Annotated in this window: 65 protein-coding genes and 1 other RNA gene (2 of these 66 only partly in view); 52 read left to right on the top strand and 14 right to left on the bottom strand. The window is 39.4% G+C overall.

What is annotated here, in order from left to right:
* Window positions 1–346, bottom strand: the 5' portion of a protein-coding gene (locus ACZYRN_RS10620) for an erythromycin esterase family protein (RefSeq protein ID WP_488911543.1). It extends 914 nt beyond the left edge of the window; only the first 346 of its 1260 coding nucleotides appear in the window; it begins with the start codon at window positions 344–346; its stop codon lies off the left edge, out of view.
* 152 nt (window positions 347–498) lie between these two features.
* Here ACZYRN_RS10620 and ACZYRN_RS10615 point away from each other — a divergent pair, with 152 nt between their 5' ends.
* The 3 genes from ACZYRN_RS10615 (at window position 499) to ACZYRN_RS10605 (ending at window position 1475) form a co-directional block, all read left to right on the top strand.
* Complete coding sequence (locus tag ACZYRN_RS10615; protein WP_488911542.1) at window positions 499–759, top strand: hypothetical protein; 261 nt, start codon at window positions 499–501, stop codon at window positions 757–759.
* Between the two features lie 85 nt (window positions 760–844).
* Window positions 845–1297, top strand: a complete 453-nt coding sequence (locus ACZYRN_RS10610; protein WP_488911541.1) for a hypothetical protein — start codon at window positions 845–847, stop codon at window positions 1295–1297.
* A 49-nt stretch (window positions 1298–1346) separates the two neighbouring features.
* Window positions 1347–1475: a hypothetical protein gene (locus tag ACZYRN_RS10605; RefSeq protein ID WP_488911540.1), complete on the top strand. Its 129-nt coding sequence runs from the start codon at window positions 1347–1349 to the stop codon at window positions 1473–1475.
* Window positions 1476–1551: 76 nt separating this feature from the next.
* On the opposite strand, the gene ACZYRN_RS10600 is transcribed toward ACZYRN_RS10605, so the two are convergent.
* Window positions 1552–2301, bottom strand: a complete 750-nt coding sequence (locus ACZYRN_RS10600) for a TraR/DksA C4-type zinc finger protein (RefSeq protein ID WP_488911539.1) — start codon at window positions 2299–2301, stop codon at window positions 1552–1554.
* A gap of 337 nt (window positions 2302–2638) precedes the next feature.
* On the opposite strand from ACZYRN_RS10600, the gene ACZYRN_RS10595 reads away from it, so the two are divergent.
* The 4 genes from ACZYRN_RS10595 to ACZYRN_RS10580 all read left to right on the top strand — a co-directional run bounded on the left by ACZYRN_RS10595 (window position 2639) and on the right by ACZYRN_RS10580 (window position 6860).
* Window positions 2639–3628: a BMP family ABC transporter substrate-binding protein gene (locus ACZYRN_RS10595; RefSeq protein WP_488911538.1), complete on the top strand. Its 990-nt coding sequence runs from the start codon at window positions 2639–2641 to the stop codon at window positions 3626–3628.
* Between the two features lie 33 nt (window positions 3629–3661).
* A complete protein-coding gene (locus ACZYRN_RS10590; RefSeq protein WP_488911537.1) occupies window positions 3662–5470 on the top strand; it encodes a sensor histidine kinase in 1809 nt (602 codons plus the stop codon).
* A 193-nt stretch (window positions 5471–5663) separates the two neighbouring features.
* Complete coding sequence (locus ACZYRN_RS10585) at window positions 5664–6284, top strand: HNH endonuclease (RefSeq protein ID WP_488911536.1); 621 nt, start codon at window positions 5664–5666, stop codon at window positions 6282–6284.
* A 213-nt stretch (window positions 6285–6497) separates the two neighbouring features.
* Entirely contained in the window at window positions 6498–6860 is a 363-nt protein-coding gene (locus ACZYRN_RS10580) for a DUF2512 family protein (protein ID WP_488911535.1), read from the top strand.
* Window positions 6861–6948: 88 nt separating this feature from the next.
* On the opposite strand, the gene ACZYRN_RS10575 is transcribed toward ACZYRN_RS10580, so the two are convergent.
* Complete coding sequence (locus ACZYRN_RS10575) at window positions 6949–7836, bottom strand: exonuclease domain-containing protein (RefSeq protein ID WP_488911534.1); 888 nt, start codon at window positions 7834–7836, stop codon at window positions 6949–6951.
* A 173-nt stretch (window positions 7837–8009) separates the two neighbouring features.
* On the opposite strand from ACZYRN_RS10575, the gene ACZYRN_RS10570 reads away from it, so the two are divergent.
* A complete protein-coding gene (locus tag ACZYRN_RS10570) occupies window positions 8010–8183 on the top strand; it encodes a hypothetical protein (protein WP_488911533.1) in 174 nt (57 codons plus the stop codon).
* A gap of 147 nt (window positions 8184–8330) precedes the next feature.
* Window positions 8331–9026: a polysaccharide deacetylase family protein gene (locus tag ACZYRN_RS10565; protein ID WP_488911531.1), complete on the top strand. Its 696-nt coding sequence runs from the start codon at window positions 8331–8333 to the stop codon at window positions 9024–9026.
* Window positions 9027–9146: 120 nt separating this feature from the next.
* On the opposite strand, the gene recA is transcribed toward ACZYRN_RS10565, so the two are convergent.
* Window positions 9147–10139: a recombinase RecA gene (gene recA / locus ACZYRN_RS10560; RefSeq protein ID WP_488911530.1), complete on the bottom strand. Its 993-nt coding sequence runs from the start codon at window positions 10137–10139 to the stop codon at window positions 9147–9149.
* Between the two features lie 326 nt (window positions 10140–10465).
* Here recA and ACZYRN_RS10555 point away from each other — a divergent pair, with 326 nt between their 5' ends.
* The 10 genes from ACZYRN_RS10555 (at window position 10466) to ACZYRN_RS10510 (ending at window position 18587) form a co-directional block, all read left to right on the top strand.
* Window positions 10466–10666, top strand: a complete 201-nt coding sequence (locus tag ACZYRN_RS10555; protein ID WP_488911529.1) for a cold-shock protein — start codon at window positions 10466–10468, stop codon at window positions 10664–10666.
* 139 nt (window positions 10667–10805) lie between these two features.
* Complete coding sequence (locus ACZYRN_RS10550; RefSeq protein ID WP_488911528.1) at window positions 10806–10949, top strand: hypothetical protein; 144 nt, start codon at window positions 10806–10808, stop codon at window positions 10947–10949.
* Window positions 10950–11041: 92 nt separating this feature from the next.
* Window positions 11042–11551 carry a hypothetical protein gene (locus ACZYRN_RS10545; protein ID WP_488911527.1) on the top strand — a complete coding sequence of 170 codons (510 nt, stop codon included), beginning with the start codon at window positions 11042–11044 and terminating at the stop codon, window positions 11549–11551.
* 151 nt (window positions 11552–11702) lie between these two features.
* Entirely contained in the window at window positions 11703–12584 is an 882-nt protein-coding gene (locus tag ACZYRN_RS10540) for an aldose 1-epimerase family protein (RefSeq protein ID WP_488911526.1), read from the top strand.
* Between the two features lie 170 nt (window positions 12585–12754).
* Complete coding sequence (gene desA / locus ACZYRN_RS10535) at window positions 12755–13780, top strand: Delta(5) desaturase DesA (protein ID WP_488911525.1); 1026 nt, start codon at window positions 12755–12757, stop codon at window positions 13778–13780.
* A 122-nt stretch (window positions 13781–13902) separates the two neighbouring features.
* Window positions 13903–15036 (top strand): sensor histidine kinase, encoded by a 1134-nt coding sequence (locus tag ACZYRN_RS10530; RefSeq protein ID WP_488911524.1) that lies wholly within the window; start codon window positions 13903–13905, stop codon window positions 15034–15036.
* Complete coding sequence (locus ACZYRN_RS10525) at window positions 15033–15632, top strand: response regulator (RefSeq protein ID WP_488911522.1); 600 nt, start codon at window positions 15033–15035, stop codon at window positions 15630–15632. Before ACZYRN_RS10530 ends, ACZYRN_RS10525 begins: the two co-directional genes overlap by 4 nt.
* Window positions 15633–15942: 310 nt before the next feature.
* The gene (locus tag ACZYRN_RS10520; protein ID WP_488911521.1) at window positions 15943–16221 is read left to right on the top strand and encodes a DNA-binding protein; all 279 of its coding nucleotides are present in this window, start codon (window positions 15943–15945) and stop codon (window positions 16219–16221) included.
* Window positions 16222–16308: 87 nt separating this feature from the next.
* Complete coding sequence (locus tag ACZYRN_RS10515) at window positions 16309–17808, top strand: hypothetical protein (protein ID WP_488911520.1); 1500 nt, start codon at window positions 16309–16311, stop codon at window positions 17806–17808.
* A 107-nt stretch (window positions 17809–17915) separates the two neighbouring features.
* On the top strand, window positions 17916–18587 hold the full coding sequence (locus tag ACZYRN_RS10510; protein ID WP_488911519.1) for a phosphatase PAP2 family protein: 672 nt from the start codon (window positions 17916–17918) through the stop codon (window positions 18585–18587).
* 25 nt (window positions 18588–18612) lie between these two features.
* Here the strand turns inward: ACZYRN_RS10510 and ACZYRN_RS10505 are convergent, their stop codons facing one another.
* The 4 genes from ACZYRN_RS10505 to ACZYRN_RS10490 all read right to left on the bottom strand — a co-directional run bounded on the left by ACZYRN_RS10505 (window position 18613) and on the right by ACZYRN_RS10490 (window position 23023).
* Complete coding sequence (locus ACZYRN_RS10505) at window positions 18613–19269, bottom strand: potassium channel family protein (RefSeq protein ID WP_488911518.1); 657 nt, start codon at window positions 19267–19269, stop codon at window positions 18613–18615.
* Between the two features lie 27 nt (window positions 19270–19296).
* Window positions 19297–20634, bottom strand: coding sequence for a TrkH family potassium uptake protein (locus tag ACZYRN_RS10500; RefSeq protein ID WP_488911754.1), 1338 nt, complete (start codon window positions 20632–20634; stop codon window positions 19297–19299).
* Between the two features lie 140 nt (window positions 20635–20774).
* On the bottom strand, window positions 20775–21584 hold the full coding sequence (locus ACZYRN_RS10495) for an MOSC domain-containing protein (protein ID WP_488911517.1): 810 nt from the start codon (window positions 21582–21584) through the stop codon (window positions 20775–20777).
* A gap of 158 nt (window positions 21585–21742) precedes the next feature.
* On the bottom strand, window positions 21743–23023 hold the full coding sequence (locus ACZYRN_RS10490) for a M48 family metallopeptidase (RefSeq protein WP_488911516.1): 1281 nt from the start codon (window positions 23021–23023) through the stop codon (window positions 21743–21745).
* Window positions 23024–23197: 174 nt separating this feature from the next.
* Here ACZYRN_RS10490 and ACZYRN_RS10485 point away from each other — a divergent pair, with 174 nt between their 5' ends.
* From ACZYRN_RS10485 to ACZYRN_RS10395, 19 genes are all read left to right on the top strand, one after another.
* Window positions 23198–24025 (top strand): GDSL-type esterase/lipase family protein, encoded by an 828-nt coding sequence (locus ACZYRN_RS10485; RefSeq protein ID WP_488911515.1) that lies wholly within the window; start codon window positions 23198–23200, stop codon window positions 24023–24025.
* A 76-nt stretch (window positions 24026–24101) separates the two neighbouring features.
* Complete coding sequence (locus tag ACZYRN_RS10480; RefSeq protein WP_488911514.1) at window positions 24102–24482, top strand: hypothetical protein; 381 nt, start codon at window positions 24102–24104, stop codon at window positions 24480–24482.
* Between the two features lie 371 nt (window positions 24483–24853).
* A complete protein-coding gene (locus tag ACZYRN_RS10475) occupies window positions 24854–26128 on the top strand; it encodes a right-handed parallel beta-helix repeat-containing protein (RefSeq protein WP_488911513.1) in 1275 nt (424 codons plus the stop codon).
* Complete coding sequence (locus ACZYRN_RS10470; RefSeq protein ID WP_488911512.1) at window positions 26125–26670, top strand: nitrous oxide reductase accessory protein NosL; 546 nt, start codon at window positions 26125–26127, stop codon at window positions 26668–26670. Before ACZYRN_RS10475 ends, ACZYRN_RS10470 begins: the two co-directional genes overlap by 4 nt.
* A 79-nt stretch (window positions 26671–26749) precedes the next feature.
* Window positions 26750–27559, top strand: coding sequence for an ABC transporter permease (locus ACZYRN_RS10465; protein ID WP_488911511.1), 810 nt, complete (start codon window positions 26750–26752; stop codon window positions 27557–27559).
* The gene (locus tag ACZYRN_RS10460) at window positions 27559–28254 is read left to right on the top strand and encodes an ABC transporter ATP-binding protein (RefSeq protein ID WP_488911510.1); all 696 of its coding nucleotides are present in this window, start codon (window positions 27559–27561) and stop codon (window positions 28252–28254) included. The genes ACZYRN_RS10465 and ACZYRN_RS10460 overlap by 1 nt, the downstream gene beginning before the upstream one ends.
* Before the next feature lie 266 nt (window positions 28255–28520).
* On the top strand, window positions 28521–30629 hold the full coding sequence (locus tag ACZYRN_RS10455) for a bifunctional diguanylate cyclase/phosphodiesterase (protein WP_488911509.1): 2109 nt from the start codon (window positions 28521–28523) through the stop codon (window positions 30627–30629).
* A gap of 101 nt (window positions 30630–30730) precedes the next feature.
* Window positions 30731–31378 (top strand): TerD family protein, encoded by a 648-nt coding sequence (locus ACZYRN_RS10450; protein WP_488911508.1) that lies wholly within the window; start codon window positions 30731–30733, stop codon window positions 31376–31378.
* Window positions 31379–31466: 88 nt separating this feature from the next.
* The gene (locus tag ACZYRN_RS10445; protein ID WP_488911507.1) at window positions 31467–31943 is read left to right on the top strand and encodes a glutathione peroxidase; all 477 of its coding nucleotides are present in this window, start codon (window positions 31467–31469) and stop codon (window positions 31941–31943) included.
* A gap of 276 nt (window positions 31944–32219) precedes the next feature.
* Window positions 32220–32462, top strand: coding sequence for a DNA alkylation repair protein (locus tag ACZYRN_RS10440; protein WP_488911506.1), 243 nt, complete (start codon window positions 32220–32222; stop codon window positions 32460–32462).
* A 350-nt stretch (window positions 32463–32812) separates the two neighbouring features.
* Window positions 32813–33289, top strand: coding sequence for a DUF2975 domain-containing protein (locus ACZYRN_RS10435; protein WP_488911505.1), 477 nt, complete (start codon window positions 32813–32815; stop codon window positions 33287–33289).
* A 10-nt stretch (window positions 33290–33299) separates the two neighbouring features.
* Complete coding sequence (locus ACZYRN_RS10430) at window positions 33300–33515, top strand: helix-turn-helix domain-containing protein (RefSeq protein ID WP_085523668.1); 216 nt, start codon at window positions 33300–33302, stop codon at window positions 33513–33515.
* Between the two features lie 680 nt (window positions 33516–34195).
* Window positions 34196–34828, top strand: a complete 633-nt coding sequence (locus tag ACZYRN_RS10425) for a ParB N-terminal domain-containing protein (RefSeq protein WP_488911504.1) — start codon at window positions 34196–34198, stop codon at window positions 34826–34828.
* 568 nt (window positions 34829–35396) lie between these two features.
* Entirely contained in the window at window positions 35397–36659 is a 1263-nt protein-coding gene (locus ACZYRN_RS10420) for an MFS transporter (protein WP_488911503.1), read from the top strand.
* A gap of 363 nt (window positions 36660–37022) precedes the next feature.
* Entirely contained in the window at window positions 37023–37376 is a 354-nt protein-coding gene (locus ACZYRN_RS10415; RefSeq protein ID WP_488911502.1) for a hypothetical protein, read from the top strand.
* A gap of 118 nt (window positions 37377–37494) precedes the next feature.
* Complete coding sequence (locus ACZYRN_RS10410) at window positions 37495–38775, top strand: AAA family ATPase (protein WP_488911501.1); 1281 nt, start codon at window positions 37495–37497, stop codon at window positions 38773–38775.
* A gap of 535 nt (window positions 38776–39310) precedes the next feature.
* Window positions 39311–41575, top strand: a complete 2265-nt coding sequence (locus ACZYRN_RS10405; RefSeq protein ID WP_488911500.1) for a family 10 glycosylhydrolase — start codon at window positions 39311–39313, stop codon at window positions 41573–41575.
* A 240-nt stretch (window positions 41576–41815) separates the two neighbouring features.
* The gene (locus ACZYRN_RS10400) at window positions 41816–42445 is read left to right on the top strand and encodes a hypothetical protein (RefSeq protein ID WP_488911499.1); all 630 of its coding nucleotides are present in this window, start codon (window positions 41816–41818) and stop codon (window positions 42443–42445) included.
* 164 nt (window positions 42446–42609) lie between these two features.
* Window positions 42610–43104 (top strand): SRPBCC family protein, encoded by a 495-nt coding sequence (locus ACZYRN_RS10395; RefSeq protein ID WP_488911498.1) that lies wholly within the window; start codon window positions 42610–42612, stop codon window positions 43102–43104.
* Window positions 43105–43174: 70 nt separating this feature from the next.
* On the opposite strand, the gene ACZYRN_RS10390 is transcribed toward ACZYRN_RS10395, so the two are convergent.
* On the bottom strand, window positions 43175–43528 hold the full coding sequence (locus ACZYRN_RS10390) for a hypothetical protein (protein WP_488911497.1): 354 nt from the start codon (window positions 43526–43528) through the stop codon (window positions 43175–43177).
* The gene (locus tag ACZYRN_RS10385) at window positions 43482–43904 is read right to left on the bottom strand and encodes an alpha/beta hydrolase (RefSeq protein WP_488911496.1); all 423 of its coding nucleotides are present in this window, start codon (window positions 43902–43904) and stop codon (window positions 43482–43484) included. Before ACZYRN_RS10385 ends, ACZYRN_RS10390 begins: the two co-directional genes overlap by 47 nt.
* 280 nt (window positions 43905–44184) lie before the next feature.
* Between ACZYRN_RS10385 and asnB the strand changes: the two genes are divergently transcribed.
* Window positions 44185–46020 (top strand): asparagine synthase (glutamine-hydrolyzing), encoded by a 1836-nt coding sequence (asnB, locus tag ACZYRN_RS10380; RefSeq protein WP_488911495.1) that lies wholly within the window; start codon window positions 44185–44187, stop codon window positions 46018–46020.
* A 58-nt stretch (window positions 46021–46078) separates the two neighbouring features.
* Entirely contained in the window at window positions 46079–46375 is a 297-nt protein-coding gene (locus ACZYRN_RS10375; RefSeq protein ID WP_488911494.1) for a hypothetical protein, read from the top strand.
* A gap of 172 nt (window positions 46376–46547) precedes the next feature.
* Here the strand turns inward: ACZYRN_RS10375 and ACZYRN_RS10370 are convergent, their stop codons facing one another.
* On the bottom strand, window positions 46548–47528 hold the full coding sequence (locus ACZYRN_RS10370; RefSeq protein WP_488911493.1) for an LLM class flavin-dependent oxidoreductase: 981 nt from the start codon (window positions 47526–47528) through the stop codon (window positions 46548–46550).
* 152 nt (window positions 47529–47680) lie between these two features.
* On the opposite strand from ACZYRN_RS10370, the gene ACZYRN_RS10365 reads away from it, so the two are divergent.
* The 3 genes from ACZYRN_RS10365 (at window position 47681) to ACZYRN_RS10355 (ending at window position 48892) form a co-directional block, all read left to right on the top strand.
* Entirely contained in the window at window positions 47681–48271 is a 591-nt protein-coding gene (locus ACZYRN_RS10365; protein ID WP_488911492.1) for a molybdopterin-dependent oxidoreductase, read from the top strand.
* Window positions 48272–48330: 59 nt separating this feature from the next.
* A non-coding RNA gene (gene ssrS, locus ACZYRN_RS10360) (6S RNA) lies at window positions 48331–48529 on the top strand.
* A gap of 126 nt (window positions 48530–48655) precedes the next feature.
* On the top strand, window positions 48656–48892 hold the full coding sequence (locus ACZYRN_RS10355) for a phage holin (protein WP_488911491.1): 237 nt from the start codon (window positions 48656–48658) through the stop codon (window positions 48890–48892).
* Between the two features lie 84 nt (window positions 48893–48976).
* On the opposite strand, the gene ACZYRN_RS10350 is transcribed toward ACZYRN_RS10355, so the two are convergent.
* Both ACZYRN_RS10350 and ACZYRN_RS10345 read right to left on the bottom strand, forming a co-directional pair.
* Window positions 48977–49159 (bottom strand): aspartyl-phosphate phosphatase Spo0E family protein, encoded by a 183-nt coding sequence (locus ACZYRN_RS10350; RefSeq protein ID WP_488911490.1) that lies wholly within the window; start codon window positions 49157–49159, stop codon window positions 48977–48979.
* 192 nt (window positions 49160–49351) lie between these two features.
* Window positions 49352–49729: a nucleotide excision repair endonuclease gene (locus tag ACZYRN_RS10345; protein WP_488911488.1), complete on the bottom strand. Its 378-nt coding sequence runs from the start codon at window positions 49727–49729 to the stop codon at window positions 49352–49354.
* A gap of 68 nt (window positions 49730–49797) precedes the next feature.
* On the opposite strand from ACZYRN_RS10345, the gene ACZYRN_RS10340 reads away from it, so the two are divergent.
* Window positions 49798–50286 (top strand): DUF456 domain-containing protein, encoded by a 489-nt coding sequence (locus ACZYRN_RS10340; RefSeq protein ID WP_488911486.1) that lies wholly within the window; start codon window positions 49798–49800, stop codon window positions 50284–50286.
* A 61-nt stretch (window positions 50287–50347) separates the two neighbouring features.
* Here ACZYRN_RS10340 and ACZYRN_RS10335 read toward each other — a convergent pair whose 3' ends face one another.
* Window positions 50348–50566 carry a cold-shock protein gene (locus tag ACZYRN_RS10335; RefSeq protein WP_488911484.1) on the bottom strand — a complete coding sequence of 73 codons (219 nt, stop codon included), beginning with the start codon at window positions 50564–50566 and terminating at the stop codon, window positions 50348–50350.
* Window positions 50567–50779: 213 nt separating this feature from the next.
* Between ACZYRN_RS10335 and ACZYRN_RS10330 the strand changes: the two genes are divergently transcribed.
* The 8 genes from ACZYRN_RS10330 to ACZYRN_RS10295 form a co-directional block, all read left to right on the top strand.
* Complete coding sequence (locus ACZYRN_RS10330; RefSeq protein ID WP_488911482.1) at window positions 50780–51244, top strand: hypothetical protein; 465 nt, start codon at window positions 50780–50782, stop codon at window positions 51242–51244.
* Window positions 51245–51385: 141 nt separating this feature from the next.
* Window positions 51386–51634, top strand: coding sequence for a hypothetical protein (locus ACZYRN_RS10325; RefSeq protein WP_488911480.1), 249 nt, complete (start codon window positions 51386–51388; stop codon window positions 51632–51634).
* Between the two features lie 433 nt (window positions 51635–52067).
* Complete coding sequence (locus ACZYRN_RS10320; RefSeq protein WP_488911479.1) at window positions 52068–52556, top strand: amidase domain-containing protein; 489 nt, start codon at window positions 52068–52070, stop codon at window positions 52554–52556.
* Between the two features lie 180 nt (window positions 52557–52736).
* Window positions 52737–53858 carry a glycine cleavage system aminomethyltransferase GcvT gene (gcvT, locus tag ACZYRN_RS10315; protein ID WP_488911477.1) on the top strand — a complete coding sequence of 374 codons (1122 nt, stop codon included), beginning with the start codon at window positions 52737–52739 and terminating at the stop codon, window positions 53856–53858.
* Between the two features lies 1 nt (window position 53859).
* On the top strand, window positions 53860–55212 hold the full coding sequence (gcvPA, locus tag ACZYRN_RS10310; RefSeq protein ID WP_488911476.1) for an aminomethyl-transferring glycine dehydrogenase subunit GcvPA: 1353 nt from the start codon (window positions 53860–53862) through the stop codon (window positions 55210–55212).
* The gene (gene gcvPB, locus ACZYRN_RS10305; protein WP_488911474.1) at window positions 55205–56659 is read left to right on the top strand and encodes an aminomethyl-transferring glycine dehydrogenase subunit GcvPB; all 1455 of its coding nucleotides are present in this window, start codon (window positions 55205–55207) and stop codon (window positions 56657–56659) included. The genes gcvPA and gcvPB overlap by 8 nt, the downstream gene beginning before the upstream one ends.
* A 39-nt stretch (window positions 56660–56698) precedes the next feature.
* Window positions 56699–57001 carry an iron-sulfur cluster biosynthesis family protein gene (locus ACZYRN_RS10300; protein WP_488911472.1) on the top strand — a complete coding sequence of 101 codons (303 nt, stop codon included), beginning with the start codon at window positions 56699–56701 and terminating at the stop codon, window positions 56999–57001.
* Window positions 57002–57212: 211 nt separating this feature from the next.
* Window positions 57213–57327, top strand: partial view of an ABC transporter ATP-binding protein gene (locus tag ACZYRN_RS10295; protein ID WP_488911471.1) — the beginning only. 1613 nt of this gene lie beyond the right edge of the window; the window shows 115 of its 1728 coding nt (coding positions 1–115); the start codon lies at window positions 57213–57215; its stop codon lies off the right edge, out of view.

The following is a 57327-nucleotide window of genomic DNA, read 5'->3' as shown; positions in this document are numbered from 1 at the left end:
CAGCCTCTTTATTGGCCCACATCCATGCAGGCCAGCGATTGAAGGACTGCAGTGCTGCCGCTGCATTTTTATACTCAGGAGCCATTCCTTTGACATAACGATTGACTTCAAAGCAAGCCGGCCAATCTCCTTCTACCGCCACAAAAGAAAAACCATGTTCTTCAATCAGTCTTTTTGTAATTTCGGCACGCGTTGTGTAAAATTCGGATGTTCCATGGGAAGCCTCTCCAAGCAAGACGTATTTAGTGTGACTGGCGGCTTTTATTAACGGTTCTAAATCGGCTGCATCGGTAAAACGCGCAGCGTGTTTTTGAATACTCTCTACATAGTGATTGGTCTTAAGCACTTTTCATTCCCCCTCGGCTTTTTGTCTTAGTATGACCTGAATAAAAGGAAAGGAATCCTGTTTCTCATTTTTGAATACGAGGGAATAAAAAAGGGTAGAGTAGATTACTACAATTAGTAAATACTGCTTAAAATGCTAAGGAGGTCACGATAATGCAAGTAGAGAAGCTAGCCTTAACCATTCTGGGAAATATTAAAAGCGGGGTGAAGCCAGACTGGAACGATTATGGAGTTGGATTAGAAACGTTTGGGGAAGCTCTTCAGTATATTGATTCAAATAACTTAGCAACAGGTATTAATGTAAAAAGAGCAGAAACGGGAAAGGAAATAATGGGTTACTTTACGGATGAAGACTTTTCTCTCACATTGCCGGGAAGAGAATTTTTAGAGAAAAACACGTCTGAAACAAAATAAAAATAAAAAATGAATGGCCAAAATGGAAAGTACTCCTTTTTTGAGTGCTTTTTTCTTTTCTTTCAAAAATTGTAGAGAACAGAGGATGATGATCTTGCGTGACCTTGTGAAGAACAGAAAAAGTGAAGTTCGGTATTGCCAGCCGTTAAGCAACGGCCAGGCGCTGCATATTTACTTTTGGCGTGAAAAGCAGAGTGTTTCAAATCGAATGGTATATGTATGGAATGTCGGGATCATTATTACTGATACACGAAAAAAGGCGAACAAATGGAAAAATCATAGTCCGAAAGGCAAAAATGATAAGTCAACCGGAGATTGCGGACTAGAAGGCTTAAAAAAAGCGATCGACATCATTCTTCAGTTCAGATATCGTTTAAAACAAAATGAATATTTGTTTGTTGTTTTTGATGATGAGAAACGAAAAAATGCCTACCGTTGGTTAGAACGGTATGGATTTATGGAATTTCATAAAAACGGTCAATTCCAGGCGTATGGTACCTTTAATCCATTATATTGGGATTGGGCTATGACCGAGTAGCAACGCTTTATATGGAGATAATAAAAAGAGGAAAGGAGGGATAAGCGGAATGAAGCAACCGGGCAGAGGATTACACGTTCAAATTGCGAAGTGCTTGCAGCAGCGAAAGGTAGATGTAAGACGAGCTGAACGTTTAGCTGGAAAGAACATGTCTGATATCGCAAATTCCGAAAAATAACTCTTATTGTTCCTAACATTTATAAAAAAGAGCAGCTTGAGTTTGCTTTTATATAAACTCAAGCTGCCTGATTCCATTATTTTTTCTTTGTATAGGGTTCCTGCTCTGAGGCCGGAAGGTCCCCAAATTCAGTCATTAAACCTTCTTCATCTAATACATCTTCATAATGTTCATGTTGTTTATTTGGATAGACCTTCACATGTTTCCCCGTAATGTCCACTCCGACAAAATTTTCGTAGTCTTCTACGTATCCAACGTTTTCCTCCGAGTCTACATACATGTCATCATAGTCTTCCGGTGGAGTTGCAAAGTCAGATGGCGATTCAGAAGTTCCATATTGCGCCACATCTTGCCATGAATCTTCCGCATCATAGGCGACATTTTCATCTGCTGTCCCTCTGTCAAATTTTTCAGAAAGAGGTGTTAATATGCTTTCTTCAATAGGCCGATCGCGGGAAACGTTCTGATCTTGTGAATGATCAATACAGTATAAAGCTGTTGGCAAAGCTTCTAAACGTTCGATTGGTATTTCTTCTTTGCATGTTTTGCATTTGCCGTACGTTCCATCCTTCATCGCTTCTAATGCTTGATCAATTCCTTGCAGTTCCAGTTCGGCGTGTTCATTAAGCGCCACATCTTTCCCACGCTCATATAACTCTGTGCCTACATCGGCTGGGTGGTTGTCATATACAGATAATTCACTTATCGAATCTGAGAGGCTTCTCTGTAAATCGAAATGATCATTATCTTCAAAATGGGAGGCTAATTCAGTCTTCCTGTTCATTAAATCTGTACGAAAATGGGCTAGCTGATCTTCTGTTAACATCCTCTTCAGTCCTTTACAATGCATTGTGATAAGGTCTTTTACATTTCATCTACAAAAAACAAAAAAACTACAACAGTAGGCTACCCATAAAGTGAAACTTCATTCCAATGGTAAAAGATCATGCAATATGCCTTATCGCTTTAAAAACGAAGAGTTTTTCGCAGCCTCTTTTTTAAATAAGGGATAGAGAGTATAATACATAATGAAAGATTTGGTATAATAACAAATTAATCAATTATTTAAGATAGAAATAAAGTTCCTGCATATTCTGGAATGTGAGTCGATACGTGACTTTTTAAAGATACAATTAAAAGACTTGTTTGATAGGGGGACTGGAATGCCGCAATCGAAACAGCGTAAATTACTGTTATGGATAACGATCATCGTTATTTTCACGTTTTTATCTATTATTTTGTTTAAAACAGAGATGATTTTAGACAATACGACAACACAGAATCAACTAGAAAAAACAAAGATGACGATTATCACCTCTGATGTCATTGAAGATCAAAGCTGGGGAAGTCTTGCTTATAAGGGCAAGATGAAAGTAGAGGAGCAATTCCCTGTAGCCGTTGCATTATTTAGTGAGATCAAAACCGAAAAGCAGATGGAAGACACGATAACAAAGGCGGTTGCAGAAGGTTCTAAGGTGATTATTGGTCATGGCCGTGAATTCTCAAGCTTTTTTACAAAAATCGCAGCGACGTATCCTGATATTCATTTTGTCACGATTCACGGGACCGCAAAACACCCGAACCAAACCGTTTATACATTCGATCAAAATAAGATTGAATACATTGCGGCTATGGCAGCCGTTCTAAAAACAAAAAGCAATAAGATCGGTTTGCTAGATGCCTATGATGCGAGAAAGAGACTCCCTGGATTTGAACAAGGGCTAAAGCAATATAAACCGGAAGCATTGTTCTATTACAGCGTTGTAAATAGCAGAGATGATGGGGAAAAAGCGGTTGAATTGATGAAAAAAATGATGGATCAAGGTGTCGATGTCATCTTTACAAAAGGGAATGGATATAATCGAGATGTGATTGATTACGCAAAAGAGAAAAACATTTTTGTGATCGGCTATTTGGACGATCAATCTTATATGGGCGAACAACACGTATTAACGAGTGTCGTGAATGATGTTTCACAGGCGTATATTGCTGTAATGAGAGACTATTTTAGCAAGGAAGGGATTCCACAAGGGAAAGTCCTATTGAATGAAACAGATGGAGTGTACAATCTGGCTCCATTTGGCCCGATGTATACAGAAGAGGAAAAACAATATATACGTTCAGAGGTTAATAAATTGAACTGGGAAGATTGATCTGTTGAACAGTAGGGGACAAGGAAAAATGTGATGAATAAAAGCTTTTTGAAAATGCCGTTTCGCAATAAAATATTAACTATTCTCCTTTTGAATACAATTATATTGAGCGGCTTTTCACTCATCTTTGTTCAATCAATTGAAGAAATCAGTCTAGTGAGCAAAGAAGTGAAAGATCATAACATTCCAGGCATTGTGTGGACTTCTTATTGGGAAAAAGAGTTAAGTATTAAACAACATATAGTTGAAACCTACATCTTGAATAATGACAGTACTCACTTTATCGAAAGGTATCAGTTACAAGAAAGGAAAGAGCCTCCACAAATAAAAGAAAAGAAAGTTCCAATACCAAGATCAATGGAAAGCATTGAACGAGAAATGGATTTATTGGATTTTATGATTGTCAACAATGTGCAGGGACTCATTATGTACGGAGATGAAGAGGCGTCTAAAAAATATATTAAAGATCAATACCTCCCGAGAATGGAAAAACTAAATCAGGAATTGAAAAGCTTGGAGGAAGAAACTTTCACCTCTTTAAATGATCATACGAATGATTTTTCAACGATCATTGAAGAAGCGTTAGTCCTCTTAATTTTAATAACATGCGGGGTAGTTACTTTATCGATCTATGCATCGTATAAAATTAGCAGCAGCTTAACAAAACCGATTGAAAAAATGATTCATAGCGTCAACGATATAGCAAGTGGCCAATATGGCTTAACGATCAATGAAACAAATCAACTTGAATTGCAGCACTTAACCGAATCGATTAATCAAATGTCGTTCCGATTAAAAGAATCCTTTGATACGATTTTAGCTGATAAAATTTATCGAGACCAAATTTTAAATTCATTACCTGTGGGTATTATTACGAGTGACGATCAAACATCTCTCTTTACACTTAACAAGTCGGCTGAAAATGTATTAGGTGTAGATAATGAAAAGATAAAAAACCTTATGGATAATAGAGAGTATTTCCAAAATAAATTTTTTTGGGATATTTTGCTGAACGGACAAATTTGTGAAAATATAAAGGTGCCGTTGAAAATCCAGGACATAAAATATCAATTGCTCGTTTCTCAATCGGAGTTAATCAATCAACAGAAAGAAGTCATTGGAAGAATCTTTTATTTCATCGATATAACGAAAACAGAAGAATTAGAAAAGAGAATCAATCAATCGGAGAAGTTAGCCCTTGTTGGAGAATTGGCTGCAGGTGCAGCTCATGAAATTCGAAATCCACTCTCGGTCATTAAAGGTTTTCTATCCTTGATGAATGATGAGATCTCTGACATGGAGAAAGAGCAATTTTATTTGCCGTTAGTCATGAAAGAAATTGACCGCATTAATATCATTGTTGAGGACATGCTTCTTCTTTCGAAACCCGGGGCACCTATTTTAAAAGAAATGTACATAGAAGACGTTATTAATGATATTTTGCCGTTAATGACTCATTCCTCTTTGAAAGAAGAACAGATTGACTTTATCATTAATATAGAGCGATTGCCTGTATTCGTTGATATAAATCAAATGAAACAAGTCTTTTACAATTTAATTCGCAATAGTAAAGAAGCGATAAATGGACGAGGACAGATCCATATTTATTCAACGAAAGAAAGCGGGTTTTATCACATTTATATTCAAGATACGGGCACAGGAATTCCTCTTGATATGCAACAATCTTTATATCATCCGTTTTCAACATCGAAAGGAGATGGAACCGGCTTAGGTTTGACACTTGTGCAAAGAATTGTTCAAAATCATGAAGGGAAAATCGAATTGGTTTCCACCTCGAGCGAAGGAACAACTTTTTTAGTGAGTCTCCCGCTGCGGAGTTGAAAAGCGGATTCCCAATCCGAGGTCATGTTGAATATCTAAACAAAAAGCATCCTAGCGGGTGCTTTTTTATGTGATCAAGGCGTAATGAAGGTCATACACCGAATGAAAATAGGAAAAGATAAAGGGAAATTAAAAAGAAAAGAATAAGCGCAGCGAACGTTCGTACACATAATCTAAAGGCAGGTAAGGTGATATGAACTTAACAGAAAAGCAAAAGGCGTTTATCGATCATTATTACGCCACATTAGAGGAAAAAAATTCGATTGCAACGTCAGAAGAAATGGTTGAAGTGTTTGTTGTCTTGTACTTAGAAGCGGATGATGAAGACAAAAAAGAACGAACGGCATATTCGATTTTGACAATTCATTCTGCCATTGAGCTTATAGGTCTCGAAGAATTACTGGACATCCATGAATTATACGAGTACGCTGCAGCCAGGCAAAAGAAAGTAAAGAATTGTGCAATCATAGCGCAAGAGAAAAGGCATCGGGATCGGGGAGATTTTTCTTTGACGGATGCTGAATGGAAGTATATTGTCCATTATTTCAATAATAGATGTGCATATTGCGGCAAGAAAGAAAAATTAACGTTCGAACATGTTATCCCCTTTTCAAAAGGCGGCAGCTTTGGCAAGGAAAACATTATCCCGGCATGTCCCACATGCAACTCAAGCAAAAATGATTTGGACTACGATCACTGGTATAGAAATCAGTCCTTTTATGACGAAACGAGAGAACAAAGAATTATGACATATTTAGGGCAGATGAACCCTCCGTGCTCAAATCATGAAGGATTAAACGAAGAATTCCTGTAGAGGCAGGTGGCACAGGAGGTCCGTCATAAAAAGATGTGAAACCTTGGAAAAAGCTCCCCCATGATCAGCTGGCACAATAAAGAGTGGAAGGAGAAAAATGTGAATGACTATGAGTAAAGAGGGCATTCTAACGGGGTGTTTCTAGCAGAGGAATTTATGTTGAGAATCTAGAGACAACATGTGACGGAAATAAAAAACAAAAGGAGATGTTACATGTTGAATCATGGAAAAGCTTTGATAATAAAAGCGATGCTTGTTTTTCCTGTTGTCTGGCTTATGCTGACTGTATTTTTCGATGTTTCTTTGCTCGATTCAACGTTGTTGGGTCTATCTATCCTACTTGTTGGTTATGCGGGCGACATGACCATTTTATCAAGTATGAGGAATTTATCCGCAACGATCGGAGACTTCGTATTAACAGCACTTATTTTATGGCTCGGGTTAGATATGCTTGGGTATGAAGAATATGGTACAGAATCATTACTGACTGCTGCTGTTGTTGCAGCAGGAGAGTACTTTTATCATAAATGGCTTTTAAAAGAGCAATTAGCACTGGAGCCCCGAGAAACACTTTAATGAAGAGCGTCTTCTAACATAACATTATCATACCGGACAACAGTCATGTCTCCTCAGGAGGCAGAGTGGTGTCCGCTTTTTTTTCACTTTATTCTTTAAACACTGCTTCGAAAAATTTCTGCTCGGATACAAGCTTTACTTTATGCCCCGTTTGCTGCCACTCTTTTGCTTGACGAATTTTAGACGACACGTCTCCTTTTCGGTACTTTATTGCATCTGATTCACCGACAATGAGATAATCGGTTTCTTTTTTGAGGGACGTATGAACGTGCCCGCCCCGTTTCGTTACGAGTTCGATCGCGTCTTTACGTTTCATAGAAGTGAGCAGACCAGTAAAGCAGAGCGATTTTTCATAAAAAGGGTGATGCTTGTCTAGTTCCACCTTTACCGGTCTTTTTGTACGGGATACATTGTTTTTACGGAAAGCCGGTCCGTTCAGATAGCCGAATGAGTAGTTGATTTCATTAAGCAGATGGTGAAGAGTTGTGTGTTCTTTTGCCATATGAATGACAATCGTTGCGCAGGCAATGGCGTCTTCAAGGGCATGATGATGCTCAAACTGGAAATTGAAATAATTGGCGACGACGTTCAGTTTATGGGAAGGCAGCTTCAGTAATCTTTTTGCGAGCATGCACGAACAGAAATAGGGGTTGTCCGGCAGCGGGAGTGTATATTTTTCGACTGTGCTGCGCAGCACGTTCACATCAAATTGGGCGAAATGAGCAACGATTGGATTAGAACCAATAAAGGCCAATATCTCCTCATATACTTCTGGAAACATCGGGGCATCTTGCACATCTGTTGGATGGATGCCATGGACCGCGATGTTGCGGTTATCAAACCGTTCGTTAGGGTTGACGAGTGAGTAATATGTATCGACAATCTCGCCATCCTCAACTTTTACAAGGCCGATGGAGCAAACACTGCTCCGGCTCACATTCGCGGTTTCGAAATCTAATGCGACAAAATGAATCATCAGACCGTTCTCCTTTAGCCAGAATTTGATAGCGTAAGTGTACTGCTTTTTTGGAGAAAACTCAATGAAACTAGTACATAAACGGACGGAAAGGCTTTTCCTTTTTGAAAAAGGATGCTCCGCTATTTTTCATGTATAATAGAAAAAAAGAATAGATAGAAGGTGTTTGATGTATGCAAAAACTAGCCTGGGGATTAACAGTGATCGGATTTATCGCGATTTTAAGCGGTATCCTCTATCCGCTGGACGTGATCAATAAATCAACACTATTCACGCTGCTCATTGGCGGGGCGTGTGTGATGTTTGTTGGATCGATGGTAAGAAGTTTTTCGGCATTGAAAAAATAGCGAATACGGTTTTATTTGGAACAAGGATATTGAATGGAAGAAAAACAGCTTCTCATGAAGGAGAACAACGATAAAATAAGAGGGAGCTGTCTTAAAAGTAAGTAATTTGGGACAACTCCCTTTCGTTTTAAAAGAAAGGATGAACGGATGAAAAAGAAATTAATGGGGATAGGAGTTGTAGTCGTTTTCCTTCTATTGCTTAGTACATATAAAGTAATGAATGCAAGAACGTATCAGGTATTTGGAGGTTTAACCGACCAGGTGGAGACAAATCAAAAGGTCGTTGCTTTAACATTTGATGACGGTCCATCGAAAAACATACATCAGATTCTGCCCTTGTTAGATCAATACGATGCAAAGGCTACCTTCTTTTTTATTGGCAAAGAAATAGAGGAATACCCACAGGAAGCTAAAAAAGTGGTAGAAGCAGGGCATCAAATTGGCAATCACACGTATTCTCATAATCGAATGGTTTTTAAAAAGCCGTCGTATATTAAAAAAGAAATTGAAAAAACAGACCAGTTAATTCAAAAAGCAGGTTACAAGGGCGAGATTGATTTTCGGCCACCAAATGGTAAAAAACTTGTAGGCTTGCCTTATTACTTGCATAAACAAAATAGAGACACGATAACTTGGAATATGGAACCAGATAGCCATTATACCGCTGCTTCTGACAAAGTGAAATATGTAAAAGGTTATGTAAAACCGGGTTCGATTATTTTAATGCATCCGATGTATGACGACACAGGTAAAGAACTTCAAGCAATCAAAGGAGTATTACAAGCATTATCCAACGAAGGCTATACGTTTGTAACGGTAAATGAACTTCAGGATTTAAAATGAGGAACGCAAAAGAGAAAAGAGAGGATGGTACGCAACCAAAAATACAAAGCATCGGTTATCCCACCGATGCTTTGTTCGTTGTTGAAATACGGGTGATGCTGCTAGAAGCCTGATCTTTTCTTATTCATTAATCCCTAAGTGGGCTCGAATCTTCATTTCGATTTCATCGGAAATGGTTTTGTTCTCTTTTAAAAAGACTTTTGCATTCTCGCGTCCTTGGCCAATTCGTTCTCCGTTGTAGGAATACCATGCACCTGATTTTTCAAGGATCTCTGTTTCAGCGCCTAAGTCGACGATTTCCCCTTGTTTTGAAATCCCTTCTCCGTACATAATGTCTACTTCTGCTGTACGGAAAGGCGGTGCCACTTTATTTTTGACGATTTTGATTTTCGTTTTGTTTCCGAGAATTTCTGTTCCTGATTTAATTTGTTCAGAACGTCTAACTTCTACACGGACAGATGCATAGAATTTGAGTGCCCGTCCTCCGGGTGTCACTTCAGGATTGCCAAACATAACGCCTACTTTTTCTCTTATTTGGTTAATAAAGATAGCAATGGTACCCGTTTCACTAATCGCTCCATTTAATTTACGCATCGCCTGTGACATGAGTCGAGCTTGTAAGCCAACGTGTGAAGCACCCATTTCCCCTTCAATTTCTGCTCTTGGAACAAGAGCGGCGACTGAATCGATGACCAAAATATTTACCGCTCCACTTCGCACAAGTGCTTCTGCAATTTCAAGCGCCTGTTCGCCTGTATCTGGCTGAGAAAGAAGGAGTTCATCAATGTCTACACCAATCTTTTCTGCATAAACAGGGTCAAGGGCATGCTCCGCATCAATAAATGCAGCCGTTCCTCCTTGTGCTTGCACTTCTGCAATGGCATGAAGAGAAACAGTCGTTTTACCGGATGATTCCGGTCCATATATTTCAATAATACGGCCTTTCGGATATCCGCCGATCCCTAACGCTTTGTCAACTTGGATAGATCCGCTGGAAACAGCGCTCACACGTTTGTCGGCTTGTTCCCCTAACTTCATAATCGCCCCACGGCCAAACTGCTTTTCAATTTGCTTTAATGCCGCATCTAATGCCGCTTGTCTATCTGCACTCATTATCATGATCATCCTTCCCGAAAATAAGCGCCTATTGAAAGAAAAACGCTTTCCATTATTGTTTCATAATAAGACGAAACTAATTCCAGGAAAGGCTCATATATCAATGACGAAAATTTGTTCTATATTCATTATATAGAAACATGTGTTTGTTGTCAAAGAAATGAACAGATGAAAATAAGCCGAATTTTTTGCCCAGAAGTCCTTAATCTCCATTCGAAGTGAAGAATTAGTTGAAGCATGTATAAAAAATGACGAAGTAGAAATAATAAATGAAGCAATTTAAAATTGCGATGTGAAGTACTTTTGATGCTAGGAGGAACGAAATGGAAAGTGGTAAAGTGAAATGGTTTAACAGTGAAAAAGGATTTGGGTTTATTGAACGTGAAGGGGGAGAGGATGTATTTGTACATTTCTCTGCCATTGAAGGCGAAGGGTACAAATCATTAGATGAAGGCCAGGAAGTGACTTTTGAAGTAGAAGATGGTCAACGTGGTCCGCAAGCAACGAATGTAAGTAAAGTATAATAAACGTAAGAAGAAACAGACCTGGTACTCCAGGTCTGTTCGTATGTAAACATAGGAAGCATTACGGCATAGCCGTGTTTATAATGAATAAAAAGGGATAAAGAGTATACATGTAATGATTTGAGAGGAGGAATACGTTATGACAAAAGAGACAAATGTAAAGCGCAATGATTCAGTGGAGCAAAAAGAAAAAAAAGAAAAAGGACAAGATATTGAGCCGCAACGAGCTCCCGGTGAAAAAGAAGTAAAGCCAAAAGACCATAATCCTGACGACTTTGAGTAAAAGTTCCTCGTAAAAAGGACGAGTTTAAATGGCTCGTCTTTTTGATATTCCTTTTCTAGCTAAACGAACATGAACGAGAGGGGAGTGAATGTATGAAATCAAAATCAGACAGAGAATCTTTTATAGACGATTTAGATGATCAAAACGACAAGCTATATTTAATTTTAAGAGGTCATCTATATATCGAAAATGAATTAAATAAGCTGCTTGAAGGTTTTATCCCGAATTCAGACATATTAGAACTGTATAAAGAACGATTTCGGACAAAAGCAGAAATAGCGTATGCTTTTAACTTGATCGACCACAATCAATGCGAAATGCTGCTTGAATTTAATGAATTCAGAAATAAATATGCTCACAGGCTCAAATATAACATTAGTCATCAAGAAATTATGGATTTGAAAAGTCAATTAGGGGAAATAGAGGGACTTGAACGGCTAGTAGAAGATATCATTACAGAGAATAAAAGCACTTCTGTAACAGATCTTAAAACAGTCATCGCAGGACTCCGCACCATTTTAAATGTGAAAGCGATGAGAATAAAAAAGTGTGAAAACCCATCCTATGATGTCGTTGACATGGATGAGGCAGAAAAGGGATAAGTTCAGCATACTATCTGCTGAACTTTTTGAGTTGTGAAAAGGAGAAAACAAGTGATTCAATACCCCTGTTTAAGGGTAAAGATGATTGTTTTTCTTATTAGATCCGTCATAATAAGAAGGAGACATTTTATAAAGATAAGGGGTATAAGAAATGATCATTACGATTGAAAATAATTGGCTAAAAGTAGGCATCTTAACAGAAGGAGCCGAAGTACGAGAAGTGTACCATAAGAAAAATGAATTGGATTATATGTGGACAGGTGACAATAAGTATTGGGGGCGTGTATCCCCAGTGTTGTTTCCTATTGTGGGACGTTTAAAAGAAGATCAGTATACAGTAGATGGACAGGTTTATCCGATGTCACAACATGGTTTTCTGCGCGATGTCAACTTTGAGATTGCCGCGCAAACAGCAGACAGTGCTTCTTTTCAATTTGAATCGGCTGGTTTATTCACGAACATATATCCGTATGAATTCAAGGCTGTTATTCACTATACATTAAATGAGGCGTCCCTTGTCGTTCGCTGGGAAATAACGAATGAAAACAAAGAAAAGATGTATTTCTCGATCGGTGCGCATCCAGCGTTTCGAATTCCGCTTTTCGAAAATGAAACAGTCGAGGATTATAAAATAAAAGCCATTCCAGCTGAAAATAAGAAAGCGATGGAATACGAACTAACAGATTCTCTCATTAAGGAGAAAGGGCCGGCTGATGGTGTTCAATCTTTTACATTAACCCCGTCCTTATTCGCAAATGATGCATCTATTTATAGTAATGTTGATTATGTCACCCTTGAATCGAAAAAGACAAGCTATGGAATCGACGTCACGCTAAAAGACTTTCCATTTGTGGGGATTTGGTCTAACTACAATCAGGAAGAAGGCACAATTGCCCCTTTTATCTGTATTGAACCGTGGTACGGTGTAGCTGATACCCACGAGACATCGGGAGAATTAAAGGAAAAGTTCGGTATTAATAAGCTGGGGGCAGGGGAAACCTTTCAAGCGGAGTATAGAATGAGATTTAGATAAGTGTTCAGAGCGAACGTGGTTTGATTTTAAGTGAATAAAATCGAGCAGTACAGTACATTCTTTATCTATGACACTTGTCATACTCAGGGCATGACGGGTGCTACTGCACAAGTGAAAATCCCTTCGTTATAATGAGGTATATCATCAATTAGCGGAGGGAATACAACAATATGAGCAAAGAAAAAGCAAAAGTTTTACGAAAACAAGTTGCCCCATACGAAAAATCAAATACGAAAGCAAGTGTTTGGCAGCTCATTAACACGATTGTCCCGTTTGTCGTCATCTGGTATCTGGCGTATCAAAGCTTGTCCATTTCCTATTTTCTTACGTTAGGTTTATCGGTTATTGGCGCAGGATTTATTACACGGATCTTCATTATTTTTCATGACTGCTGTCACCACTCGTTTTTTAAAAATAGAAAATGGAATCGAATTGTCGGGACGCTTACCGGTGTTTTAACGTTTTTCCCTTATGACCAATGGGCACACAGCCACAATATCCATCATGCAACAAGCAGTAATTTGGATAAACGGGGAACAGGTGACATGTGGATGATGACGGTGGACGAATATTTAACGGCGCCATTAAAAACACGGATCGCATACCGTCTTTACCGGAATCCATTTGTTATGTTCGTCATTGGGCCCATCTGGGTATTCCTTATTACGAATCGCTTTAATGAAAAAGGAGCAAGAAAAAAAGAACGCATGAATACGTATGTTACGAATGTGCTGATTTTTGGAAGTGCCGCATTGCTTTGCTGGGCGATTGGCTGGCAGTCATTCCTGCTCGTACACGGTCCGATGTTCTGGATTGCTGGTTCAATGGGTGTTTGGCTCTTTTATGTACAGCATACATTTGAAGATTCTTATTTTGAAGAAGATGAAAATTGGAATTTTGTGCAAGCGGCAGTGGAAGGCAGCTCTTTCTACAAGCTTCCAAAACCGTTGCAGTGGATTACAGGAAACATTGGTTTTCACCACGTGCATCATTTAAGCCCGCGTGTACCGAATTATCAATTAGAAGCGGCACACAACAATGCGGATCCTTTGCAAAATGTACCAACGATTACGCTCTGGACGAGTATTCAGTCCGTAAAGTTCCGATTGTGGGATGAGCAAAGGAATAAATTTGTTACATTTAAAGATGCGAATCAATCTGTTAAATCGTTGAAAAAAACGGTTATGAGTGAATAAATCACATAAAAATATGTTTATGACCATGTTTCCGTCTTAACGGGAATATGGTTTTTTTTACAGGAAATTGGTATAGTTGTACTAATAATAAGAAGCAAGTACAAGAAAAATGAGGAACGCGGATGAAAAAACGGACGACAGTCTTTCAAAAAAGTTCAGGTATGTCTCCATATATATGGAGTATTTTAAGTTTTTTGCCCTTTTATTTTATATTCCAGTCTCACTCAACAAAGGAAATTATTTTTGGAATCACGCTGACAATTCTCTTTTATGTGAGCTTTCGGTTCGCGTTTCTATCTAAAAATTGGCCTGTTTATGTGTGGATCTGTGTTTTAGTAGGCATATCGATCATCATGACGATCCTCTTTCAGTTTATCTATTTTGCCTTTTATATTGCCTATTATAACGGCAATGTAAAAAAGAGAGCGGCTTTCATTACGGCGTACATCATTCATATAGTCGGCACAGCCTTTTCGATCAATTATAATCTAGTTCTGCAAGATCCGTTTTTTATTCAGCAGCTGCCGCTCATTGTGATTGTATTTATTAGTGTCATATTAATGCCGTTTAACCTATATAATCGAAAAAAACAGGACAAGCTTGAAGCGGAACTGCAAATGGCGAACAATCGCATTTCTGAATTGGTCAAACAAGAAGAGCGTCAGCGCATTGCCCGCGATCTTCACGATACGCTCGGACAAAGGCTGTCTCTTATCGGTTTGAAAAGTGACCTTGCGAGAAAGCTTATTTATAAAGACCCAGAAAAGGCAAAAGAGGAATTAATTGATGTGCAGCAAACTGCCAGAACAGCATTAAACGAAGTACGGAATTTAGTTTCATCGATGCGAGGCATTCGAATTAATGAGGAAATTGTGCTCGTTCAACAACTGTTAAAAGCGGCACAAATTGAATATACAGGTGAAAAAGAATTTAAATTAAACAACGTATCTTTATTTGTTGAGAATATGTTAAGCATGTGCATGAAAGAAGCGGTGACCAATATTGTCAAACATAGCCAGGCCTTTTCTTGCGATATTAGCATTAAGCAGACGGAAACGGGCCTGCGGTTGATCATAAAAGATGATGGCATTGGGATGGCCAGACAAGATATTGGAAAAGGAAGCGGCCTTCTTGGCATGCGAGAACGGCTTGAATTTGTAAATGGCAGTCTAGATATTCGATTAGATAATGGAACGATGATTATTATGGATGTACCAAATGACGTAAAACAGCGTGATGAGGAGGAGTATACATGATTCGAATCGTTATTGCCGAAGATCAGCGAATGCTGCTCGGGGCATTAGGCTCGCTGCTCAGTTTAGAAGACGATATGGAAGTAGTCGGACAAGCAGCCAATGGGGAGGAAGCGATTGCGCTCGTTCAGACATTACAGCCGGATGTATGCATTATGGATATTGAAATGCCGTTGAAGACGGGATTAGAAGCAGCAGAAGAGTTAAAAGACAGCGGCTGCAAAATCATTATTTTAACAACATTTGCCCGCACAGGTTATTTTCAGCGGGCAATAAAAGCGAAAGTCAGCGGTTATTTGTTGAAAGACAGCCCGAGTGAAGAGCTTGCCAGCTCTATCCGCAACATTATGACGGGAAGACGCGTGTATGCACCTGAATTGATGGATGACTTTTACAGCGAAGAAAATCCGCTCACGGAGCGGGAAAAGGATGTACTAGAGCTTGTAGCGGATGGGAAAAATACAAAACAAATTGCGGAAGAACTCCAGATTAAAAATGGCACCGTACGAAACTATATTTCTACTATTTTTGACAAGCTTGAAGTGAAAAATCGAATTGAAGCCATTTCTCAATCGAAAGAAAAAGGATGGTTTAAGTAAAGAAGAAAAGCCGCTTGCATGTATTGCAGGCGGCTTTTTACCGTATTTTCACTTTTCTTTTTTACAATGAATGTGGAAAACGTGTTAGGAGCGAGACGATGAATTTTTAACAGGAGAAATTATCAACAGAATAACAGCGTGGTTAACGGAAAAGCAAGAAGAATACGGCATTTATAACAGTTTAGAATAAGTGAAGAACTCTGTTTTAACGGACAGGGTTTTTTGCTTTCGGCGGATATTAGAGGAATTTGGTGTTATGAGAGACATATATATGGACAAATGTAATGAAAAAAAAACAGGAGGGGAGCAAATGGATTTGTTTATAGGTGCTGGACTGGCGATTGCTGGCTATTTTATTTGTGAGGGACTACGGAATTATCAAAATCCAACCGATAAAAGTTTTTTGGATTATTTTAAAAAAAATGATCAACGTGAACTATTAAAGGAGAGCAACATCCATCATTTTTTAGGGATTACAAAAGAAGAGGCAAGAGTGCTAATTCAAGAACATCCCGATATTCCTCATGTTAAATTAAATGGACAAGTGTATTTCTCTAAAACGAAATTGCGCCAATGGATAAAAGAGTAAAGGCTCACTTCGCTTTGTCAAGCTGTCCAAATAGATGTGCTCTGCATATATTAGTTAAGGGGAATATAAGCAGGTGAGGTGTGCGATATGGAGAAAATGAGGACAGACTACGTACTACTCTTAAAGGCGTTTTTACCCAAAGGAGCCGAAGTTCTAGAATTGCAACAGCCAGATAAACATCCTGCCATCTTGTTGGCGGATTTAGACGGAGACCGCTGTCTGGAACTGGTGGGAGCTTATAAGAACCATGGTGAAAACTACATTATCATTCTAAAAGAGTACTGTCATACATGGTATCAAGTGGCCCACATGAAAGGGAGCGGGTACAGCATAACGGATTTAGTGGCAGCACCTGTTGTGAACAGTACGATCAACACATTGCTCATCGGCTGGCAGATTGCTGGAATTTGGTCAGAGCTTGATTTGCTGCAGTGGACACCGGAAGGTTTTCAGCATTTGACGCCAAATAAAAAGACCTATAGCAAAATGATCGTGGAAAAGATGAATGATCGTCTTGGTACGTATGAGATTGCTCTTTGGAATCATGATACGGCAAATGCCTATCAAATAGATATCTTTCGTTGGTGTGCTAATGAACTTATTAAAGCGACGGACGTATACCCTTATTATTTCAATAAAGTAGCGAATTACTATAAAGCTTTGCTTCAAGAGATGGATTCTCCTGTTTATTGGTATTATCTCGCTGATGCGCAAATGAAAGCAGAATTGTTCGATCAAGCGTTAACGACTATTCATAAAGCACTGTCCACGTCCACTCCTTACCCGTCTAAAGAAAAGCTGTTTGAAATGAAGCGTCAACTACAGGCGGAAAACAATAAGGTTGTTCAAGTGAAAAGGGGAGATGTGACCGGGGACGGCACCATTGATACGGTTTATTTAACAGCCGATCAAACTCCGGATAGTCCTTATTGGCAAAATATCACCCTTGTCGTTCGGAATGGACGAACGAATCAGTACGAAAAAATCCCTTTGAAAGAAAATGCCGGTTATAATCCGACCATTTTTCTTGGTGAATTTACAGGTGACAAAGTGGAGGATATCCTTATTGTCATTAACACAGGGGGAAGCGGCGGAACGATTTATGCCTATCTGTTTTCCTATATAAATGGGAAAATTCATCAGATCTTTGATTCTGAAACATTTAATGAAAAATACGCTTATAATGTGACATACAAAGATCACTATAAGGCTACGGTGACGAGCTTTAACAAGAAAAAGTATACGATTGATCTCATGTATAAAGGTGCTGACTATTTAGCGGAGATCTATCATGCCGATGGGACGCTGAAAGAGCCAATCGAAGGCTGGGTATCTCCTTTATCGGGACTGTATCCCGTTGATTTTGACAGGGATGGTACGTATGAACTCAATGCCTATCAAAACATCGCCGGCAGATACAATGCTGATCGGCTGGGCTATGTGGAAAATGTACTTAAATGGAATAAGAAAGAATTCGCGCCTGACCGTCAAACCGTGGCCATTTTCGGTGAAGCATTGAATGCTGTCAGACTGGATTTGCTTAATGTGAAAACAAGGCCTCCAGAAAGATTGAAAGACCCTATGTAAGAGAGCGTTCTTCTGCTGACACCATTCGATTTTTGAATGGTGTTTTCCTGTGTGATAGACTGAATAGCCAATGGAATATGTTGCAAAAATCGGGGGTATTTGTTTTCATGAACTTAAAGTCTCAGCTTTCTGTTGCTTTTATCATCAGTCTCGTTTCATTAATTGGATTTAGCTATATGGCTTTTTTAGTAAGCAGCCGTGGAATTATTCGGTTTGATCAAACGGTGATTTCATTCATTCAAGGACTGGAATCGCCGATGTTGACGGTGGTTATGAAATTATTCACGTTTATTGGTTCAATCAAGTTGATCGTGGTACTATCACTTTTTGTGTTATTTTTCCTTTACACTGTATTCAAACACCGCTCAGAACTTATTTTATTTATAGCAGTCGTTCTAGGCTCGAACATTCTGTTTGTATCATTAAAAGTGTTCTTTCAGAGAGCGCGCCCCGATTTTCACCGGCTTATTGAAGTTGGGGGATATAGTTTTCCAAGCGGCCATGCGACAAACGCGCTGACACTATATGGCATTCTTACTTTTCTGCTTTGGCGTCATATACCTGTTAGATGGGGCCGTATGCTCTTAATTATTATCAGTACGATGATGATTGTGATGATAGGAACGAGCCGTATTTATTTAGGTGTGCATTACCCAACGGATATTATAAGCGGTTACTTAGCAGGAGGGTTTTGGCTAGCCATGGCCATTTGGGTTTATCAACGATACGAAAAAAAACGTCAGAAAGGAAAAAATACCTCTGACGTATGGGGTATGTGATGGGCACATATTCAAAACAAGTGGGCTATTTTAAGTTGGAAAATGCCGATAGATCTGCTTGTTTGCCGATTACGATTAAAATATCACCCTCGTTAATGACATGGTCCGGTGAAGGGGAGATAGTCATTTTGTCATGGCTCGTGACGGCAATCACATTTAAATGATACGTTGCTCGTATACCAAGATCCCGCAAACTTTTACTTACCATGCCTGAAGGGGTTTTTATTTCTTCTATGCTGTACTCATTCGACAATTCGATAAAGTTTAAGACATTAGGCGATAACAGCTGATGGGCAACACGTTCGCCCATATCTTTATCTGGATAGACAATCCAATCCGCTCCGACTTTTTCTAACACTTGCCCGTGTAGTTCGCTCAGTGCTTTCGCGATAATTTTTTTAATCCCTAATTCTTTTAAAAGCAATACGGTTAAAATACTTGCCTGCATATTGCTCCCAATCGCCACGATGACACAATCAAAATTGCTAATCCCGATGGATTTTAACGTTGCTTTTTCAGTCGTATCGGCTACAGCTCCATGCGTAATAAATAATTCAGCATCTTCAACTTCGTCCGCGTTTATATCAATACCCATCACTTCATGACCGGTTTCATTCAGTTTTTTTGCAATACTCGTTCCGAATCGGCCCATCCCAATGACCGCAAATTGTTCTTTTGGCATCTTGTCGCCACACTCCTTACAAATTCATTAGCCAATCATTATTTTTCCTTTCGGATAACGGAACGCATTCGGTTTTTCTCTTGTCGCAACGGCATAGGCAATCGTTAAAGGTCCAACTCTCCCTGCAAACATGGCGAAAATAATGAGTATACGGCCAACCGGTGATAATTCAGGGGTCAGCCCCATGGATAAACCGACGTTAGAAGAGGCAGAAACGGCTTCAAATAAAATCATTAAAAAGTCTTTGCCACTTTCCGTAATCGTCAGCAGCATCGTAAGGATGATAACGAGAAATAACCCGCTGATTGTGACGGTAAGAGCTTTATAAATGGTGCCAAAAGGAATACATTGGCGAAAGAATACAACATCTTCTCTCCCTTTTATCTGTGACCAGACAGCCCCTAATAAAGTCGCGAAAGTCGTTGTTTTAATCCCGCCCCCAGCTGAACCGGGAGAAGCTCCGATGAACATAAGAAAAATAAGCAGGAATAAAGTAGACTGCGATAAATCGGGAATATTCAATGTGCTGGAACCAGCTGATCGTGGCGTAACAGATTGAAAAAGTGAGGCTAACACTTTTCCAGAATAAGATAAGGGCTGCAATGTTTTCGGGTTTCCAAACTCTAACAGTAAAATGAAAATTGTACCGCCAAATGTTAAGACGAAGCTCGTAGCGAGTACAACTTTCGTATGTAATGATAAACGGCGGGTTTCCCGGTATTCGAACACTTCATTCAAGACAATAAACCCAATCCCGCCTACTGTAATGAGCGCACAAACCGTCAGGCTTACGATCGGATCTTCTGCATAAAGGGCTAAACTTTTAAATTCCCCTGTTATGTCAAAACCTGCATTGTTGAAATTTGAAATCGAATGGAAAACGCCGTAATAGATCGCTTTCCCAATCGGCATCTCAGCAGCAAAACGAAACGCTAAAAGGATTGCTCCAACGATTTCAATCATAACCGTAAAAATAATAATTCTTTTCGTTAACGTCACAACGCCAAAAATGGACGAGCTGTTTATCGATTCACGAAGCAGCAACCGTTCTTTTAAAGAAATTCGTTTCCCCAACAAAACAGCAAGAAAGGTAGCAAACGTCATAAACCCGAGTCCACCTAGTTGAATGAGCGATAAAATGACAAGCTGTCCAAACAGGGTAAAGGTAGTGCCTGTATCCACAACGACGAGACCATTGACACAAGCAGCAGATGTAGATGTAAATAAAGCATTTAAAAAGGACAGCCCTTTTCCATCGACTGTCGCATAAGGCAGAGATAACAGAAATGTTCCAATTAAAGAGATCGTCAAAAAGCCCAGTACGAGAACTTTGGGAGGGTCTAAAAATTTTTTTATCTTTTTCAACTCCCTGTCTGTGAAATGAAGAGTACAATCGATTTCATAAAATACATTGTCTACACTATTCTGTCCTGATACTTCATGAACATTCATAAAAACACACAGCCTGAAGGAGAAATGTTCTTCCAGGCTGTGTGTTTTTTCTTCTATTTAATTTCCACATGATCTCCAGCATGTATCTTTCCATCTGTCACGACTTCAGCGTAAACACCGAAACTGCCGGCATTGTTTTGGACGATGGATTTTAAAACAGCGGGATCTTTCGGAAGATCGCCTTGTGCAAGTGTCGTCATGACACACCGCTTCGTCGGCTGCAAAATTTTTAGCTGCACATGGTCACCGATCGTCAATGTTTTGCCAATCCATTCATTCTCCACGAATCCTTCTGTTTCTGGAACATCAATAATGAGATTCGGTCTGAATCGTCTCGGTTCAATTCTGCTCTCGGGGATCGATTTTCTTAACGTATCAATCGTGGATGTCGTAATAATGTGAACGATTCCAATGTCAAAAAAAGTACCTTCAGGTGATGTTCGGGTGAAAATGGACCCTGGATTCTCTAATTCCTCTATATCTTCAGGTATGTACCCTTCAAATTCGACATCGAGTGATGAAGGACTCGACAGCTGTACTGTACGATTAAAGCTCTCAGAAAGCTTTGTGTTCCTTTCCTCATCGGTACTTAAAATCGTTGTGCCATCAGGAAATGTGATTCGGACAGGTGGAGTAGGCGATGACAGGTGTGGCGGTTCCGTAAAAGCTGCCCGGTATTGAAACATATTCGGCCATTTCAGTGGATTTTTTGCATTTGCGAGTTTACTAGTGGACATGTCGATGACGCCGAATGCTCTGTCTCCTAACAGTCCCCTTTTTGTTATGCCGCACGCATTCAATTCTTCACCCATCATTGATTTAACAGGATATCTCCATAATGATACAACTTTTGCAGCGGTCACGATAAAACACGCTCCTTCATAATAGTTAAGATGAAATCAAAAACATGTTTAAACTCTATTAAACTACAGTATACGATAATAAAGAAAATTTACCACCTTTATGGATAATAAGTAATGAAAAAACCCGTCTATTGAAAGACCGGGCTTCAGATTATACTCTATTCTTTATCCTTTGGAATCCGGTAATGTTCGACATAATCAATCCGTTCAATGAGACGGGGATGAGAACCTTGGAAAAAATGAATCACATTAGGATCATACCCGGTCGTTTTGGAATCTTTAGTGAGCTTTTGAAAACTTGAAATAGCAGCTTCTTTATCCTTTGTCATGTTCAACGCATATTCATCCGCCTGTATTTCCATATATCGTGAATAGGCATTCTCTAGAGGGGAAACAGGGAAACTGACGAACGATACCGCTAACAAAAGAAGGGGAAGAGCCGCAAAATCATTGGCTTTATGAATACCGATCTGTGAACCGATATTTCTTAAAAGGAAATGATAAACATAGTACGTACCAAATGCGATGTAGAAGGTTATGAATATGTTTAAGAATAGATGATGGTACATGTGCTTTAACGTATAGTGGCCAATTTCGTGCGCCATCACAAAACGAATTTCATCGATCGTCAATTTTTGAAGCGTCGTATCCCCAAGAACAATTTGCATGTTCGAACCGATTCCTGTAACAAATGCGTTCATCTGGTTTGTTTGTTTAGACATATTCATTTCTAAAATTTCCGCATCGGGAATCCCTGCATCTGCGGCAAGCTGTTCAATCTCAGTACGAATCATTTTGTTTTCAAGCGGTTTATATTCATTAAATAAAGGACTAATAAACTGTGGAACAAGGAACATCATGAAAACAGTAAGAGGCAGGCAAAGCCCCCACATGCTGATCCACCATTTTTTCGGCTGTTTTCCGATAAGCCAGAAAGCACCGAATAAGAGAGGCGTCATGATGACGAAATCAACTCCGAAATCAAGGAGAAAATCTTTTGCCCAAGAGTACAAGCTTTGACTCGTCAAATCATAATGGTGGCCGAGATAAAAAAAGAACAGGTCAAGAGGAAGGTAAATGGCCGCAAGGGTGAGCGAAAGAACGATATAGTAAAAAGAAAATTGCCAGAAGGAGCGTTTGGCCATTTTTTTGGCGTGATCACGAACCCGTTTGGAAAAGGAAAGAACGGCAATGAAAACGAAAAAATCAAGTGGTGTTTTCAAGAAAAAAGTAAAATAGCTGATCAGGTCAAGCTGATGGGACTCTTCAATTTGAGCCGAGGTTAAAAAGGCAGCAGGATCAGCTGTCGTTCCTTTATAGTTTTGGGGTATATCACCAGGCACAAGACGGAGCAAGTACAAACTGATTCCAGTTACGTAAATTACGTAAAAGAGAAAAAAGATAACGTAAAAAGGTTTCATTGACCATTTTTTTTTCATACAGATATCCAATCACTCCATTACACTGTAGTAGCATATTCGTTATTTGACTTTTTAGTTTATGAGTGTTAGCTTCTTTTATGATTGATAAGAAGCTGTATTATGTATAATTTGGTATGAACGGGACGATAATTAAAAGTGTTTGTATATAGAAGGAGGAAGCAAGACGAAAAAATGAAAGTCATTGCATATGTACTCAGTCTCTTAGGAGTAGGCGTGTTAGGGGTATCGATTTGGCTCTATTATCCACAGTATCAAATCGATAAGGTGAAAAAAGAAACGGCTGCTGTCTCACATACAATGGCGAGTAAACATCACATTTCGTATACGGATTATTACCGTTCTGTCGATAAACCAATCCTTTACCATCTAGCGTTAGGTGATTCGATTATAAAAGGTTTTGGGGCCAGTTCAAATCAGAATTTAGTCAGATCGTTTTCGCTGAACTTGGAAGAGGATATTCAAAAAGAAGTTCTTTATCAGAACGAAGGCATTAATGAAATCACAAGTAAAGAATTAAACGAGTTAGTTCAAAAGGGAGAATTTGACGAGAAAATTAAAAAGGCCGATATTGTTACTATTAACATTGGAGGAAATGATGTGCTGCGCTTTGGTTTTGAGGAAGGCTTTTATGAAGCGATCCGCTCATTTGATCGACTCCAAACGGATTTCGTCCAAAACCTCTCCAGTACAATGAATCGAATTAACGAGCTTAACCCGGATGCGACCGTTCTTTTGTTGGAGTTATATAACCCGTTGGATCAAGACAATGAATTTTATTCTTTAGCAGACAAAATACTGCCCAAGTGGAATTTGAAGCTTTACCAACTAGCAAATGAAGTGGATTATGCCGTAGTGATTGAAACGACAGATGTGATTAATAGTGAGCAGCCTCAGTATCTCTCTTATGACGGAGTTCATCCGAACGCGCGCGGGTATAATGCGATTGCTGAACAAATGTTGATTCAATTAAAAAATGATACGAGAATGTTAATGGAATAACATGAAAAGTATTTCCTTTCCCCCCGGGGATAAAATGTTTTCGTTTGCAAAAGATAGTGAAAAAGGAGGAGAGATGGTGGAGACACATTTAAAAATAGTCTTAGGAAAAGTGTTCGGTGAATTGTATGAAATACAAAAGAAACAAGGGATCAAGAAAGTGGATGAAGGTCATGTTTTCGGACTATTAAACGGTTTTGAAGAAGCGTTAAACAATGAGTTTGAGCACTTAAATTTAATAACCGAAGAAGAAGTGAATAGAGTGGCTCATTACTTTGCTCCGTATGTCGAGGCAGAGGAAGAAACGAAGGAACTTCCTCCTTTTACTATTATGCAATCCGATTTAGAAAAGCAAGGAATTGGGCAAGCACGGTTCATTACGATATTACGGTATTTAAACGCAGCAAAGAGGCTGAACGTCGATGTGAATGAAGCAGGAGATTTTAAGTTAACAAAATAGGCTCGTTCATGGCTTAGGCATCCATTAGGATGCTTTTTCTGTGAGAAGGGCTCTTGTTTTCAAATTAAGGCGTTATCTTTTTTTTTTGTGATGTTAAATGTTAAAGTGAAACATTTAGGGCCGTTTTATACAATCTATCGATCTTCGTTCAATTTAAGATAATTACATAGAGAGTACAGAGGAGCTAGGAAATAGAAACAGATTTAGGACTGTCTTCGCTTGTTTAAATAATGATAAAATTTATCAAGCAGAGGGGACTCACCATTCTCTGTGCCGACAAACAAAAACAATTTTACCTTATCACAGCATAAATAGAATGGAATAAAAAAAGTTGCAGTGAAAGTGAGCGGATAGGAGAAGGTACTGAAACAATGAAAATCATGGCGTACATCATGCCTCTACTTGTATTATCCTTTTTCATGCCCTCTGTATATGAAGCAGCAGGCACGTTACAATCTAAAATTAATGAAGCTCCAAAGGGGGGCACGATTGAAATAGAAGCAGGAGAATACGAGGAAACAATCGTCCTTTCCGAGCCCATCCATTTGGAAGGAAAGGGAAAAGTCCTTCTTCGTTCTTGTAAAGAAGAGCCGGTTGTGACCATTAGTGGAAAAGCGGTTACTCTTGAAAATATCAAGATTGAATATTGCGGAGACAAAAAGGATGATGCCGCTATTCATGTTACCGGTTCGAATCATAGGCTATCAGGACTTACGATTGAAACGAAGCGTATTGGCCTGAAGCTTGATCATGCGAATGAAGTGATCATCCAGGACAGTAAAATTGCTGGTGCGAAGCGAGGCAATGGGATTGATGTATGGAAGTCAGATCACAATACATTTAAAAACCTGAAAATTGTCAATGTTTCGGATGGCATTTATTTAGAACAAAGCAATGACAATAGGTTGCATGGAAATGATATCCAAAAATCCCGTTACGGCATGCATCTTATGTTTTCAAATGATAATATACTCGATGAAAATGTGTCTAGAAAGAACGCAACCGGTACAATGGTGATGGAATCAAAGCGGACAGTCATTCAAAACAATCAATTTTCTTCTAATAACGATCATGTGAATGCACAAGGATTGTTAATTTATAGGGCATCAGATACCAATGTGACTGGAAATAAGTTTATTTCCAACCGTGTGGGTATTTTTATTGAAGAAGCTGAAAATAACCGGATGAATGCCAATAAAATAATGGACAACTTTATTGGTGTACAATTTAAAAAATCGACTGGAAATAAAATAATGAGCAATACATTCATTGGAAATGTTAACGATGCACAAGCAATTGAAAGCTCAAACAATCAAATAAACAGTAATTATTGGGATGTTGCCAGTAAAGTTGACATAGACGGAAATGGCGAGAGTGAGATTGCCTTTAAGGCCGATCCCTATTTTCTTACTTTGACAAACGATGTTCCGGAATATCAACTGTTTTTTCAATCACCAGGGCTCATTCTATTACAAAATATGTTAAAAAGCCCGGCTGATCAATTGTTAACAGATTCAGCACCACTTATGAACGTAACAGTAGAAATTGAAAAAGAAACATCCTCTTATTTTAGTTTATGGGTCATGAGTGGAGTAATGATAGCAGTCAGTTTTGGTTTATTTATAGTAGGGAGGAAAAGAAGATGAAGAAAAAATTATGTGGTTTTTTAGCAATAGCAGGCATCCTCATGATGATGCTTGCCGCATGTGGAAATGATGTCGCCCTGCCTGTTGCGATTAATGAAGAAACAGATACGTGCGAAGTATGCAATATGGCTGTGATGGACGATCAGCATGCTACTCAAATTATTTTGGAAAACGGCAAATCGATGCTTTTTGATGATGTAGGCTGTATGTATGGATGGATGCATGATCATGAAAATGAAAAAATGAATGCTCAATATGTCCGTGATTATAACGATAAAGAGTGGATTTTAGTAGATGATGCAACATATGTCTACAATCAATCGATTAAAACACCAATGGCCTATAATGTTGTATCGTTTAAAGATAAAGCTTCGGCAGAAAAATTTGCTGCTGAAAATGAAGGCAGTGCGCTTATGACGGCAGACGAATTAGCTGTTCATAGCTGGGAACAAAATAAAGAGGCAATGAACAAACACGAGATAGAGAATCATTCACATTCGGAGGAAACAGAAGAAGGTAGTCACAGTAGTGGTTCTCATTAAAAAATAGAAGGGCCGACTCCGTTTCCGGAAGGTCCTTTTTGCTCTATATTTAAAAGAAGTTTCGAAAAGAGGAATGAAAGTGTGGAATATTTGGCAATCTGAACTGTACATGACGGTTCGACAGCGCTCCTATTATTCTTTTTTGATTTTATGGATCATGATATGGTCACTCTTATTTTTATTGCAAAGCAGTGCCCCATCCTTAACGGGATACACAAATATGACTGGAACAGTAGTGAATGTTTCTTTATATATCATTCCGCTTTTTATGTTAATTATTGGTTCATTTTCAATCGCCAATGAAATGGAAAATGGACAATGGCGATTGTTGAATACATATCCGTTATTTACGATGTCATACGTATTGGGAAAAATAGGCGGCCAGTTTACGGCTCAAGCGATTGTGTTTACATTCAGTTACGGCATTAGTTTGGCAATCGGTTTAATAAGTGGAAATGGTTTTTCTGGTGAATGGCTTTTGTCCATTTACGTTTTCTCTATTACTCTTATTTTTTTATTTCTCGTTCTTGGTATAACCATTGGCTGTATCGTATCAACGAGATGGCAAGCTTTATCTATTTCAATCATTATTTGGTTTTTTTTCATTATGATTTGGCCGACTATGTTAATCGGGATTTTAGGGTTCGTTCCTTATACATGGATTGCTCCATTTTTACAAATGATTTTATTAGTGAATCCGGCTGAATTCATTCGAGTGTTCTTCGTCATCTCGCTCGATGGAGGAGCCGTTTTTGGACAATCATATGATTCACTTGTGGCCTTCTTATCTCCTCCTTTTGGCCCCGTTTACTATGTTTTATATGTACTGGGATTTTTAGCTCTAATGTCATTATTATCCATGTACATGCTGGAATGGAGGAGAAAGTGATGACAGAATTAAAAGTGGAGAATGTTTCAAAAGTGTATAAGAAAAAAACAGCGCTGCATTCATGTTCCTTTGAAGCAACGACAGGAACTTGTGTTGTGTTATGCGGGGGAAACGGTGCCGGCAAAAGTACACTGCTGCAAATCATTGCCGGAATTCATTCTCCATCAAGCGGCACTGTTTCAATTAACGGGAGAAGGATTGCCTCTGACCGTGAGAAATATGTAGCTGAAATTGGGTTTATGCCTGATGATTTCCATGCACAGGAAATGATGACCGTTGAAGGATTCCTTCGTTTTTATGGATCTTTCCGGAATGTAAAAAAACATCGGATAAATGAAGTAATGGATTTGATCGGTCTAGGTAATAAAAAACGAGAAATCGTCAAAAGCTTGTCTAAAGGAATGAGGCAGCGTCTTTTATTCGGTCAATCCATTTTGGCCAAACCAAATGTTTTATTGCTGGATGAGCCGACAAATGGGTTAGATCCTTACTGGGTAAACCAATTCGTTGAAATTCTTAATGAGATTAAAAAAGAGGGAACCATTATCGTTTTTTCTACCCATATGATGGATGTAGCAGCCGAGACAGGAGATGTTATTTTATTTATGAAACAAGGGAAAGTCATTCAGACAATTAAAAGTGAGGATAAAATAGAAGAGACGACGATGAAATTGATGAAGCTTCATCGTCAATGAATTTTGTGTAATATTACTTAGGTATAATTAACTAACTGTTTATTGACTTTTATACTACGGCAGCTATAATTAAAAGTATATTTTTATAGAAAAGATATTCTTTTCATAAATGGATGATGGAAGCGATGAACAGTTATCTGAGGATATTTCGGATGGCTGGGAGCGAGTAGTTCAACCGACCTTGCTGTTTTAAAGGTCGGTTTTTTTGAATATTCAAGTGTTTTTTCTGACAGACCCATCAAATATAAGGTCATGGGGGATAAATAATGGAGAAACTTTCGGTTGTATTGTCTGAATCATTCAGACATGAGGACATGGAAAAAATGAGAGATACTTTGAAGGAATTAGCCGATTATAGGTACGCTTTGGATCGATCATCGATTGTGGCTATAACGGATCAGCGCGGAGTTATTCTTTATGCAAATGAACAATTTTGTGAAATTTCTCAATATGAACTGGCAGAAATATTAGGCCAGGATCATCGAATTTTAAATTCAGGTTACCATTCTCAGAGTTTTTTTAAGAACATGTGGGCCACGATTGGATCAGGAAAGATTTGGCGGGGAGAAATACGGAACAGAGCTAAAGATGGATCATTTTATTGGGTGCATACGACTATTGTGCCGTTTTTAAATGATAGAGGAAAACCGTATCAATATATCTCGATACGAAATGATATTAGCAGTCGGAAACAAATGGAAGAAGAGGTAAGGAAAAACGAGGAGAAGTATCGGTTAATTACTGAAAATTCGTCGGATCTTATTTCAACTATTGATGAAGAAGGGAATCTATTATACATATCTCCTTCTCACACGCTTTTATTAGGGTACGATTTGGCAGAGATGGAGTCCAGTCACTTGCTTCACTGGGTACGCGAAGAGGATCATGAAGGCGTCATTGCCACTATTGGAGACATGATTAGAAAAAGAGAAGGATCTTCGCAATTAGAATTTCGTCTCCTAACGAAAAGCGGAAATAGTATTAATGTGGAAGCAAAGTTTAATTCTATTTTTGATCCGGTTGGACATGTAAAAAATATAGTGCTGGTTATGCGGGATATAACCGAAAGGAAAAAGACAGAGCAAACCATTTATCATTTAGCGTACCATGATACATTAACTGAATTGCCCAATCGAAGGTTCTTTATGGATTTTTTACATAAAGAAGTTTATCAAGCGACTCCTGTTTCCGCGCAACTAGCCGTCATGTTCATTGATATTGATCGATTTAAACATATTAATGATACTTACGGACATGAAAGTGGAGATCTTATTCTGATCGAAGCAGCCAAGAGGGTGAAAAAGTGCCTTCGTTCAACAGACTTGGTTGCTCGTATGGGAGGGGATGAATTCACCATTTTATTGACAAATATATCGGATAAACTGGAGGTAGAATCCATTGCTCAAAGAATCAAAGAAGGTTTCCAAGTGCCGATAGAGTCTGGAGGAAAGACATATACTCTTTCTTGCAGTATCGGTATCGCTCTTTTCCCCTCAGACGGGGAGGATGTAGGTGAACTATTAAAACGAGCAGATAAAGCACTATATACTGTTAAACAGCAGGGGAGAAATGGGTATTTGTTCTTCCGTCCCGATATGGAAGAACAATCATTAGAACGAGTTCTATTAGAAATTGAACTGAAAAAAGCGATACAACAAGAGCAATTTTATATTGATTATCAGCCTAAAATGAATCTTTCTAACGGAAAATTAACAGGCATGGAAGCGCTTGTTCGCTGGAATCATCCAGAGTTAGGGAAGATAGCACCTGGGAAATTTATCCCCGTGGCGGAAGAAACCGGACTGATCCTTCCTTTGGGAGAATGGGTGCTTTGGCAAGGATGCAAGCAAAATAAAGAGTGGCAGAATCGGGGATATCCTCCGATAAGAGTATCTGTTAATTTGTCTACCCGGCAATTTTATCAACCTAACTTGGTGGAGAAGATAAAAGAGATTTTAAATGATACGGGATTGGAGCCGGAATGGCTGGAGCTTGAAATTACGGAAAGTATTTTTACGGATATTGATTATGCAGTCGCTATTCTGCAAAAAATTAGACAGTTAGGTGTCCATATTTCTATCGATGACTTTGGAACAGGCTACAGTTCGTTCAGTTATATTAAACATCTTCCTGTCGATACGTTGAAAATTGATGCTTCTTTTATTCGAGATATTGATAAAAATAAAGAAAGTCAGGCAATTGTCAAGGCGATTTTGGGTATCGCGCGCACATTAAACTTAAATGTGATTGCCGAAGGGATTGAAAGCCAGGAACAGGCGGCTGTATTAAGTGATGATGGCTGTATTCAAGGGCAGGGATTTTTATTCAGTAAGCCGTTGTCTAATCATGAATTTGAAAATTATTTAAAACAATGAGTATCTTGCGAAAAGAGATCGGCAGTGTGGTACAATTTAAGCAATATGCAGTGTAAGAAAAAGAATGATCAGTTCTATAAATGGAGGCAGGAGGAATCATATTGGGTAAACTGGTTAACGGACAAAAAGTAGAGTTAACGAGACCGTCTTCTGTGATGACATCTATCCGGCTTAGTCTCGGCTGGTCGATTAGTGACGATTCATTACCCCATTTGGATTTGGATATAGTGGCCTTATTAGTAGATGAAACAGATAACATTTGTATGAAAGAGCAGATTGTTTTTTACAATCAGCTAACGGCGTTAGATGGAGCTATTGTTTTATCCAATGATAATCAAAATGGTGCGGGTTCAGGGGATGATGAACAATTATTCATTCAATTATCGTATGTGCCTGCTTCGATTCATAAAATAGTGGTAGCCATTGTGATTCATAAGGCCGATGAGCGAGGTCAGACGTTTGGTATAGTAAATGATGCGTTTGTCCGTATTGTCAGTGACGAAACGCAAGAAGAAATTGTCTGTTACGAGCTGGAAAAAGATTTTTCAAATGAAACGGCTGTTGTGATTGGGGAAGTGTACCGAACGGGAGAGGGCTGGACCATTGAGACAGTTGGAAAAGGGATAGAAGGCGGCATTGATTCCGTATGCGAGGCATACGGAATGATGGAATGGCCGGAATCCTTTTTTGAAAAGAAAAAAGCGCTGACCAAAACATCCCCCTTATATGCAAAGAAGCCACTTTTGTAAGAGTGGTTTTTCTTATGCAAACAAAGTGCATCTATGACTTGTATCGTGTACGCTTAAATGTAAACGGGGGAAGAGGAGATGTTTAAACATGACAAGTGTCTATGAGTTTGAAGTGAAAAAGCCGAATGGTGAAGTTCTGTCTTTGAAAGAATATGAAGGAAAGCCGTTGCTCATTGTTAATACGGCGAGTAAGTGTGGATTCACGCCTCAGTTTGGGGGGCTGCAATCACTTTATGAAAAATATAAAGAGGAAGGTCTGACTGTGCTTGGTTTTCCGTGTGATCAATTTAACAATCAAGAGTTTGATGACATTAACGAAACGACCGCATTTTGTCAGCGGAACTATGGCGTTTCGTTCCCAATGTTTGCGAAAGTTGATGTGAATGGTGACGATGCAGACCCGCTATTTAAACATTTGACGACAGAGAAGAAAGGGATTTTATCGAAAAAAATTAAATGGAATTTCACGAAATTTTTAGTCGATAAAAATGGACAGGTCGTCGAGCGGTATGCACCGGCAACAGATCCCGAGAAAATAGAAGAAGATTTGAACAACATATTATAATGATCAATTTTAAAAGCGTCGGAGCGTCATTTTATCCGGCGTTTTTTTATGGGAAGGATTTGTGAAAGAGCATTACTAATACTTATAGGAATGGCTCATCACAGTAAAAGCAAAAGTAATTCCATATTGCACCAACAGGGGATTTTTCATTTCGATTGTTCCTTCTTCAATCGCATTAGTGAACATTTTTTCATACACTTCAATGGACTCTTATTTATTCATAATAATGCGGATTCTGGATATCATAATGGACATCATCTATTATAGGGGGTTCTTATGAGTACTCGATATTGCTGTCCAAACTGTAAAACGAATCGTTCAAGATTTAACATTATCGAACAGGTTGCCTATGCCGTCAAATTAGATCCTCAAACAGGCGAAGTTATGGAACGGTTTGAAGGCCCCAGTGAAGCAGGTCCTTTTCATACAGTTTATAACGGTCCGAAACAAAGAATTCAATGCGCTGCCTGCGGATTAATTGAAGATGAAATGACGTTTGTTAAATTCGGTGAGAAATAACGATCCTGCTTTGTATAGTGAAAGAGAATGCATGCAACTTAGTATTTCGTATTTGACCGAAACTGTTGAGTAAAAGTCTGTTTCGATAACTGATGTAAGAGAAAGGACCGTTAAAGAATATTGTTAAATTTCTTGTTAAACTAACAGAGGTTAGTTGAACAAGTTATAAATTGAATCGTTTAAAGGTATAGAGCATTTCTTTGTAAGGAGGAATGCTTTTTATCTTTGTCTAAAATTAAGAGAATATTCCTTTAACAATAATAATATAATTAAAATGAATAAACTTTTATTGCAAAACGATAAATCTTGTTTTAAAATCAAGTTGAAAATCATTAAGTGAGGTGCTTTTTATGAAACGAGGGTCAACACTATTTTTAAGGATGGCTGTTTTTCTTATTGGAACTCCAGTTCTTGCTTTGAGTATATTTGGGTTGCCTTGGTTGGCTAATAATCCAGTAAATCCAGATTATGCCCATATACTATATCCCATTTTAATAGGTATGTATGTATCAGCGGTACCGTTTTTCGTTGCATTGTATCAGGCATTTAAACTTTTAAGCTATATTGACAAGAACCAGGCTTTCTCTGAATTGTCTGTTAAAGCGCTAAAGAATATCAAATTCTGTGCAATGACAATCAGTGGTTTGTATGTGGTAATGATGCCATTTGTTTATCTCGTAGCCGAGCTAGACGATGCACCAGGTCTCATAATAATCGGAATGGTCCCCATCTTTGCTTCAATGGTAATCGCAGTATTCGCTGCTGTTCTTCAAAGACTTTTACAAGAAGCGATTGATATAAAATCGGAAAATGACTTAATAGTCTGAGGTGAAAACAATGGCAATGATAATCAATATTGATGTGATGCTGGCTAAAAGGAAAATGAGCGTCACCGAACTTTCGGAGAGGGTTGGAATAACGATGGCTAATCTTTCGATCTTGAAAAATGGAAAGGCAAAAGCGATTCGATTATCCACTTTAGAGGCGATTTGTAAGGCATTAGAATGTCAGCCTGGAGATATTTTAGAATACCGAAGTGATGAAGACACCTAAGATTCATAAAGTGAGGCACAAATCATGAGAGCACTAAAGCAACTTTTTTTAGGTTGAAGTTCTCCTAGCGTACAAAATCCCGGATAAGATCAATTGGAAAAAGCAACGTTTGAATTGTTGCCTTATTCTTTATAAATAGCTTTTGATAATGCTCCATTACTTTCTCTGCTTTTTGAAATAAAGACAACTTCATTTCATCTGTTTCTCCAAGTATCCCCGAAAGTACCATAACGAGCGGGCTAGGTGAAGAAAGCTCATCTTCTTTAGACATGAGATGAGATGAGAGTGAGGTCGAACAAGGCGTGTCTTTTGGTACGCTAATCGTTCGAACTTTTTGTTTTTTCGACGCTTATCCCTTGTGGATAGAACGTGTATTCTGCTATGATGAATGTACCAAGCGAGGAAGGAGGACGCTAGTATGTTTGTTACACATTCCTTTCAAATTCCATATGATTCAAACGTATACGATTAATTAAGACTATGCAGGGGGAAGGCGCATCTGTATGGAATGACATCGTTCGGGGAGCCACTTCTTATTATTTCTCTATTAAGCTTTATAATGTCTCGTAAAACTTGTAACCAAATGCTTATCGCTGTAAATCTGCAATTTCCTGATGCTGTCTTCTATTAAACAATAGCAATAATAGAAAGTTGTATGTAAAAAGGAGAGGAGAAATTATATGCCGCATAAAATTACTGTAACAGGCAAGCCGGTGAGTCCATTACGTGAAAAAGGAGCTTACTTTACCTTCGACATGGAGGAAAGCGGTTCCCCGGGCCCTCCAAAGGGGCTGCCAAAAAGCTCCAACATTACATATACCGTATTTATCAATCAGAAACAGTTAAAGAAAGCCGGATTAACCGACGAAAACATCCAAACCCAAAAAATCATGGTGCAAGGAGAACCGACATTAGACGTACCCGTAGATGATTGTCCAGGTGAAATTGGGGTTACCTGCTTTCAAATATCCATTATTCCTGAAAAACAAAAACAGAAAGAACCCGTTCAAGTGGAGCCAGAACCTTTGAAAGAAGAAGTGAAAAAAGAACTGGAAGAAGTGCAGCCGAAAGGAACAGAGGCTTTCATTTCACTTGAACAGATTAGTGTACCTGAAGCCTTTTTAAATTCACGTCCGAACCCTGAAAAAACACAGCTAGTGATCGACTATGTAAAAAAGACAGGCTACTTAGATGAACCGATCAGGATTAACCGAGAGACCAAGATGCTTACAGACGGCTATAAACGCTATATTGTAGCTAAACAGATGGAAATGAAAGATGTTCCTGTGGCGTATGAAAAAACAACTATATGAAAAAAATCCAGTGAGTAATAATCAACTATATATTATTTTCCTAATTGCGGGTTTATTATTGATGGTTGTATATATTTCACGACGTAAAAGCAATTGAAAAGAAAAGTGAGAACTTAATTTTTGAATGTAAAGGAGAGGAATTTATGAGTAAAAAATTATTTGCAGAAAAAGAAATCATACTATTATCAAGTAAAGGAAATATTCCCAACTATTAAAAAATACACTGCTAAATAGTATTTATTGAATAGTAAAAAAAAGCTCTGGTAAAATGAAATTCACTTAAAGAAATAGAGGTTTTCCTTTTGACAGCATCTATGAGACTTAGAATCCAAACTTTGAACCGTTAATTGAATAGGGTCAAGGGCTCTGCTAAGTGTGGAGTAAATGGGATTAGTCTGTCTCTTTAGGAAAACTTTATTTTACGTTTATCAGAGAAGAGGGGGGAATCTACCCTCTTTTTTTGTTGTCTAAAAATAGTAGTTTATCTAATCTTTTTCGATTCAAGCAAAAAAGATCTTAACCATTTACTTTTCATTACAGGAAATATACAGAACAGGTCGTGAAGAAGATGAATACGGAATATGAAAATTGGAAAAAGAATATTATTATCTTTTTAAGTAGCCAAACGATATCACTTTTTGGTTCTTCACTGGTTCAATATGCGATTATGTGGCATATAACACTTACTACACAATCAGGAATAATGATGACACTGTTTATATTATGTGGATTCATCCCTACTTTTATTTTATCGCCTTTTGCCGGAGTGTGGGCAGATCGATACAATCGAAAGGCACTCATTATCTTATCAGACGGACTGATTGCTGCTGCAACCCTCGTAATGGCAATTGTCTTTTTAATGGGATATGAGGCTGTATGGCTACTGTTTGCTATGTCAGCTATTAGAGCGATAGGAACAGGTATTCAAGGTCCAGCAGTAGGGGCGATTTTGCCACAAATTGTTCCAGAGGATAAACTGACGAAGGTAAGCGGAACTAACGGAAGTATACAGGCTATTATTATGTTCGTTTCTCCTATAGTGAGTGCGGCATTGCTGACGATGACTTCATTAGAAATCATTTTCTTTATAGATGTGGTCACTGCAGCTATAGCAATCGTAACTTTGCTCGTATTCTTAAAAATTCAGGTGCATGCAAAGGCATCCGAGGTACAAACGACAAGCTATCTTAATGACTTTAAAGCAGGTTTAACATATATTAATAACCATGCTTTTTTGAAAAAGTTCTTTTTGTATTTCGCGTTGTTTTTTGTTTTGATGGCACCGGCCGCATTTTTAACTCCATTACAAGTGACTCGGAGCTTTGGTGATGATGTATGGCGATTAACTGCAATTGAAATAGCCTTTTCGATTGGGATGATGGCAGGCGGAGGTATTATTGCTTGGTGGGGAGGCTTTTCAAACAAGGTGCATACGATGACACTTGCCAGTATTATAATGGGGATTTGTACCATTGCATTAGGAATTATGCCAATGTTTTGGGCTTATTTACTCTTCATGGCGATATTCGGAGTGTCAATGCCAGTCTTTAATACACCGACGACTGTACTAATCCAAGAGCGAGTCGAGGGTGATTACTTAGGGAGAATATTTGGTGTATTTGGGATGATTGCTACATCTATGATGCCGATAGGGATGCTCATTTTCGGCCCTATGGCAGATATAGTAAGAGTTGAATGGATTCTAGTGGGTACGGGAGTGCTTATGTTACTACTTGGCCTGTTATTAGGAAGAAACAAAGTATTATTAAAAGCAGGTGAGCCTGTAGTTGTTCCAGAGTCATCTGATTTATCCCGCATTAACGGGCAGTAAGACCTTCACTTCAAGACTTCGGAAAGAAAAGAAGGATAAGTGGGGATCAACTGCCCGTAAAAGCCCGATTGGTTCAACTAACATTCAGTGGGGATGAAGAAAACCCCCACTGAATGAAGTTTCACTTTATCTTTATAAAATATATAAACACCTTGAGACGGTTAGATCGCCGTTTCAAGGTGTTTTTTTGTTAGGCTTGTTTTAAAACCAGACACAATATGGGGAAGCATGGAGATTGTTTAGTAAAAACAACATTTGCCGAAATCGAACCTTATAGAAAAGAATCTTTTTTTAATTTAGAATTTTGACCAAAAAGAAAACTACTAATGAAAGATACATGAAGAGGGATAGGAGAATGATAGAGTGAAAGTATCTTTTGGGAAGATCGGACTCTTAACGATTCTCGCAGCGGGTCTTAGGAATACTGGTGAGGCGTTGGCAGAGTCCCCTGTTTCTTCCGTATGTAAGGCGTTTGGAGATGTGAAAACAGGTGTGAATCCTTCTTTTCAGCATGTGAATTGTCTTTTGACGAATGCGGCACTTGAAGCGGACATTCCACCAGAAGTTGTCAAAGCAGTGGCGACGAAGGAAAATGGTGGATGGAAGCAGTTTGATGCACATGAGAATGCAGTAATTTTATCCGACGGTGGAATTGGTTTAATGCAGATTACGAATCAATCAAGCTACGATCAAGAAAAACTGAAAACGGACCTTTAAAGTGATGGGGGCTGAACCCTTTGCATGTTATAATGGATGTTCCTTTATTTTCAAGGAGATGATTCACATTAAGTCGTAGGGGTTCAGGTCATTACCGGGCTCTAGAAAGGAAGTTACGATGAAAAACGTTCAACCGCTTATTCAATTCGAGCAAGCTTCTAAGGAAGCGATGCCTCATTACTATGATTTTGCCGTGCCCGTTCATCATATAAAAAATTTGCTTGGAAAGGAAACAGGCCTTTCTTTTCACATGTATGTAATGAAGGAAGACGTCGATGAAGTATGGGAAACGGTCGAGCAAATCGCCGTTCGCGATGCGGATGACGTTCGTCTCATTGCGAATGTATTCGACTGCCTTGAAACCCGGACGATCAGCTTTTCATCCATCACAGGTGAAAATAAATTTATTATCCGCCCGTCTATGAACAATTCCGTTTTTTATTTTCCTGCATTTGAAGTAGCGCTCGCCAAGATGCCTATTTTTCAAAGTCATGAGGATTATGAAGAAGATTTTATCTTTGCCGCCAACGATGCTAAACTTCTCGCTTTTATGGACTTTATTTACACCCGTCAAAAAGAGTATATGAAAGGCTATGTCAATATTTTCAGCGATACGGAAGATGGTGTCGAACGCATTCAGGAGAAAATCACTCATCAAGTGTCCCGAGAAGATGTGCTGTTGGAAGAAGGTGTAAAAACAGAAATTTTCCGCTCCATTGATGAATTTTTTCTTCACAGCGGCAGCTTTTTTAAAAAATACAACATTCCGTATAAGCGTGGCATTTTGCTTTATGGAGCACCCGGAAACGGAAAAACAACGCTCGTGAAATCGATCGCTGGCAGTACATCTGCACCGGTCGTCTATTGGCAAATTACCGAGTACACAACAAGTTACTCAATTAAAGAAGTATTTACAACGATTTTGAAAATGGCGCCGATGATTCTCGTGATTGAAGATATTGATTCTATGCCAGAAGAAGCCCGCTCTGTTTTCTTAAACACACTGGACGGTGCGGTATCCAAAGAAGGCATTTTCTTAATCGGCACAACGAATTACCCGGAGAAAATTGATCCGGCGTTAATCAACCGCGCAGGACGATTTGACCGTGCTTATGAAATCAAACTTCCTGACGCAGACGCCAGAAGACAATATTTAAAAAAGAGAAATATTCACCAGTTTATGCTAGAAGAAGAAGCGGAGCGGCTCATCAAAAAAACAGACGGCTTATCCATTGCCCAGCTCAATGAATTGTACATGTCCATCGCCCTTCAATGGCATTACGAAAATAAAGTCGACATCGACAAAGTCATCCAAGACCTGCAAACAAACAACAAAAAAACACGGCATCAAAACTGGAATACCGATACCCAACAGCCGACCATGGGTTTTGGACAATAAACAGCTCTTTAGTGAGTTAATATAGCGTGGGTCAGTTCCCCATCGATTTAAAGGAGGGTAATGAAAACTTACACTTTTAAAATGTGTAAGTGTGGTTAAATTGTAAAAGGAGACATTTCGTTCGATTCTGAACGAAATGTCTCCTTTTTATATAGAGTGTGCTTTCCTCTGCATTCGATAAAAGCATAAAAAAGACTTGAGATTGGCCCCTCACAGCGGTTTTAGCATTGTTTGAGGACGATTCCCATTAAAGGGAACTTGCTATTATTGGAACGCCTTATAAGGAACCGCATCAAGAAAATGTGAGTGCACAACGTGGGGAATGTTCATCCAAAAAGCTTGGTTACTTTCTTTTCCAATATTGCTAGAGTCATATAATGAAATCTTGAAATATGTTATAATAGACCCATATATTGGAGGGGGGATTTTAAATCAGTAAAAGGATCTATTATAGACAATAAATTTAAATCGGAAAAACATGGCTTTAAGAATAAATGAATCAAGGAGCGTATTTTTACATATGAAGAAAAAGGATATGTTTAGGTTGATTGTGTCAGCAGTGATGACACTCGTTTTATTGATTTCCATTTTGCCATTGCCAGCTAAAGGAGCGAGCACGATCCCTCCTAAAAATGAAATGCGCGCAGCTTGGATTGCGACCGTTCAAAATATCGATATGAAAGCCGGAATGAATAAAGCCGAGTATACAGCCTGGGTGCGTCAAACATTGAATCAATTGAAAGCCAATAAATTCAATGCGGTTATTTATCAAGTGAAACCAACAAATGATGCTTTGTATCCATCAAAGCTGGCTCCATGGTCATCGTATATAACAGGGGGGAAACAGGGAACAAACCCAGGGTACGATCCTCTCTTAATCATGACGGAAGAAGCGCATAACCGCGGTATGGAGCTGCATGCATGGGTAAACCCTTATCGAGTAACGATGCCAGGACAAACATTAACAAGTCTTGCGCCTAATAATGCCGCTCGTACAAACCCTGACTGGGTAGTTAAATACGGGCAGCAATATTATTTGAATCCCGGTCTTCCTGAAGTGCAAAACTATTTAATTTCTACAGTGAAAGAATTAGTAGCTAATTATGATATTGACGCTGTTCATATGGATGATTACTTTTATCCTTATAAAATAAAGAATGAGGCATTCCCCGATCAAGCGGCATTCAAAAAACACGGAACGTCTTTTAAAAAAATTGAAGACTGGCGTCGAAATAATGTAAATCAGCTTGTTGGAAATTTATATTCAACAATTAAAACGACTAAATCGCATGTTCAATTTGGGATTTCGCCATTCGGTGTTTGGCGTAATAAATCGCTCGATCCGACTGGAAGTGATACACAAGCCGGTGTAAATAATTACGATGATTTATATGCAGACACAAGACAGTGGATGAAAGACGGTACCATTGATTACATTACTCCACAAATTTACTGGTCTAAAAATTTATCAGCTGCGAAGTATCATACTTTATTAAACTGGTGGAGCCATGAAGTACAAACGTATGCTAAAGCACATCCTGTTAATCTCTATATTGGTTTAGCGGATTATAAAGTCGGTCATGACTCCGATAAAACATGGAACAATAAAATGGAGCTGCCGAATCAAGTGATCGCTAACAGAGCGGACAAAACAGCGAAAGGTCAAATGCACTTTTCCTTAAAAAGCATACAAAACAATTCGCTCGGTTATGCCACGGTTCTTAAGCAGCAACTTTATAATTATACAGCTGTAACTCCAGCAGCTTCTTGGAAAAACGCTGCTCAACCTTTAAAGCCGACATCCGTACAAGTAAACAAGGATGCGGCGGGTATGAAGCTCGAAATTAAGGATCAAAATAGTACACAACCGAGAAAATATGTGATTTATCGTTTTGAAGGAAACAAAGAAGGTTCGTATCAAGATCCACGAAACATAGTCGATGTTGTCTATAATATGAAAGGTAATACGGTATTTTTAGACAAGACAGTAAATTCAAACAAAGTATATATGTATGGAATTACATCTGTGTCAGCGACTGGTGTTGAAAGTAAAGAGGCATATGTTGTGAAAGAAGGAAGCAGTTCGGGAACCTTATTTAATGATATTAGCTCCTCCTACCGTGCATATAAGGAAATCACATACTTGGCACAAGGAGAAATTACGAATGGGGATCTTAAAGGGAATTTTAATCCAAGTCAGCAAGTAACACGTGCTGAAGCAGCTGCTATGATTGGCCGTGCTTTAAACCTTGATGGTACAAAACGAGGGACTTCTTTTAAAGATGTCAGTGCTAATATGTTTGCATCAGGGTACATTCAATCTGCTGCAGACAAGAAGATTTTATCGGGCTATAAAGGCGGTACATTTAAGCCATATGAAAACGTAACACGCGGCGAAATGGCTCTTATGATCAGCAGAGCGTTCGAGTACAGTTATGGAAATACAGCGTCGGGAGCTGAAAGAGCTCTGACATCAAGAGGAATTGCTCAAGGTACCAGTAATGGTACTTTCGGAAGACATTTAAGCATTATCCGGGCAGATTTTGCGGTATTTTTAGCAAGAGCAATTGACTACAATCTTCGGATTAATAATCCAACGATTCCGTTTAGTGGAGAGATGTATGTAAATGCTGAATCCCTTCCTGTGAAAAAAGGACCGTCTGAAACGTATGCTCAAGTAGGTACTCTTAAAAAGAACGAGAAAGTAACAATAGGTTATCAAGTTGGCGGCTGGACTCTTATTCAATCTGGCTCTAATGTCATTGGTTTCGTGCCGAATGCTTCTTTGAAAACATTTTAATCAGTAGAATAAGAGAAAGACCGGCTGAGTGATATGGTCGGTCTTTCTGTTGTCGCTCACTTGGGGAAATGCTTTATATACCGTTTTTTTAGTCGCTATATTTTCATACTAGTGTTATGTCAATGTTTAACGAATATACTTGAATAATATATTTACTGGTTTTTAGGTGGTGGAGACACAGAGCGGAATGGCGGAAAAGTTCAAATGTATGTTTCAAAGGAGGGGAACGGGATAGAGAGAATGACGCCCGGCAAACTACAGTATTTTTTTGATGTTGAGCATCCTTTAAATCAGTTCCAACAATATGCTGAATTTATAGAAAGCTCACTAAGAAGTGAGGCCGGCAAGTATGAAAAAATGGCAGGAGAATTCGATGAGGAGGATCAAGAAGGTTTTTGGGATTGGCATATAAATGATGTTAGCCTTTACCGCAGTGATTTCCCCAATATTTTAAGGCGGTCGCTTCTAACGAGCATGTACTCTTTTGTAGAAAGTAAATTGGTGGCGCTCTGTCATCCTACGGAATCAGGAAGAAGTTTTCGTGATAGAAGCAGCAGCCGGAAATCGATGATTAATAAAGCGAGAGATTATTTAATAACCGAGTTGAACGTAGAATTTCCGATTGATACATCGGCGTGGAAATTCATCCAAAACACAAATAGGATTCGGAACTGTCTGGTCCATAGTGGTGGGGATGTGAGTGCATTCAGATCGGAGCGGAAATTAAGAAACATTATTGCCGATATGGAGCATGTAACGATAGACCGAAGAAACAAGATCATCCTCGATGAAACGTTTTGTCTGGCATTCATTGACCACAGCTTTGTGCTTTTATCAGCGCTTTATAATGTTCAGATAGAGGAGCAGTGAAGGTTTTTGCTTATCAAGGCAGAAATCGTTGAAGATGCCGTATGACTGTTTTTCAATCAATCATATTCATATCCGAAATCAGCCATAATGGGCTTGCATTTATCAGAACAACGGGTATCAATAAAATGATCTTATTATTTATTTTGAATGAGGAGGAATAATGTATGCTCGCTGTAATAGAAAAAGGTGAAGGTGGCCATATCGCTCGCTTTGAACGTCTGCTAAATCATTCAGTCGAGAAGGTTTGGGCTGCTTTAACAGAAAATGATAAGTTAGAAAAATGGATGCCGAATCTTGAATTGGAGGAGCTTCAAAAAGAAGGTATCATAAAATTTAATATGAATGATGGGACTGGTTCATCTTTTGATATAGAGATAAGAGACTTCAAAGAATATTCTGTCCTAGAATACGAATGGGGTGACGGCTGGGTTCGTTTCGAGTTATCCCTCGAATCCGGTGGTTGTTTAGTCGTATTAAAAGAATGGATTAGCACACTAAATGAACATACACCAAAAGATTTGGCAGGATGGCATATATGCCTCGATATGTTGAGTGCTTTATTGAATGGTCATTATATAGACTTTCCAAAAGGTGAATGGGAAAAGTTTCATGAAAATTACATTATCACAGTCAATCAGGTTGAAGAATTAAACAAATGACAGAAGAGCGAAGAGAGTGGCTAAAGTGAGTTAACAGCTTGAGATATGAGATACGTCTATAAACGCTATATTAGCGAAAAAGAACCAATGTCGGTTGTGTTATGTATTCTAAATATTGTTGATATTTTTGTGGAATTCGGGACATCGCCAAACGATAACTTATATTTAAAGTTTCACTACCATGATGTGTTTCGACAGGTTTATTTACAGTTAAGACCTCCCAATGATGGAATCGGCGAATCCCCAGTTGGTCAAATAATGAAAGAAGGATAAGTTTAAACAAAGATACTTTTGTATGTCCGCCTTTGTCGCTTTTTCTTATAGTTGGAGCATTAGGGTGAATGAAGGGTGCTAAGAAAAGATAAGCATCAACCTGATTAGGAATATTGACTCCCTGCAAAACGAAGCACTGATGCACCTCCAAAGGAATGTCCTGCAAGAATAATCTTAGTATTGGGATTATCTTTCCTAATCCAATTCATTAGATCCGCCAAATCATCATCTATTTGACCAATGTAGTCAACATCCCCTCTACGTTTAGGGTACATACCATAACCCCTTAAATCAGGGGTGTAAACTTGTGCTAGATTTTTTGAAGATACGTACTCAGCAACACGAAAGAGATATTTCCCATCTTCAGCTATACCATGTAGCAAAATTACTACCCTATTTGAATTGGCGGGGAAATGCCTGAAAAATAATTGGCTTCCATCTCTCGCATTATAGGACAGGGCTTTAGGGAATTCAGTCTTACAAATAAGCTCGTACATTTCTTGAGGGGTAATTTCACTTTGAACCATTAACGCTCACCTCTTACTCCTTTATAAACCATAATCAATTTAAAAAATCAGAAAAATTCTTTCTATATGATTTAAGAATTGTAAATACATTTTTAATCATTAATATTCTGCAAAGCTCGAAACTTCCCTTTAACGATTTCAAAATCATCTATTCCCTCCACGCTTACCACACTGTTTGACTCATTAGCTACATAATAAAATTCACATGTAATCCGTCAAGATTCACTTGGAATGATTCACTTTCTGTCTGAATACATTAATGCAGGAAAGGGTGATCTACATGTGCGGAATAACGGGATGGGTAGATTTTTCACGCGATATGAGGAATGAGCAAGAGACGCTTAAAACGATGGCAGCGACACTTAAAAAGCGTGGTCCGGATGACTTTCGCGTATGGGCAACCCATCATGCAGCATTCGGTCACACACGGCTCGTTGTTGTCGATCCAGCAGGTGGCAGGCAGCCAATGACATGCGGTCCGTACACAATTGTGTATAATGGTGAGCTGTATAATACAGAAGAAATCAGACAGGAGCTGCTGAAAAAGGGATATACGTTTCAAGGACATTCCGATACAGAAGTGCTGCTGACGGCCTTTATTGAATGGCGTGAAAAGTGTGTAGATCGTTTAAATGGGATTTTTGCATTCGGTGTATGGGATGAAAATCAGCAAGAGCTGTTTATGGCGAGAGACCGGCTTGGTGTAAAGCCCCTCTTTTATACCGAATGGAGCGATTCTTTTTTGTTTGGATCGGAAATAAAGGCGCTTCTGGCACATCGTCATGTAAAGGCAGAAATTGATCGTGAAGGGCTCATGGAATTGTTTACGCTCGGACCGGGACGGACACCGGGACACGGGATTTTTAAAGGGATCCGTGAACTGCGCCCGGCCCATGCGCTTACGCTGAATCGGACTGGATGCCGCATATGGCGATACTGGAACGTGGAAAGCAAGAAGCATCTCCATTCGATGAATGAAACAGCGGAACAAGTACGATTTTTATTGAAAGATGCCGTTGAGCGTCAGCTGACAGCGGATGTACCTGTTTGTACCTTTTTATCCGGTGGTGTTGATTCAAGCGCGATTAGCGCGTTTGCAGCAGATTATTTTCAAAAAAACGGACGAGGCTCTCTTCACACGTATTCGATTGAATATGCAGAAAACAGCCGATACTTTAAGAAAAGTGTCTTTCAGCCAAGTGAAGATCGGTTGTGGATTGATAAAATGCAAAAACATATCGGATCGATTCATCATTCATCGATCATTGAATATGACGAGCTTGCAGGTAAACTTAAGGAAGCGATGACTGCCCGTGATGCGCCGGGAATGGCGGACGTGGATTCTTCTTTATTATGGTTTTGTGAAGAAATTAAACATGATTTTACAGTCGGGTTGTCAGGGGAGTGTGCTGATGAAATTTTCGGCGGGTATCCATGGTTTCACCGAGCGGCTTTGTTGAATGGCCATGGTTTTCCGTGGATTCAGTCGTTAGCCGATAAGACGCTGCTGCTAAATGAAAAATGGCGGAACATCCTTCCATTAGAAGAGTATGGGGAACAGCGATACAGCGACCTTATCGGTGAAACGCCCCATTTGGATGGAGAGAGTGAGCTTGAACGACGCCGAAGGGAAATGTTTTATATAAATATGGTGTCGTTTATGACAGCTCTTCTTGAGCGGAAAGACCGGATGAGCATGGGGGCAGGCCTTGAAGTGCGGGTGCCATTTGCAGATCATCGGATCGTTGAGTATGCATGGAATATTCCGTGGGAGATGAAGATGGCAGACGGGCGTGAAAAAGGGATTTTACGGAAGGCACTTGACGGTTCGCTGCCGGGAGACGTGTTGTACCGGAAGAAAAGTCCGTATCCGAAAACCCATCATCCGGGCTATACGAAACTGGTCAGCGGGATGATGAATGACATTCTTGCCAAAGATTCGCCGTTGCTTGAATTTTTTTCCCGATCCTCCTTACAAGAGATCACCGATTCAGGAGGGGCCTCGTTTCAAGTGCCATGGTTTGGCCAGCTGATGACGGGACCGCAGCTGCTTGCTTACTTTGTGCAGATGAATCAGTGGTTTGAAGAATATAATGTGAAAGTCTGTACCAATTAAGGTGTTTATTTTTAGAAAATGAGGGAATAAACAATCAAACAAGGAAGGAGTGCTGACAGTGAAAACGAACAAAATGAAATGTGTTTATCGAAATGGATCCGGTGAATGGAAACAAGGCGAATTGTTCGAGGAAGAGTTAAAAATCGGTGAAGGCACTCACTTCCACATTAAGTGCGGGGATTCATCCGCTTTTTATAACATGGTATCGGATCGTTATTTGATCGATCGAAAAGACAGAAAGAAGACGTATTACAAATTTGAAACACCAGATGCGCATGAAGCAGAGGAGCGCTTTTTCAGTGTCGCAAATATTGACTATCGCAATCAAAATATTACGTTTGACATACACAGTTAATGAATTTTCGAGGCATCCAATTGGGTGCCTTTTCAATTTGTAATAAAGTGAAAATAAATAAGGTACATACAGTAGTAGATTATTGCTGTTCATATTTAGAAGAGGAATAAAGATAGCTTAATTATAGGTTGGAAAGAGAGCCGTCTCCATGATTAAGACAGCTCTCTTTTGCCTATTTCATTAAGTCGGCGACAATTTCAAATGAGCGTAAACGAGCATTATGGTCAAATATTTGCGCATTCACCATAATTTCGTCTGCTTCTGTGTCTTCGATAAATGTCTCGAGTTTTTGCTTTACTGTCTCTGGTCCGCCGATAATGGACGCACCAAGCTGCTGTTGAAGCGCTGCTTTTTCAAAATCATTCCATAGTTCGTCCATGTTCTCAACAGGCGGCTGAAGCGGTACCGTATGGTTGCGGATTAAGTTTAAAAATTGCTGCTGCATCGAAGTTGCGAGTTTTTTCGCTTCTTCATCTGTATCTGCGGCGATCACATTGACACCAAGCATCGCATACGGTTTGTCAATGACGCCAGAAGGATTAAAATGACGACGGTAGAGGGCAAGAGCTGGCAGCGTATTATCGGGTGAAAAATGGCTTGCAAATGAAAATGGCAAGCCAAGATCCCCCGCAAGGCGGGCACTGAATCCACTTGAACCGAGCAGCCAGATCGGAATATTTAGCCCTTCTCCAGGGATAGCACGCACCTTTTTCTGCTCTGTTTTAAAATAATTGCGAAGCTCATTCAGCTGCTCTGGAAAATCATGACCATCACTCTGGTTTTGGCGTCTTAATGCCTGCATCGTCACTTGATCGGTGCCGGGTGCACGGCCAAGACCAAGGTCAATACGTCCTGGGAAAAGAGATTCCAGTGTGCCAAATTGCTCGGCGATAATGAGCGGCGCGTGATTGGGCAGCATAATGCCCCCGGATCCCACACGAATCGTTTTTGTGGCGGCGGCAATGTGACCGATCACGACAGCCGTAGCCGAGCTTGCAATGCCAGGCATACTATGATGTTCGGCGAGCCAATAGCGATTATACCCCCACTTTTCAGCATGCTGTGCAAGATCGGCTGAGTGACGGAAAGACTCCGCCGCCGTCCCGCCTACAGTAATCGGTGCGAGATCGAGAACGGAATAGTGGATAGACATTGTTTGGAACACTTCTTTCTATAGAATAATGAGTGGTATTAGTGTAGCAGGAATTTGTCGTGGGACAAAATGAAAGGACTTGATTGCCGAAGAAGTGGGTATGGTGTTTAATAAAAGAACTCGCTACTATGCCGTATGAAAGGATGAACATAATGAAAAATCAGCTGCCCCCTGGTCAATTTGAAACTGAGAATTGGCCGATTCTGCATCAAGGAGATGTGTACAATTTCAATGAAGAAACATGGAACTTCAAATTATTTGGTGAAGTGAAGGAAGATATTACACTGTCATTTTCTGATATGATGAAGCTGCCAAAAACAATTTCGGCAATAGACATGCACTGCGTCACGACATGGTCGAAATTCGGCAATACGTTTGAAGGAATAGCGCTGCGTGATGTAATCGATTTAGTTGAACTCAATGAAGACGTAAAATATGTGAAAATATACGGGTATTATAACGGTGATCGGTTTGGCTATACAGCCAATTTGCCGCTGGATGCGCTGCTTAGAGATGACGCGTTATTTGTTTACCGGTGGAAAGATAAGACCCATGATTGGCAAGACATTACACCAAAACATGGTTACCCTCTGCGCTTTATACCACCGGCTTCTTTCTATTTATGGAAAGGATCGAAATGGGCATCAGGTATTCAGTTCATGAAAGAAGATGAGGCAGGATTTTGGGAAGAGATGGGCTACTCCATGACAGCGAACCCATTTAAAGAAGAACGTTACCGTTAATAAGGTAAAGAGGAAATCATTGCTGTTGATTTATCGGAATGAATGAAGTAATATACAAATACAAGCTGCGTTGTACGTAATCAATAATTAAGTTTTAACCTTTAAGCTGTAATAGGGAGTTTTATATAAAAACGGAAATGACAGGCCTCTGTCGATACGACAAGGAGGACAAGCAAGAACGTTTTTGCGAACACCCACTTTGAGGAGTGGTGGTTTAAAACTTTCTTATGTAATACATACGGCAAGGGCGGCTTGTCTAATCTAACTTTCTAAATCAGTTCCTTATAGGGACTGATTTTTTTTGTGTAAACAGGTTTTCTGTAAACATTTTAAGAGCCGTACATACATATGTATAAAATAAGTAATGGAAGGGAGGAGATGCGGATGAAACGAGATATTGCTACTTTATTGGGCGGCTTCCTGACTTCATTATTCTTATTTTTGGCAGCAATTGATGTTTCTTTTGACTGGTTTACAATGAAGAGTATCGATGCATTTGTTATGCTTTGTGGTGCAGCGGTAGCATTAGGTATTAACTTATACGCTGTATGGAAAAATACGTATGTCAGCAAAAAAGCAAGAAAACAGAAGGAAGCATTAAAAGAAAAGGGTTTAGAGTAATGAAAATAAATGAACGACACGGCGGATTTTATCCAGCCGTTTTTTTTTATGAAATTTACGAATTCCTGCCCATAAACGAGAAAATTAACATTTGCTTTTCAATTGAAATTGGTTCGATTGAAACTGATTCATTAGTTTGTCCAAATGTTGGCTATGTTTAATCGTCTCAATATGACCGAGTCCCTTTGCCGTCCCAGTTGAAATCATTAACTGGCGCACCATTTTTATTTGAATCATTAATTCATAAAAGTGATCATGGGTATCCATTCTTTAGATCCTCCAAAATAAGCGTATTCAAAAGGCTAGAAGTATATTATGGACTAGTATACGTGATGAAAATAAAGAAAGAAATGGTTTCGACAAAAGTTCTTATAACCTTATACGATTGTCGATAGTATAGGCTGAAGTGATGATCGATGCTAATAAAAAAAGCCCGGCTTATATAGCCGGGGGATAAGATCACGATCTGAAAAATGCTTTTTCTGTATTATATTTTGCTTCGAGCGTATTAATAATATACGTTTCATAAATCTCACGTTCCATCGGATTATCAACAAGGCAGACGACAATTTTATAAACATCGTCACGGTGATTTTTAATGTCGGAAACATTATCTTCAAAATGTTTCCGAATTCGCATGCGAAGTTTTCGAGCTTTTCCGACAAACATCAAGTTGTCACTTACATCGTAAAACATAAAAATACCCGCTTTGTCTCGTGGAATTTTATGATAATCTGTAAAGCCATATTCTTTAGCAATAGCCGCTTCACTCGTATCGTCTACATTTCGTTTTCTTATTAAAGTGAAGTCGGCTTTCGGCATGTCAATTTTAATCAATTTCAATCACTTCCTATTCTTTCACATAATGGTACAATGTTATCATATCAGAGAAGAGGTGGCTATGGGTGGCTATTTTAGTATGGACCGGAATTATTTTATTATTTATCGTCAGCTTTATTGGATTTATCTTTCCAATTGTCCCATCAGTACTCGTCTTGTGGGCGGGATTTGCTCTTTATTATTTTGGCATCAGTCAAGAAGAGCTATCGGTTGTTTTCTGGATCGCGATGCTCTTATTCACTGTGCTTATTTTTGCCGCGGATTTCCTGGCAAACAGCTATTTTGTAAAAAAGTACGGCGGATCAAAATGGGGAGAATGGACAGCGGTCGTGGCGATTATCGCAGGTTCATTTATTATCCCGCCATTTGGAATTTTAATTGTCCCGTTTGTGGCGGTTCTTCTTGTAGAACTCATTATTCAAAAAAACGTAAAGACAGCTTTTCTTGCTGCCTACGCAACACTTGTTGCATTTTTGAGCGGTACACTCGCAAAAGTTGTCATTCAATTAATTATGATTATTTGGTTCTTTCTTGAATCCATCATTACGATTTAAAAAAGGAATCAAGTAAGTAAAAAAGCAGATTTCACCAAGGAAATCTGCTTTTTTGTTCATTTTATTCGGCTTCAGCTGATTTACGAAATGTATTATTTTGCAAGGAATTCGTAAGACGGTTCCCGGTTTCCATGTTACTTCCACAAAATGGGCACGAAGGCGAATCATCTTCGGAAAAATTCTTTCTCATCCAGCCATTACAGTCGTCCTTTGTACACTCCCACGTTTCAATATCAACGTTTGGCAGTGGTTCGGCACGATTTTTGCTGTAATAAGACATAACGTCACCCCCGAATATAGTTGTCAATCTTATCTATTATCTCATACTTTTATTATTTCCGAAATGGGGAATTTTAAACAGAAAAAATAAAGAGAGATCCGATTGTTCAGAAGATGTGGAAAAAACAAGCGGCAAGGTTCTGGACTGAAATAGAGTTTTTCTCAGTAAACTCTCATATTGCGATGCTATGATGGGGGAATGGGGGTGGCTTTGATGAAAAAAAGAGTATGGCTAATCGGAGTTGCCGCACTCATTCTCATTGCGGGCTGTGGTGCAAGAGAAGAAGTGAGTGTAGAAGAGAAGTATAAAGAAGCGGTTGCGGCTTTTCCATTTTTTGATCAATCGGGTAGTCTAGAGGCAGCAAAGCCATTGGATCCGGCGTTTCCATACTGGAGCATTTCCGCATTGGATGAAATCGAGCTAATTGAGGAAAAAGAGCGTTTTAACGGGTTGTTTTATCATCCGCCTAGTTTAATTCATGAGCCAGGCGCACTTGCTTCTGTCATATTGTCAAAGATTCCGGAACAGACAGTCATTCAGCTGGAACTTGAAGCCTATGATCGAGAAATGAACATGTATACGAAAATCGATGAAAAACGGACAGCTGAACGAAAACAAGTGTTTTTGCGCCTGCCACACGAAGAAAATATTGTCTACCGGATGACGATGCATGTATAGGATGATCAAACGTTTGAAACGCTTGAAACAAATCAATTTCGCTTGTATGTGCCTTACAAACAAGCGGATATTAACGCGAAACTGGCAGCTGATCAGGGGGAAGACTTCCTCCATTGGACAGTGTAAAACTGGGGACCGGCTGTGCTCGAAGTGAAGGCGGAAAACATCATAAACCGGTGGAATGGACAGGAGTGGGTCAATATCCATGCGGGTGAAATAAGCCAGGAACCATACGGATACAGTCGGCTTCCACCAGGTGAAACAAAAAGCGGGGAGATCGACACAGCGGATCTTGCACCAGGGCTTTACTATTTAGTAAAAGGGCTGCAGATCGAATTAATGTACGAATCAGAAGGCACCACACTAGCAGTCCCATTTGAAGTGAAATAAATAGATTGAAAACAAGTGGTTTCCGTTCCGTAAAAATACGGTCTTAAAGATGCTCATCGTGCAACACAGTTTTCAAAACGTTTATAAAGTTGACATAAATTGAGATGTATGATAAAATAAATTTTTCATGAAGATCGTAACTTAGAACGTTTCATATAAGAAAATTTGGCATTCTGCTAGTGTTGGTAAAACTTATTCACACTGGAGTGGCTTCGGAGCCACAAGGATCTAAGAGAAGGCAGGGCTTAGGTCGTTTAGGTACATCATAAACGACGATGTGGAATAGAACCGCGGCGGTTTAATTTGAGATGAATTGAGATTTCATCTTAAAAACGTTGTGAGTTACAAAATGAATGAACAAAACCGGACTGATTAATCAGCCCGGTTTTTCTATGCTCTTTTTTGCATACAATGTAAAAAGGAGGCGTGACATTTGTACAATAGAGAAAAAGCAGTTGCGTACGCACAGCAATGGTGGAACAGCTACAACCCGGCATTTCCGCATTTTGAAGTTGACTGTACCAGTTATATATCGCAATGTTTACTGGCAGGCGGGGCGCCTCAGCGTGGATATCCTCATCGGGAAAAGGGATGGTGGATCGGTGGAGGTACGTGGAGTTTCAGCTGGAGTGTCTCTCATTCATTGAGGTGGTATTTGGAAGGCTCTAAGCAAGGATTAAAGGCAAAAAAAGTATCATCGCCTGATCAGCTGAAGCCAGGAGATGTTATTTTTTATGATTTTACGGGAGATGGAAGAATGGACCATTCAACGATTGTGACGAGCATGCATGGCGGCGTGCCTTATGTGAACGCTCATACGAACAACAGCCGGAATCGTCATTGGAGTTACACGAGTTCGCCTGCGTATACACCGGCTATCAAGTATTTATTTTTTCATATTGATGACAACACGTCATTATAAGAGCTTTTTGTAAAAAGTTTGGCATCAATACAAGGTTAAAATCTCAAGTAAAAGGATATATAAAGGGAGATAGCTCGCCTTTCTATGTCCTTTTTTTTGTGAGTAAAAAGCCAGTAAGAATGAAAAGATATAATAGGTGAAATTAAGAAGCAAAGGGGAAATCTTAAATGGGGGTGCAGAATGAGTAAGGAAACAGAATTAAAGAGAACACCGCTATTTGACATATGCAAAAAAAACGGAGCGAAAGTGATTGATTTTGGCGGTTGGGCATTGCCGGTCCAGTTTACAGGCATTATTAAAGAGCATGAAGCTGTTCGGACGAAAGCGGGACTTTTTGATGTATCTCACATGGGAGAAGTTCTTGTCGAAGGAAAAGATGCGGAACATTATTTGAATCATCTCGTTACAAATGATGTGACAAAGCTTCAGATCAATCAGGCCCAGTATACGGCAATGTGTGATCCGAATGGCGGAACGATTGATGATCTGCTTATTTACAAATTAGCAAACGAAAAATATTTGCTTGTCATTAACGCAGCGAATACGGAAAAAGATTTCGAATGGATGAAGCAGCATGTAAAAGGAAAGGTCAAGCTTGAAGATAGATCAAGTGATATTGCTTTGATTGCGATTCAGGGACCTAAAGCAGAAGCCATATTACAAACTGTAACGGACATTCGATTATCAGAAATTGGCTTTTTCCAAATAGCGCAAAATGTCCATGTGAACGATGTAGAAAACGTTCTTGTTTCCCGGACCGGCTATACAGGTGAAGACGGTTTTGAACTTTATTTAAACGCAAATGATGCGGAAAAACTATGGGAGATCCTTCTAGAAGCCGGAAAAGCAGAAGGCTTACAGCAATGCGGACTTGGGGCGCGTGATACCCTTCGCTTAGAAGCGCGCCTTGCCCTGTACGGTCAAGAGCTTACACGCAACATCAGTCCGTTAGAAGCAGGAATCGGCTTTGCTGTAAAAACGAACAAAGAAAGTGATTTTATCGGCAAATCAGCTCTTATCAAACAAAAAGAAGACGGGTTAACAAGAAAAATAATCGGGATTGAAGTGACAGGAAGAGGTATTCCACGTCACGGGTATAAAGTATTTTCCGAAACGGAAGAGGAGATTGGCTTGATGACATCGGGAACACATTCACCGACTTTAAAGAAGAACCTTGGTCTTGCCTTAATCAAATCGGAACATACTAAAGAAGGGACACCGCTAAAAGTGGAAATTCGCAACAAGAAAGTGGATGCCCATGTTGTCAAAACGCCATTCTACAAAAGAGAAGGGGAACGATAAAATGACGTCCACTTATCGATACTTACCAGACACAAAACAAGATCAAGAAGAGATGCTCGCTCTATTAAACATATCTTCAGTAGATGAACTATTTGAAGATGTACCAAAAGAAATCCGTTTAGAAGGTGAGCTAAACATTCCGGATGCCGTACCAGAACCGCTTCTTATCAAAAAAATGCATCAGCTATCATCACAAAATAAACAGGCGAATCACTATCCTATTTTTCTCGGTGCCGGCACATATGATCATTACATTCCAAGTGTCGTTAATCATGTCATTTCACGGTCTGAATTTTATACGGCGTACACACCTTATCAGCCGGAAATCAGCCAGGGAGAATTACAAGCTATTTTTGAATTTCAAACGATGGTTTGTGAACTGACAGGCATGGATGTGGCCAATTCTTCGATGTACGATGGTCCTACTTCACTGGCAGAAGCGGCATCACTTGCTGTTACGTCAACGAGACGATCAAAAGTGATTGTATCTAAATCGGTGCATCCGGAATCGAGAGCGATTTTAAAAACTGTATCAAATGGCCTGGAATATACCGTTGAGGAAGCTGCGCTGGATGGAGATGTGACAAATATTGAAAAGCTGCAAGAACAAATAGATCAAGATACAGCGGCTGTTATTGTGCAATATCCAAACTTTTTCGGTTCTATTGAAGATTTAACGAAAATCAAAAAAATAGCAGAAGAAAAAGGTGTACTTTTTGTCGTAAGTGCTAATCCGCTCGCATTAGCGCTTTTGGAGGCACCGGGTAAACTAGGGGCGGATATCGTCATTGGGGACATGCAGCCGCTCGGCATCCCCATGTCTTTTGGCGGCCCGCATTGCGGCTATTTCGCGGTGAAGAAAAAAATGATGCGTAAAGTACCCGGACGGATTGTCGGACAAACGACGGATGACCGTGGAAAACGAGGGTTTGTTTTAACATTGCAAGCGCGTGAACAGCATATTCGCCGTGATAAAGCATCCTCTAACATTTGTTCAAACCAGGCGTTAAATGCGCTTGCTTCGGCTGTTTGCATGGCATCACTCGGTAAAAATGGAATCCGTCAGATGGCACAGCTCAACATTGAAAAAGCGGATTATATGGCTAAATGTCTTCAAAAGAAAGGCTTTAACGTGAAAAACAAAGCGCCGTTCTTTAATGAATTCATTGTAGAGTGTCCGCTCCCCATCAAAGAAATCAATGAAAAACTGTTGGAGGCAGGAATGATCGGTGGATTCGATTTAGGAAATGACTATGGATTTGAAAACCACATGCTTATTGCGGTAACGGAGCAGCGGACAAAAGAAGAAATGGAGCAATTTGTAAAGGTGTTGGAGGCGATGATCAATGGCTGAGTACAATGACTTGATTTTTGAAATAAGCCGCCCAGGGAGAATTGGATCAAGTCTTCCGGAAAGTGATGTTAACAGAGTTGATTTACAGGATAAGCTGCCTGCTCATTTAATAAGAGATATAGCAGCGGAACTTCCGGAAGTGTCAGAGCTTCAGCTTATTCGTCATTACACAGCCCTTTCGAATAAAAACCATGGCATCGATAACGGCTTTTATCCACTCGGTTCGTGTACGATGAAGTACAATCCGAAAATTAATGAAGATGTAGCGCGCATTGAAGGATTTAGCCGGATTCATCCCTATCAGCCTGTTGAAACGGCGCAGGGAGCGCTCAGGCTTTTATATGAGCTGCAAGAAGATTTAGCTGAAATTACGGGCATGGATGCCGTGACATTACAGCCTTCAGCAGGTGCACAAGGAGAATGGACCGGGCTCATGATGGTTAAAGCTTACTTTGCACAAAAAGGCGAAAAACGAACTAAAGTCCTTGTACCGGACTCTGCACATGGAACAAATCCTGCAAGTGCTACGGTGGCAGGGTTTAAAACCGTAACCATTCCTTCAAATAAAGAGGGTTTAGTGGATCTGGCAGAATTAAAAAAGCATGTCGATCAGGATACAGCGGCTTTAATGCTGACAAATCCAAACACACTCGGGTTATTTGAAAAAGACATTGTTGGCATTGCGAAAGTGGTTCATGAAGCAGGCGGCTTGCTGTATTATGATGGGGCCAATGCGAACGCCATTTTAGGGAAAACGACACCGGGGAAAATGGGCTTTGACATCGTCCATTTAAATCTTCACAAAACATTTACAACGCCTCATGGCGGAGGCGGTCCTGGCGCAGGGCCCGTCGGTGTGAAAAAGAAATTGATTCCGTATTTGCCTGTGCCCCGTATCGAGAAAGAAAACGACCAATACGTATTAAATAGTCAATACTCTTTATCCATCGGCCGTGTGAAAGGATATTATGGAAATTTCGGTATTCTTGTACGAGCGTATACGTATATTCGCACAATGGGACCTGTTGGACTGCGTCAAGTATCTGAAAGCGCCGTCCTTCACGCCAATTATTTGCGTAAAAAGCTGGAGCCTTATTTTGAGTCACCGTATTCACAATATTGTAAGCATGAATTTGTTTTATCGGGATCCAGACAGAAAAAGCTAGGTGTCAGAACACTTGATATGGCAAAACGGCTTCTTGATTTCGGCTATCATCCGCCAACTATTTATTTCCCGTTAAACGTAGACGAATGCATGATGATCGAACCGACTGAAACCGAGTCAAAAGAAACGATGGATGCTTTTGCGGAGGCCATGATTCAGATCGCCAAAGAAGTAGAAGATAGTCCGGAACTTGTATTAGAGGCGCCGCATACAACAATCATCGGACGATTAGATGAAGTAAAAGCGGCAAGACAGCCGATCTTGCGTTATTTAAAAGAGTAATGAATCGTCTATATATGGCTCTTTGAAGGAGGAAGAAACATGCTTATATCGTTAACGGAGGCAGCAGCGAATAAATTAAAAGCATCCGTTTCGAATAAAGAGATAGATCCACGAATTGATGCCACTCTAGCTGGAGGATGCGGATTAGCGGTCAATCTTTCTATTATTTTTGATGAACCGCGGCGACATGATCTTATTTTTGGAGGTAATGGTCTTCGTATTCGAATTGATCCGTTCACCAAGCGCTATTTGAATGAGGAGATACTTATTGATTATACAGATGAACAGGGCTTCTTATTTGGAGAGCGTTTTGAATCAGGAGCATGTATGATGGAAATATGACGTAAAAAAATTCAATATTCGAGAATTTAAAGAGCCGTCAACATTTATTGAAGGCTCTTTTTTTTTCAAATTAAAACAAAAGTGTAAGTTCCTATTTCATATTCAGCATAACTATGGTAACGTTTAATTGAAATTGATTATCAATTACAGTTGTTTAATTTAGATTGAGATGTTGGTATAAATGCAAACGATTAGAAGAGGTGTACAACGTATGATGAAGCAATTTTTTTCTTATTACCGTCCTTATAAGAAACTTTTCTTCTTGGACTTTTTCTGTGCAGTAGCGGCAGGGCTTTTGGAACTTGCCTTTCCGCTCGTTGTTAATC

The organism is Domibacillus sp. F004, assembly GCF_057814295.1.
Note: the sequence above shows the minus strand (reverse complement) of the source record. Positions and strands in the feature narration are given on the sequence as shown.

Excerpts from the sequence above, each read along its gene's own strand:
- ACZYRN_RS10615 (WP_488911542.1), top strand. The coding sequence starts at position 499 with ATGCAAGTAGAGAAGCTAGCCTTAACCATTCTGGGAAATATTAAAAGC.
- ACZYRN_RS10610 (WP_488911541.1), top strand. The coding sequence starts at position 845 with ATGATGATCTTGCGTGACCTTGTGAAGAACAGAAAAAGTGAAGTTCGG.
- ACZYRN_RS10605 (WP_488911540.1), top strand. The coding sequence starts at position 1,347 with ATGAAGCAACCGGGCAGAGGATTACACGTTCAAATTGCGAAGTGCTTG.
- ACZYRN_RS10600 (WP_488911539.1), bottom strand. The coding sequence starts at position 2,301 with ATGTTAACAGAAGATCAGCTAGCCCATTTTCGTACAGATTTAATGAAC.
- ACZYRN_RS10595 (WP_488911538.1), top strand. The coding sequence starts at position 2,639 with ATGCCGCAATCGAAACAGCGTAAATTACTGTTATGGATAACGATCATC.
- ACZYRN_RS10590 (WP_488911537.1), top strand. The coding sequence starts at position 3,662 with ATGAATAAAAGCTTTTTGAAAATGCCGTTTCGCAATAAAATATTAACT.
- ACZYRN_RS10585 (WP_488911536.1), top strand. The coding sequence starts at position 5,664 with ATGAACTTAACAGAAAAGCAAAAGGCGTTTATCGATCATTATTACGCC.
- ACZYRN_RS10580 (WP_488911535.1), top strand. The coding sequence starts at position 6,498 with ATGTTGAATCATGGAAAAGCTTTGATAATAAAAGCGATGCTTGTTTTT.
- ACZYRN_RS10575 (WP_488911534.1), bottom strand. The coding sequence starts at position 7,836 with ATGATTCATTTTGTCGCATTAGATTTCGAAACCGCGAATGTGAGCCGG.
- ACZYRN_RS10570 (WP_488911533.1), top strand. The coding sequence starts at position 8,010 with ATGCAAAAACTAGCCTGGGGATTAACAGTGATCGGATTTATCGCGATT.
- ACZYRN_RS10565 (WP_488911531.1), top strand. The coding sequence starts at position 8,331 with ATGAAAAAGAAATTAATGGGGATAGGAGTTGTAGTCGTTTTCCTTCTA.
- recA (WP_488911530.1), bottom strand. The coding sequence starts at position 10,139 with ATGAGTGCAGATAGACAAGCGGCATTAGATGCGGCATTAAAGCAAATT.
- ACZYRN_RS10555 (WP_488911529.1), top strand. The coding sequence starts at position 10,466 with ATGGAAAGTGGTAAAGTGAAATGGTTTAACAGTGAAAAAGGATTTGGG.
- ACZYRN_RS10550 (WP_488911528.1), top strand. The coding sequence starts at position 10,806 with ATGACAAAAGAGACAAATGTAAAGCGCAATGATTCAGTGGAGCAAAAA.
- ACZYRN_RS10545 (WP_488911527.1), top strand. The coding sequence starts at position 11,042 with ATGAAATCAAAATCAGACAGAGAATCTTTTATAGACGATTTAGATGAT.
- ACZYRN_RS10540 (WP_488911526.1), top strand. The coding sequence starts at position 11,703 with ATGATCATTACGATTGAAAATAATTGGCTAAAAGTAGGCATCTTAACA.
- desA (WP_488911525.1), top strand. The coding sequence starts at position 12,755 with ATGAGCAAAGAAAAAGCAAAAGTTTTACGAAAACAAGTTGCCCCATAC.
- ACZYRN_RS10530 (WP_488911524.1), top strand. The coding sequence starts at position 13,903 with ATGAAAAAACGGACGACAGTCTTTCAAAAAAGTTCAGGTATGTCTCCA.
- ACZYRN_RS10525 (WP_488911522.1), top strand. The coding sequence starts at position 15,033 with ATGATTCGAATCGTTATTGCCGAAGATCAGCGAATGCTGCTCGGGGCA.
- ACZYRN_RS10520 (WP_488911521.1), top strand. The coding sequence starts at position 15,943 with ATGGATTTGTTTATAGGTGCTGGACTGGCGATTGCTGGCTATTTTATT.
- ACZYRN_RS10515 (WP_488911520.1), top strand. The coding sequence starts at position 16,309 with ATGGAGAAAATGAGGACAGACTACGTACTACTCTTAAAGGCGTTTTTA.
- ACZYRN_RS10510 (WP_488911519.1), top strand. The coding sequence starts at position 17,916 with ATGAACTTAAAGTCTCAGCTTTCTGTTGCTTTTATCATCAGTCTCGTT.
- ACZYRN_RS10505 (WP_488911518.1), bottom strand. The coding sequence starts at position 19,269 with ATGCCAAAAGAACAATTTGCGGTCATTGGGATGGGCCGATTCGGAACG.
- ACZYRN_RS10490 (WP_488911516.1), bottom strand. The coding sequence starts at position 23,023 with ATGAAAAAAAAATGGTCAATGAAACCTTTTTACGTTATCTTTTTTCTC.
- ACZYRN_RS10485 (WP_488911515.1), top strand. The coding sequence starts at position 23,198 with ATGAAAGTCATTGCATATGTACTCAGTCTCTTAGGAGTAGGCGTGTTA.
- ACZYRN_RS10475 (WP_488911513.1), top strand. The coding sequence starts at position 24,854 with ATGAAAATCATGGCGTACATCATGCCTCTACTTGTATTATCCTTTTTC.
- ACZYRN_RS10470 (WP_488911512.1), top strand. The coding sequence starts at position 26,125 with ATGAAGAAAAAATTATGTGGTTTTTTAGCAATAGCAGGCATCCTCATG.
- ACZYRN_RS10460 (WP_488911510.1), top strand. The coding sequence starts at position 27,559 with ATGACAGAATTAAAAGTGGAGAATGTTTCAAAAGTGTATAAGAAAAAA.
- ACZYRN_RS10455 (WP_488911509.1), top strand. The coding sequence starts at position 28,521 with ATGGAGAAACTTTCGGTTGTATTGTCTGAATCATTCAGACATGAGGAC.
- ACZYRN_RS10445 (WP_488911507.1), top strand. The coding sequence starts at position 31,467 with ATGACAAGTGTCTATGAGTTTGAAGTGAAAAAGCCGAATGGTGAAGTT.
- ACZYRN_RS10440 (WP_488911506.1), top strand. The coding sequence starts at position 32,220 with ATGAGTACTCGATATTGCTGTCCAAACTGTAAAACGAATCGTTCAAGA.
- ACZYRN_RS10435 (WP_488911505.1), top strand. The coding sequence starts at position 32,813 with ATGAAACGAGGGTCAACACTATTTTTAAGGATGGCTGTTTTTCTTATT.
- ACZYRN_RS10430 (WP_085523668.1), top strand. The coding sequence starts at position 33,300 with ATGGCAATGATAATCAATATTGATGTGATGCTGGCTAAAAGGAAAATG.
- ACZYRN_RS10425 (WP_488911504.1), top strand. The coding sequence starts at position 34,196 with ATGCCGCATAAAATTACTGTAACAGGCAAGCCGGTGAGTCCATTACGT.
- ACZYRN_RS10420 (WP_488911503.1), top strand. The coding sequence starts at position 35,397 with ATGAATACGGAATATGAAAATTGGAAAAAGAATATTATTATCTTTTTA.
- ACZYRN_RS10410 (WP_488911501.1), top strand. The coding sequence starts at position 37,495 with ATGAAAAACGTTCAACCGCTTATTCAATTCGAGCAAGCTTCTAAGGAA.
- ACZYRN_RS10405 (WP_488911500.1), top strand. The coding sequence starts at position 39,311 with ATGTTTAGGTTGATTGTGTCAGCAGTGATGACACTCGTTTTATTGATT.
- ACZYRN_RS10400 (WP_488911499.1), top strand. The coding sequence starts at position 41,816 with ATGACGCCCGGCAAACTACAGTATTTTTTTGATGTTGAGCATCCTTTA.
- ACZYRN_RS10395 (WP_488911498.1), top strand. The coding sequence starts at position 42,610 with ATGCTCGCTGTAATAGAAAAAGGTGAAGGTGGCCATATCGCTCGCTTT.
- ACZYRN_RS10385 (WP_488911496.1), bottom strand. The coding sequence starts at position 43,904 with ATGGTTCAAAGTGAAATTACCCCTCAAGAAATGTACGAGCTTATTTGT.
- asnB (WP_488911495.1), top strand. The coding sequence starts at position 44,185 with ATGTGCGGAATAACGGGATGGGTAGATTTTTCACGCGATATGAGGAAT.
- ACZYRN_RS10370 (WP_488911493.1), bottom strand. The coding sequence starts at position 47,528 with ATGTCTATCCACTATTCCGTTCTCGATCTCGCACCGATTACTGTAGGC.
- ACZYRN_RS10365 (WP_488911492.1), top strand. The coding sequence starts at position 47,681 with ATGAAAAATCAGCTGCCCCCTGGTCAATTTGAAACTGAGAATTGGCCG.
- ACZYRN_RS10355 (WP_488911491.1), top strand. The coding sequence starts at position 48,656 with ATGAAACGAGATATTGCTACTTTATTGGGCGGCTTCCTGACTTCATTA.
- ACZYRN_RS10350 (WP_488911490.1), bottom strand. The coding sequence starts at position 49,159 with ATGGATACCCATGATCACTTTTATGAATTAATGATTCAAATAAAAATG.
- ACZYRN_RS10335 (WP_488911484.1), bottom strand. The coding sequence starts at position 50,566 with ATGTCTTATTACAGCAAAAATCGTGCCGAACCACTGCCAAACGTTGAT.
- ACZYRN_RS10330 (WP_488911482.1), top strand. The coding sequence starts at position 50,780 with ATGAAAAAAAGAGTATGGCTAATCGGAGTTGCCGCACTCATTCTCATT.
- gcvT (WP_488911477.1), top strand. The coding sequence starts at position 52,737 with ATGAGTAAGGAAACAGAATTAAAGAGAACACCGCTATTTGACATATGC.
- gcvPA (WP_488911476.1), top strand. The coding sequence starts at position 53,860 with ATGACGTCCACTTATCGATACTTACCAGACACAAAACAAGATCAAGAA.
- gcvPB (WP_488911474.1), top strand. The coding sequence starts at position 55,205 with ATGGCTGAGTACAATGACTTGATTTTTGAAATAAGCCGCCCAGGGAGA.
- ACZYRN_RS10300 (WP_488911472.1), top strand. The coding sequence starts at position 56,699 with ATGCTTATATCGTTAACGGAGGCAGCAGCGAATAAATTAAAAGCATCC.